Origin of the sequence: Klebsiella variicola (assembly GCF_000828055.2) — a bacterium.
Taxonomy (GTDB): Bacteria; Pseudomonadota; Gammaproteobacteria; order Enterobacterales; family Enterobacteriaceae; genus Klebsiella; species Klebsiella variicola.
Genome location: NZ_CP010523.2, coordinates 227,119 through 284,789 on the forward strand (window position 1 = coordinate 227,119; position 57,671 = coordinate 284,789).

General features: G+C 60.1%; 40 protein-coding genes and 2 pseudogenes (1 of these 42 running past the window's edge). 27 read left to right on the top strand and 15 right to left on the bottom strand.

Annotated features, from left to right (window positions below; all coding sequences use genetic code 11):
• The 11 genes and pseudogenes from dppC to SP68_RS01100 all read left to right on the top strand — a co-directional run.
• Window positions 1–428 carry the 3' portion of a dipeptide ABC transporter permease DppC gene (gene dppC / locus SP68_RS01055; protein WP_032733925.1) on the top strand. Its footprint begins 475 nt before the window's first position, so only the last 428 of its 903 coding nucleotides appear in the window; its start codon lies off the left edge, out of view; its stop codon occupies window positions 426–428.
• A gap of 10 nt (window positions 429–438) precedes the next feature.
• Window positions 439–1,422: a dipeptide ABC transporter ATP-binding protein gene (gene dppD / locus SP68_RS01060; RefSeq protein WP_008806902.1), complete on the top strand. Its 984-nt coding sequence runs from the start codon at window positions 439–441 to the stop codon at window positions 1,420–1,422.
• Window positions 1,419–2,432: a dipeptide ABC transporter ATP-binding subunit DppF gene (gene dppF, locus SP68_RS01065; protein WP_008806903.1), complete on the top strand. Its 1,014-nt coding sequence runs from the start codon at window positions 1,419–1,421 to the stop codon at window positions 2,430–2,432. The genes dppD and dppF overlap by 4 nt, the downstream gene beginning before the upstream one ends.
• Before the next feature lie 24 nt (window positions 2,433–2,456).
• Window positions 2,457–2,630 (top strand): annotated as a pseudogene (locus tag SP68_RS28055) (hypothetical protein); the annotation flags it as partial.
• Window positions 2,631–2,946: 316 nt separating this feature from the next.
• Window positions 2,947–3,483: a cellulose biosynthesis protein BcsO gene (gene bcsO / locus SP68_RS01070; RefSeq protein ID WP_040968938.1), complete on the top strand. Its 537-nt coding sequence runs from the start codon at window positions 2,947–2,949 to the stop codon at window positions 3,481–3,483.
• A 1-nt stretch (window position 3,484) separates the two neighbouring features.
• Window positions 3,485–4,277, top strand: a pseudogene (locus SP68_RS01075) (cellulose synthase operon protein YhjQ/BcsQ).
• 19 nt (window positions 4,278–4,296) lie between these two features.
• Window positions 4,297–6,408 (top strand): UDP-forming cellulose synthase catalytic subunit, encoded by a 2,112-nt coding sequence (gene bcsA, locus SP68_RS01080; protein ID WP_008806906.1) that lies wholly within the window; start codon window positions 4,297–4,299, stop codon window positions 6,406–6,408.
• Window positions 6,405–8,837 carry a cellulose biosynthesis cyclic di-GMP-binding regulatory protein BcsB gene (bcsB, locus tag SP68_RS01085; RefSeq protein WP_040968937.1) on the top strand — a complete coding sequence of 811 codons (2,433 nt, stop codon included), beginning with the start codon at window positions 6,405–6,407 and terminating at the stop codon, window positions 8,835–8,837. Before bcsA (SP68_RS01080) ends, bcsB (SP68_RS01085) begins: the two co-directional genes overlap by 4 nt.
• A complete protein-coding gene (locus SP68_RS01090) occupies window positions 8,837–12,889 on the top strand; it encodes a cellulose biosynthesis protein BcsC (RefSeq protein WP_040968936.1) in 4,053 nt (1,350 codons plus the stop codon). The genes bcsB (SP68_RS01085) and SP68_RS01090 overlap by 1 nt, the downstream gene beginning before the upstream one ends.
• Window positions 12,889–13,365 carry a cellulose biosynthesis protein BcsD gene (gene bcsD / locus SP68_RS01095; RefSeq protein ID WP_008806909.1) on the top strand — a complete coding sequence of 159 codons (477 nt, stop codon included), beginning with the start codon at window positions 12,889–12,891 and terminating at the stop codon, window positions 13,363–13,365. Before SP68_RS01090 ends, bcsD begins: the two co-directional genes overlap by 1 nt.
• Before the next feature lie 11 nt (window positions 13,366–13,376).
• Window positions 13,377–14,378: a family 8 glycosyl hydrolase gene (locus tag SP68_RS01100; protein ID WP_032733919.1), complete on the top strand. Its 1,002-nt coding sequence runs from the start codon at window positions 13,377–13,379 to the stop codon at window positions 14,376–14,378.
• Between the two features lie 107 nt (window positions 14,379–14,485).
• Here SP68_RS01100 and bcsG read toward each other — a convergent pair whose 3' ends face one another.
• The 3 genes from bcsG to bcsE are packed head-to-tail and all read right to left on the bottom strand — an operon-like array spanning window position 14,486 to window position 17,912.
• Complete coding sequence (bcsG, locus tag SP68_RS01105; RefSeq protein ID WP_023298321.1) at window positions 14,486–16,165, bottom strand: cellulose biosynthesis protein BcsG; 1,680 nt, start codon at window positions 16,163–16,165, stop codon at window positions 14,486–14,488.
• Window positions 16,162–16,359: a cellulose biosynthesis protein BcsF gene (gene bcsF / locus SP68_RS01110; protein ID WP_008806912.1), complete on the bottom strand. Its 198-nt coding sequence runs from the start codon at window positions 16,357–16,359 to the stop codon at window positions 16,162–16,164. The genes bcsG and bcsF overlap by 4 nt, the downstream gene beginning before the upstream one ends.
• A complete protein-coding gene (gene bcsE, locus SP68_RS01115; RefSeq protein WP_012540354.1) occupies window positions 16,359–17,912 on the bottom strand; it encodes a cellulose biosynthesis protein BcsE in 1,554 nt (517 codons plus the stop codon). Before bcsE ends, bcsF begins: the two co-directional genes overlap by 1 nt.
• Before the next feature lie 168 nt (window positions 17,913–18,080).
• On the opposite strand from bcsE, the gene bcsR reads away from it, so the two are divergent.
• From bcsR to SP68_RS01160, 9 genes are all read left to right on the top strand, one after another.
• Window positions 18,081–18,269 carry a cellulose biosynthesis protein BcsR gene (bcsR, locus tag SP68_RS01120; RefSeq protein ID WP_002921513.1) on the top strand — a complete coding sequence of 63 codons (189 nt, stop codon included), beginning with the start codon at window positions 18,081–18,083 and terminating at the stop codon, window positions 18,267–18,269.
• An 11-nt stretch (window positions 18,270–18,280) separates the two neighbouring features.
• Window positions 18,281–19,012: a cellulose biosynthesis protein BcsQ gene (gene bcsQ / locus SP68_RS01125; protein ID WP_022064695.1), complete on the top strand. Its 732-nt coding sequence runs from the start codon at window positions 18,281–18,283 to the stop codon at window positions 19,010–19,012.
• Entirely contained in the window at window positions 19,009–21,627 is a 2,619-nt protein-coding gene (bcsA, locus tag SP68_RS01130; RefSeq protein ID WP_012540356.1) for a UDP-forming cellulose synthase catalytic subunit, read from the top strand. The genes bcsQ and bcsA (SP68_RS01130) overlap by 4 nt, the downstream gene beginning before the upstream one ends.
• A 10-nt stretch (window positions 21,628–21,637) precedes the next feature.
• Entirely contained in the window at window positions 21,638–23,983 is a 2,346-nt protein-coding gene (bcsB, locus tag SP68_RS01135; RefSeq protein ID WP_008806916.1) for a cellulose biosynthesis cyclic di-GMP-binding regulatory protein BcsB, read from the top strand.
• Between the two features lie 3 nt (window positions 23,984–23,986).
• Window positions 23,987–25,096, top strand: a complete 1,110-nt coding sequence (gene bcsZ / locus SP68_RS01140; RefSeq protein ID WP_040968935.1) for a cellulose synthase complex periplasmic endoglucanase BcsZ — start codon at window positions 23,987–23,989, stop codon at window positions 25,094–25,096.
• The gene (gene bcsC / locus SP68_RS01145) at window positions 25,078–28,557 is read left to right on the top strand and encodes a cellulose synthase complex outer membrane protein BcsC (protein ID WP_040968934.1); all 3,480 of its coding nucleotides are present in this window, start codon (window positions 25,078–25,080) and stop codon (window positions 28,555–28,557) included. Before bcsZ ends, bcsC begins: the two co-directional genes overlap by 19 nt.
• 243 nt (window positions 28,558–28,800) lie before the next feature.
• On the top strand, window positions 28,801–30,807 hold the full coding sequence (gene hmsP / locus SP68_RS01150) for a biofilm formation regulator HmsP (protein WP_016161933.1): 2,007 nt from the start codon (window positions 28,801–28,803) through the stop codon (window positions 30,805–30,807).
• 156 nt (window positions 30,808–30,963) lie between these two features.
• Entirely contained in the window at window positions 30,964–32,250 is a 1,287-nt protein-coding gene (locus tag SP68_RS01155) for a dicarboxylate/amino acid:cation symporter (protein ID WP_008806920.1), read from the top strand.
• Between the two features lie 220 nt (window positions 32,251–32,470).
• Window positions 32,471–33,973 carry a M16 family metallopeptidase gene (locus SP68_RS01160; RefSeq protein ID WP_008806921.1) on the top strand — a complete coding sequence of 501 codons (1,503 nt, stop codon included), beginning with the start codon at window positions 32,471–32,473 and terminating at the stop codon, window positions 33,971–33,973.
• 53 nt (window positions 33,974–34,026) lie between these two features.
• Here SP68_RS01160 and kdgK read toward each other — a convergent pair whose 3' ends face one another.
• Window positions 34,027–34,956 (bottom strand): 2-dehydro-3-deoxygluconokinase, encoded by a 930-nt coding sequence (kdgK, locus tag SP68_RS01165; protein WP_012967094.1) that lies wholly within the window; start codon window positions 34,954–34,956, stop codon window positions 34,027–34,029.
• 194 nt (window positions 34,957–35,150) lie between these two features.
• Between kdgK and SP68_RS01170 the strand changes: the two genes are divergently transcribed.
• Window positions 35,151–37,202 (top strand): AsmA family protein, encoded by a 2,052-nt coding sequence (locus SP68_RS01170; RefSeq protein WP_012967095.1) that lies wholly within the window; start codon window positions 35,151–35,153, stop codon window positions 37,200–37,202.
• A 37-nt stretch (window positions 37,203–37,239) separates the two neighbouring features.
• On the opposite strand, the gene SP68_RS01175 is transcribed toward SP68_RS01170, so the two are convergent.
• The 3 genes from SP68_RS01175 to SP68_RS01185 form a co-directional block, all read right to left on the bottom strand.
• Window positions 37,240–38,562, bottom strand: coding sequence for an MFS transporter (locus SP68_RS01175; protein WP_012967096.1), 1,323 nt, complete (start codon window positions 38,560–38,562; stop codon window positions 37,240–37,242).
• Between the two features lie 271 nt (window positions 38,563–38,833).
• A complete protein-coding gene (yhjD, locus tag SP68_RS01180; RefSeq protein ID WP_012967097.1) occupies window positions 38,834–39,865 on the bottom strand; it encodes an inner membrane protein YhjD in 1,032 nt (343 codons plus the stop codon).
• Between the two features lie 106 nt (window positions 39,866–39,971).
• Window positions 39,972–40,871, bottom strand: coding sequence for a LysR family transcriptional regulator (locus tag SP68_RS01185; RefSeq protein WP_016161931.1), 900 nt, complete (start codon window positions 40,869–40,871; stop codon window positions 39,972–39,974).
• Between the two features lie 119 nt (window positions 40,872–40,990).
• On the opposite strand from SP68_RS01185, the gene SP68_RS01190 reads away from it, so the two are divergent.
• Window positions 40,991–41,749 carry an SDR family NAD(P)-dependent oxidoreductase gene (locus tag SP68_RS01190; protein ID WP_012967099.1) on the top strand — a complete coding sequence of 253 codons (759 nt, stop codon included), beginning with the start codon at window positions 40,991–40,993 and terminating at the stop codon, window positions 41,747–41,749.
• 24 nt (window positions 41,750–41,773) lie between these two features.
• Here the strand turns inward: SP68_RS01190 and SP68_RS01195 are convergent, their stop codons facing one another.
• From SP68_RS01195 to SP68_RS01205, 3 genes are all read right to left on the bottom strand, one after another.
• The gene (locus tag SP68_RS01195; RefSeq protein WP_008806928.1) at window positions 41,774–42,307 is read right to left on the bottom strand and encodes a GNAT family N-acetyltransferase; all 534 of its coding nucleotides are present in this window, start codon (window positions 42,305–42,307) and stop codon (window positions 41,774–41,776) included.
• A 66-nt stretch (window positions 42,308–42,373) separates the two neighbouring features.
• Window positions 42,374–44,026 carry an alpha,alpha-trehalase gene (locus tag SP68_RS01200; RefSeq protein WP_008806929.1) on the bottom strand — a complete coding sequence of 551 codons (1,653 nt, stop codon included), beginning with the start codon at window positions 44,024–44,026 and terminating at the stop codon, window positions 42,374–42,376.
• A 239-nt stretch (window positions 44,027–44,265) separates the two neighbouring features.
• Window positions 44,266–45,414, bottom strand: coding sequence for an iron-containing alcohol dehydrogenase (locus SP68_RS01205; protein WP_040968933.1), 1,149 nt, complete (start codon window positions 45,412–45,414; stop codon window positions 44,266–44,268).
• 135 nt (window positions 45,415–45,549) lie between these two features.
• Here SP68_RS01205 and SP68_RS01210 point away from each other — a divergent pair, with 135 nt between their 5' ends.
• Complete coding sequence (locus tag SP68_RS01210; RefSeq protein WP_012540364.1) at window positions 45,550–46,173, top strand: glutathione S-transferase family protein; 624 nt, start codon at window positions 45,550–45,552, stop codon at window positions 46,171–46,173.
• Between the two features lie 53 nt (window positions 46,174–46,226).
• Here the strand turns inward: SP68_RS01210 and gorA are convergent, their stop codons facing one another.
• Window positions 46,227–47,579: a glutathione-disulfide reductase gene (gene gorA / locus SP68_RS01215; protein WP_012967102.1), complete on the bottom strand. Its 1,353-nt coding sequence runs from the start codon at window positions 47,577–47,579 to the stop codon at window positions 46,227–46,229.
• A gap of 72 nt (window positions 47,580–47,651) precedes the next feature.
• On the bottom strand, window positions 47,652–48,494 hold the full coding sequence (locus SP68_RS01220; protein WP_008806933.1) for a 23S rRNA (adenine(2030)-N(6))-methyltransferase RlmJ: 843 nt from the start codon (window positions 48,492–48,494) through the stop codon (window positions 47,652–47,654).
• A 193-nt stretch (window positions 48,495–48,687) separates the two neighbouring features.
• Here SP68_RS01220 and SP68_RS01225 point away from each other — a divergent pair, with 193 nt between their 5' ends.
• From SP68_RS01225 to rsmJ, 3 genes are all read left to right on the top strand, one after another.
• Window positions 48,688–49,959 carry an acid phosphatase gene (locus SP68_RS01225; protein ID WP_022066427.1) on the top strand — a complete coding sequence of 424 codons (1,272 nt, stop codon included), beginning with the start codon at window positions 48,688–48,690 and terminating at the stop codon, window positions 49,957–49,959.
• Window positions 49,960–50,141: 182 nt separating this feature from the next.
• Complete coding sequence (gene prlC, locus SP68_RS01230; protein WP_008806935.1) at window positions 50,142–52,184, top strand: oligopeptidase A; 2,043 nt, start codon at window positions 50,142–50,144, stop codon at window positions 52,182–52,184.
• A gap of 7 nt (window positions 52,185–52,191) precedes the next feature.
• Window positions 52,192–52,944: a 16S rRNA (guanine(1516)-N(2))-methyltransferase RsmJ gene (rsmJ, locus tag SP68_RS01235; RefSeq protein ID WP_012540366.1), complete on the top strand. Its 753-nt coding sequence runs from the start codon at window positions 52,192–52,194 to the stop codon at window positions 52,942–52,944.
• Window positions 52,945–53,089: 145 nt separating this feature from the next.
• Here the strand turns inward: rsmJ and dtpB are convergent, their stop codons facing one another.
• Window positions 53,090–54,562 carry a dipeptide/tripeptide permease DtpB gene (gene dtpB, locus SP68_RS01240; RefSeq protein WP_008806937.1) on the bottom strand — a complete coding sequence of 491 codons (1,473 nt, stop codon included), beginning with the start codon at window positions 54,560–54,562 and terminating at the stop codon, window positions 53,090–53,092.
• Window positions 54,563–54,818: 256 nt separating this feature from the next.
• Window positions 54,819–55,256: a universal stress protein UspA gene (uspA, locus tag SP68_RS01245; RefSeq protein ID WP_004145166.1), complete on the bottom strand. Its 438-nt coding sequence runs from the start codon at window positions 55,254–55,256 to the stop codon at window positions 54,819–54,821.
• 382 nt (window positions 55,257–55,638) lie between these two features.
• Between uspA and uspB the strand changes: the two genes are divergently transcribed.
• Window positions 55,639–55,974, top strand: coding sequence for a universal stress protein UspB (gene uspB / locus SP68_RS01250; RefSeq protein ID WP_002921203.1), 336 nt, complete (start codon window positions 55,639–55,641; stop codon window positions 55,972–55,974).
• 59 nt (window positions 55,975–56,033) lie between these two features.
• On the opposite strand, the gene pitA is transcribed toward uspB, so the two are convergent.
• Window positions 56,034–57,530, bottom strand: a complete 1,497-nt coding sequence (pitA, locus tag SP68_RS01255) for an inorganic phosphate transporter PitA (RefSeq protein ID WP_008806938.1) — start codon at window positions 57,528–57,530, stop codon at window positions 56,034–56,036.
• Between the last annotated feature and the right edge of the window lie 141 nt (window positions 57,531–57,671).

A 57,671-nucleotide genomic window follows, 5' to 3' on the forward strand; every position in this document is an offset into this window, starting at 1 on the left:
CATCTATCGTCAACGCGTCGCTGGCGCTAACCTTCGTGGCGCTCCCGCACTATGTGCGTCTGACGCGCGCCGCGGTGCTGGTGGAGGTCAACCGCGACTACGTGACCGCTTCCCGCGTAGCGGGCGCCGGCGCGATGCGCCAGATGTTCGTCAATATTCTTCCCAACTGTCTCGCGCCGCTGATCGTTCAGGCGTCGCTGGGCTTTTCTAACGCCATTCTCGATATGGCAGCGCTGGGGTTCCTCGGCATGGGCGCGCAGCCGCCGACGCCTGAGTGGGGCACCATGCTCTCCGACGTATTGCAGTTCGCGCAAAGCGCCTGGTGGGTGGTGACCTTCCCGGGCGTGGCGATCCTGCTGACGGTGCTGGCATTTAACCTGATGGGTGACGGTCTGCGTGACGCGCTCGATCCCAAACTGAAGCAGTAAGAGGTTCGAGATGGCGTTATTAAATGTAGATAAATTATCGGTGCATTTCGGCGATGAGAACGCGCCGTTCCGCGCCGTAGACCGCATCAGCTATAGCGTGAAGCAGGGTGAAGTGGTTGGCATCGTCGGTGAATCCGGCTCCGGTAAATCCGTCAGTTCGCTGGCGATTATGGGCCTGATTGACTATCCCGGCCGGGTGATGGCGGACAAACTGGAGTTCAATGGCCGCGACCTGCAGCGCATCTCTGAAAAAGAGCGGCGTCAGCTGGTGGGGGCGGAAGTGGCGATGATCTTCCAGGATCCGATGACCAGCCTCAATCCGTGCTATACCGTCGGCTACCAGATTATGGAAGCGATCAAAGTTCATCAGGGCGGCAATAAGCAAACTCGCCGTCAGCGGGCCATCGACCTGCTGAACCTGGTGGGCATTCCCGATCCGGCGTCGCGGCTCGACGTTTACCCGCACCAGCTTTCCGGCGGGATGAGTCAGCGCGTGATGATCGCGATGGCGATTGCCTGTCGGCCAAAACTGCTGATTGCCGATGAACCGACCACCGCACTGGACGTGACTATTCAGGCGCAGATCATCGAGCTGCTGCTGGAGTTGCAGCAGCAAGAGAATATGGCGCTGGTGCTGATCACCCACGACCTGGCGCTGGTGGCCGAGGCGGCGCATAAAATTATCGTCATGTATGCGGGTCAGGTGGTGGAGACCGGTGATGCGAAGGATATCTTCCGCGCGCCGCGTCATCCGTACACCCAGGCGCTGCTGCGCGCGCTGCCGGAGTTCGCCCAGGATAAGGCGCGTCTGGCGTCGCTGCCGGGCGTGGTGCCGGGGAAATATGACCGTCCTGTCGGCTGTCTGCTGAACCCGCGCTGCCCCTATGCCACGGATAAATGCCGGAGCGAAGAGCCCGCGCTCGCGGATCTTACCGGCGGCCGTCAGTCTAAATGTCACTACCCACTCGATGATGCCGGGAGGCCTGGATTATGAGTACGCAAAAGGCCGCCACGCAACAACCGCTGTTGCAGGCCATTGATCTGAAAAAACACTACCCGGTGAAGAAGGGAATATTCGCCCCGGAACGACTGGTGAAAGCGCTGGACGGCGTCTCCTTTACCCTTGAGCGTGGTAAAACGCTGGCGGTGGTGGGAGAGTCGGGCTGCGGCAAATCGACCCTCGGTCGTCTGCTGACAATGATTGAGATCCCCACCGGCGGTGAGCTGTATTATCAGGGGCAGGATCTGCTTAAGCACGACCCGCAGGCGCAGAAGCTCCGGCGGCAGAAAATCCAGATTGTGTTCCAGAACCCGTATGGTTCGCTAAACCCGCGTAAAAAAGTGGGGCAGATTCTGGAAGAGCCGCTGTTGATTAACAGCAGCCTGAGTAAAGAGCAGCGCCGTGAAAAAGCGCTGGCGATGATGGCGAAGGTCGGCCTGAAAACCGAGCATTACGATCGCTACCCGCATATGTTCTCCGGCGGTCAGCGTCAGCGTATCGCTATTGCCCGCGGGCTGATGCTGGATCCGGACGTGGTGATTGCCGATGAGCCGGTTTCCGCGCTGGACGTTTCGGTACGTGCCCAGGTGCTGAACCTGATGATGGATCTGCAGCAGGATTTAGGGCTGTCCTACGTGTTTATCTCCCACGACCTGTCGGTCGTCGAGCACATCGCTGATGAAGTGATGGTGATGTATCTCGGCCGCTGCGTGGAGAAGGGCACCAAGGACCAGATCTTCAACAATCCGCGTCATCCGTACACCCAGGCGCTGTTGTCGGCGACGCCGCGTCTGAATCCGGACGATCGGCGCGAGCGGATCAAGCTGACCGGCGAACTGCCGAGCCCGCTGAACCCACCGCCGGGCTGCGCCTTTAACGCGCGCTGCCGTCGACGCTTTGGTCCCTGCACCCAGCTTCAGCCGCAGCTTAAGGATTACGGCGGCCAGCTGGTAGCCTGCTTTGCCGTCGATCAGGATGAGAATCCGCAAAAACCCCACGCCTGATGGCACACTCCCGGTCCCAGGACCGGGAGTTTCTCTTCCGCCGGAGAGGAAACCTGGCAACACCGTTTATTACCGCAGTTTCTGCCATACTCTCGGAGCATTCTTCGTCGATTATCCGAAAAAATAAGCCTTTCAGTCCATTTTTATAGAATTAAAGAGAAATTAAAATGGTTCAGGTTTATTCTTTCGTTCAACTGACGCTATGATTTCATCATGGCGTAATACTTTTATATAAAAACGACTGGGAAGCGCGATGGTTGCGGGGGTTAAGGATGTACGCATACCTAAAAAATGGGGCTATCCTTCTGAAAGGGAAGTGTTAGTGTAGCGATACTTCTGCCGTGGAATCATCCCAAAAATCAAATTCTAAACTATTATAACCCTGTCAATCGTGTGTATTGGTACGTCACCACCGGCGCTTTATCTGCCATACCAGAAGCGTCACGATATTTTTAATATACCCAGAAAATAACAACAAACTTAATATGAAATTTTTAAAATCATGAGGTTATCAATGAACCATTATGATGATCTGCAGCGCTTTCAAGAAAAAACGCGGACGCAAAACCTCAAATTTCAGGATCTTTCTTCGCAAGCCGCCACGCGGGAACATGGGGATTGGGCGATCCTCAATCAGCTGAATCCCGACGCCGGGAAACCCGCTTCTCTGGCGCTGGGAGGGTCGGTCTCCGCGCCGCTGCCGCAGCCCGTGCCTGCGGATCTCTTCCAGCGTGTCGACCCTGTGGTCGCCGCGCCAGCATCACCTCCGGTTGCGCCAGTCCCCCCAGTTATTGCCGCGATCCCACTGCCGGTCGCAGAACCTGCAATGCCGGAACCTGTCGCTCCGGCGCCGGCGATGACGGCAGAGCCCTTGGCAGCGACGCCAGTACCTGAACCGGTGATGTCCCCGCCGCCGAGGATGGCCCCGCGGCCTGCGCCGGGCGCCGACAACTATGCCCACCTGTTCGCGGCAAAAACCGCGGAGCCGGTGGCGAAAAATAAAGACCAGCCTTTGAAATCTCTTCTGGAAAGGATCGCTACATGCCGTTGATTTGCGTCTGTTCACCGAAAGGTGGCGTGGGGAAAACGACCCTTGCGGCCAATTTAGCTTATTCGCTGGCGCGGACCGGCAGCAAAGTCCTGGCGCTGGATTTTGACGTCCAGAATGCGCTGCGTTTGCATTTTGGCGTGCCGTTGAGCGATGAGCGGGGCTACGTGGCGAAGGCGCTGGAACTGCATGACTGGAGCCAGTGTGTGCTGAGCGCCGGCAGCAATATTTTCGTCCTGCCTTACGGCGAAGTGAGCGAAGCGCAGCGTCAGGCGTTTGATGAGCAACTGACCCACAATGACCATTTTCTCCAGCGCGGTCTGTCGGCGCTGCTCAATTATCCCGGGCTTATCACCATCGCCGATATGCCGCCAGGGCCTTCACCGGCGCTGAAGGCCCTGACGGGGCTGGCGGATCTGCATCTGATCCCGCTGCTGGCGGATACCGCCTCAATGTCGACCCTGGCGCACGTGGAAAAGCAGCGCCTGACCGGCGGGGCGCTGAATCACAAGCACGGGCACTATTTCGTCATAAACCAAAGCGATAGCCGTCGCCAGGTCAGCCGGGACGTCACCAGCCTGATGGAAGAGAAACTGGGCGAGCGGCTGCTTGGCGTGATCCATCGTGATGAAAGCGTGGTAGAGGCTAATGCCTCGCAGAAGTCGATCCTGGACTTCAACGCCTCCTCCGCAGCGGCCTTTGATATTGAAATCATGGCTAAAAAAATATCTTCGCTGTTGGGTATCCACATTGGCGATGGCACGGTGCACAGCCAGCCACGCATGTCAGGGCTTTAACTTATTGCAGGGCTGCTGAATGAAAAAATCTCTTTTTTGGTTGCTGGCGCTGGTGCTGTCTCCCGTCGCCGTGCTGGTGGTGATCACGCCGATGGACAGCCAAAAGCAGTATATTTTTGGTCTGCTAAGTATCGGTATTCTCTTTCTGATGGGCTTCAGCAAGCGCCGCAGCGTATCGGTCATTATGGTCGTCACGTCGCTGCTGATGTCCACGCGTTATATGTATTTTCGCCTCACGCAGACCCTGCACTTCAACTCCTCCATTGAAGCTATTCTCGGGATGGGGCTCTTTTTGGCGGAGGTCTATATCTGGGTGATGCTGCTGCTTAACTACCTGCAGACGGTCTGGCCACTGAAGCGCGGCATTGTTCCGCTGCCGGATGATATGAGCAAGTGGCCGACGGTCGATATCTATATTCCGAGCTATAACGAACCGCTGGAGGTGGTGCGCGATACCGTCCTCGCGGCACAATGCATTGATTATCCAAAAGATAAAATGAAGATCTATCTTCTGGATGATGGCAAACGCAGTGAGTTTGCCGTGTTCGCCGCCGACGTCGGCGTGGGCTATATCACCCGTAACGACAATAAGCACGCCAAAGCGGGGAACCTTAACCATGCGCTGACCCTGACCCACGGGGAGCTTATTTGCGTTTTCGACTGCGACCACGTCGCCACGCGCGTCTTCCTGCAGGCCACCGTCGGCGGTTTCCTGAAAGATCCGATGCTGGCTCTGGTGCAGACGCCGCACTACTTCTATTCCCCGGACCCGTTTGAACGTAACCTCTCCGTCGGGCGTAACATCCCGAACGAAGGGATGTTGTTCTATGGCCCGATTCAGCAGGGGAACGACAACTGGAACGCCACTTTTTTCTGCGGCTCCTGCGCAGTGATCCGCCGCGAGGCGCTGGCGCAGATCGGCGGTTTCGCCGTCGAAACGGTGACCGAAGATGCCCATACGGCGCTGAAGTTTCAGCGTCTGGGATGGAAGTCGGCCTTTCTCGATATTCCGCTGGCGGCTGGTCTCGCCACCGAACGTCTGGTGGTGCACGTCATCCAGCGAACCCGCTGGGCGCGCGGGATGACGCAGATCTTTCGCGTCGATAATCCCCTGTTTGGTCGCGGCCTGACCTTCCAGCAGCGCTTGTGCTACCTGAGCGCCATGCTCTACTACCAGTTCGCGCTCCCGAGGGTGGTGTTTGTCACCGCCCCGCTGGCTTATCTGCTGTTTAACCTCAATATTATTTACTCTTCAGCGAGCCTGATTGTCTCCTATGCCCTGCCGCATCTGTTCCTCGCTATTTACGTTGGTTCGCGAATGAACGGCCGCTATCGCTACAGCTTTTGGGGGGAGATCTACGATATTGTGCTGGCCTTCCACCTGGTGCTGCCGACTCTGGTGACGATGATTTTCCCCAAACGCGGCAAATTCAACGTTACCGATAAGGGCGGGCTGCTTGACGTCGGTTACTTCGATTTCACCGTGGTGCGCCCGCATCTGGTGGTGGCCTGCCTGCTGGCCCTGGGGGTGGTCGTCGGCATCGTCCGGGCGATAGGCCATGACTACTTTGGCTCGGATCCCAACGTTATCGCCCTCAACGTCGGGTGGGGGATCTACAGCCTGATCTTCCTGCTGGCGGCGATTGCCGTAGCGCGCGAAACGCGGCAGGTGCGAAAAACCATTCGTATCGATGTCGACATTCCGGTGGTGATCCATTACGCCAGCGGTATCGTTTCCCGCAGCCATACCGCGGACCTGTCGATGGGCGGCTGCCGCGTGGCCGCGCCGGATATGCGCCATCTGGAGGATGATATCGAAGAGATTGAGCTGATCCTGCAGTCCGGGGCTATCTCCATTCCGGCTCAGCTGGTCACCTCAGACGAGCGTTTCCTGCGCCTCAAGTTTGATGAAGATATTCCTCTCTCGCGCCGCCGTGAACTGGTGCGGGTGGTGCTGGCCCGCGCGGATGCCTGGATTAATCCGCCACGCCCGCAGGATAACCCGTTCCGCTCCTTCTTCACCATTTTGCGCTGCGTGTTCGAACTGTTCTGGTTGACGTGGAAAACCCGTCGCAGCCAGCGCAGCCGGACGGCTGTGGCGAAAACGGCGCAGGAGGATGGGACGTTATGAAGCGATTAACGACGCTGGCGCTGCTGGCAGGGATGTTCTCTGCGCCTGCGCTGCACAGTGAAGAGCCGGCTGCCGGCGCTTCAGCCCCGCTGAGTTTTCCGCAGCTCAACGGCGCGGCGGACAATGAGCCCGGTGACGAACCTCCGGCGGCCGCTCCGGAAGAGGCCACGCCAGCGGTAGCGCCCGCCCCCGCAGGCGATGCGGCGTTGACAACGCCTGTGCCTGAGATGCCCGCAGTAACCCCGCCGGTGAGCGACACGGTTGCGCCCGATGTCATCCCCGTTGCCCCGGTTTGGGGAGGCGATCTGAATCTGGCGCAAATGGGGATGCCGGACGGCATTATCCTCAGCGGCGGCCAGCGGCAGGGGGGCGTTAGCTTTACGCTGCCTTCCGACCAGGTGGTGATCCATTCCCAGCTCAGCCTTGCCGTCCGCGTATCGCCGGAAATGGCGAGCCGCAACGCCACCCTGCAGCTGATGCTCAACGGTCAGCCCCTCGGCACTCTGCCGCTGGGTGCCGATGGCGAGGATGTCTCCCATTATCAGTTGGATATTCCGCCTGCGCTGATGGTCTCCAGCAATAACCTGAGCGTGAAGATCAACGATGGCGATACCCTGCAGTGCCAGCGTGACATTCATGATTCATCGCGGGTGACGGTGCTGCCCACGTCGCATTTCAGCTGGGAAAGCCAGCAACTGAACATCAGCGACGACCTGAGCCACTTCCCGCGTCCCTTCTTTGACAGCATGCAGATGACCCCGGCGGACATCGCGGTCGCCTATGGGGCGAAGCCCTCAGCTGACGTCTTCAGCGCCGCGGCGCTGGTCTCTTCATGGCTGGGTATCCAGGCGGACTATCGTGGCATCGCCTTCAGCGCCCTGCGCGATCGCCTGCCGGAACGCCATGGTATTGTGATTGGCCATCCGGGCGAGCAGGTGGGCGGCATGACGCTGCCGGAAACCGATAAACCGCTGCTGCGCATCATCGCCAACCCCGCCAATCCGGCCTACAAACTGCTGCTGATTGTCGGTAAAAACGATATGGCGCTGCGCATGGCCGCCTGGCGGTTGACCCGCGGCAACTTCGCCCCGCAAACCGCGACGCTGGATGTCGAATCGCAGACCATCCCGGTTGGTAAAGCGTACGATGCGCCGCGCTGGATCCCCACCGATCGTCCGGTCAGGCTCAGCGAACTGTTGCGTAAGGATCAAAGCCCGACCGTCAGCGGCGTCTGGCATGAGCCTTTACGTATCGCCTTTCGCGCCGCGCCCGACCTCTATCTCTGGGATGGCGAGACGATCCCGCTACAGGTTGGCTACCGCTTCCCATCGGAAAGCTGGATTAATGAGGACAAGTCCCTGCTGAGCGTCACGCTCAACGGTACCTTCCTCAATAACCTGGCGATGAACAAGCAGGGGCCGCTGGAGAAAGTCTGGCGCCACCTCGGGGGCGATGCGCGCCAGGAGCGCTTTACCATCCCGCTGGCGCCCTATCTGATCTACGGCGATAACCAGCTGTCGATGTACTTCAATGTGGTGCCGAAGGATGATGTTCCGTGCTCGGTACTGCTGAATAACAATATCAAGAGCCGGATCACTGACGATTCCTGGATTGATTTGAGCAAAACGCGACACTTCTCGCTGCTGCCAAACCTCTCCTATTTCGTTGGCGCCTCATTCCCTTTCTCGCGACTGGCGGACTATTCGCAAACGACGCTTATGCTGCCGGCGGACCCGTCTGAGACCCAGGTGGCCACCCTGCTGAATCTGGCGGCGCGCTCCGGAAATGCGACCGGCACTGCGCTGGCGAATAACCGCGTCGTGCTCGGGATGCCGACCGGTGGCGCGGATCTGCAGTCGCTGCGCGAACGTGACGTGCTGGCAGTCACCGCTCTCGATCAGCAGGCCTTTAACCAGAGCCTGCTGGCTGATTCACCGTATCGTCCGGTGGATAACACACTGAGCGTCCGTGAGCCTGACCTGTGGCAAAAAGTGCAGCGTCGGCTCACCGGCGACTGGACCTCGGCCAGCCTCGATGCCGATCGCTACTTCTCGTCCAGCAGCGCCTGGCGCGGGTTCATCAGCTATCGTTCGCCGTGGAACGCGACTCGCCTGGTGGTGGTGGCGATGGCCAGCAATGATGACCAGCTGGCGCGATTGAAGACCGATCTGGACTCGCCGCGTATCAACGCCGGGATCCGTGGCGATACCGCGGTGATCACCAGTGATAACGGGGTGCGCAGCTTCCAGGTCAGCACGCCGTTCCCCAGTGGTCAGATGCCGTGGTACATGATGGCTGTCTGGTATGCCAGCCAGCATTCCGGTTTCCTGGCGGTGCTGGGGCTGATTGCCACCTCGATAATGGGACTGGCGCTGACCGCGATGTTTAAACGTCATGCCCGTAAGCGTCTGGGTTCGGGGGATAACTAATGAAAAGAAAGATAACAATAACGATGAAAACCTCCCGCCGGCTCACGACGTTCTGCCTCACCGGCGCGTTGACTCTCGGTGCTTCTGGCGGCGCGCTGGCGGCAGGTAACGACGCGGCGCTGCAGGCGCTGTTCGCCCAGGCCAACTACTGGCATGAGAAATCCCATGACGAACTGGCGATGGAGTCGCTGCAGAAGGTGCTTTCGGTCGATGCCAATAACACCCAGGCGCTGTATCTGATGGCGCTCTGGTCGCAGCAGGGTGGCGATATGCAGGCGGCGGCGCAGTGGCGCGCCCGGCTGGCGAAAGCGGCGCCGGACAGCCCGGGGCTGCAGGATTTAGACAACGCTAAAAAGATGTCGCAGGTGCCGCAGGGGCAGCTCAGCCTGGCCCGCCAGCAGGCGCGCGGCGGCAATATTCCCGGGGCGCTGGCGACCTGGCGCAGCATGTTTAATGGCAATACGCCGCCTGCCGGGCTGGCGGCGGAATATTACCTGACCATGGCCAGCGACAAATCGCTTTATCCGCAGGCCATCAGCGAACTGCGCCAGTACGTGGCCCAGCATCCGCAGGAGAACGCCCCGCGGGTGGCGCTGGGCAAAGCCTTAACCTGGCGGGAAGAGACCCGCCGGGAAGGGATCGCTCTGCTTGAGCCGATGGCCAGCGGCAATAAAGAGGCGGACAGCGGCTTGCGTCAGGCGCTGCTCTGGCTGGGCCCGCAGGCCGGGGATGAGCAGTATTACGATACCTGGATGCAGCGGCATCCGCAGGATAGTGAAGTCCAGAATTACTTTCGCGAACGGCGCAGCGGTCAGGCGCGCGGCCAGGGCTATGCCAATCTCAACAGCGGCAATACCGCCGCCGCGAAGCAGCAATTTGAAGAGGTGCTGCAGACCAACCCGCAGGATGCCGATGCGCTGGCGGGCATGGGTTATATCGCGCAGCGCAGCGGCGACTACCAGGCCGCGTCACAGTATTTGAGCCGGGCGGCGGATCTCGGCGGCGACGCCTCGGCGACCCGTCGTCAGCAGGCGGCCGATGCGCTGTTCTACGGCCAGCTGGCGCAGGCTCAGCAGGCTTATAAGCAGGGCAATATTAGCCAGGCGCTGGCGCTCTCCGCGCCGCTGGCGCAGCAGAGCGGGGCGCGGGGCGCCTCGGCGAAGCTGTTCCGCGCCGATGTGCTGCGGCATAACAAAGATTTGCCCCAGGCGGAGCAAACGCTACGCTCGCTGTTAAGCGACGATCCGCAGAACGCGGCGGGGCGGGAAAACCTCTATTACGTGCTGCGCGAGCAGAATAAATCCGCCGAGGCGCAGGCGATGCTGCAGACGCTCCCCCAGAGCCTGCAGCAAAAACTGCAGCCTCGGGTGGTGGCCGGTATGCCGGGCGATGCCGTGCGCCGTCAGGCCCAGGCGCAGGTCAGCAGCGGTAATCCAGGCGGCGCGATTGCCACTCTGCGCGAAGGCGTCGCCCGCTATCCGGACGATCCCTGGCTGCGCCTCGATCTGGCCCGGCTGTTGCAAAAATCGGGTAACGGTAGCGAGGCCTCTTCGCTGATGTCGGCGGCCTATCGCCCGGGCGCCAGCAACAATGCGCTGTATGCCGCCGCCCTGTTTGCCAGCGAAAACGGCGCCTGGCAGCAGGCGCAGACGCTGCTGGCGCGCATTCCCGGCGGCAGCCAGACCAGCGACATGCGCGATTTACGCCAGCGGGTGAACTACAACCTGCAGCTGGCGACCGCCGAAAACTATCTGGCGCAGGGCAACCGCACTGCCGCCAGCAATACCCTGCGGGCGATGGCCTCCACGCCGCCGAAAGCCCCGGCGGACGCCGGCAAGCTGGCGCGGCTGCTGGCCGAGAGCGGCGATCTGACTACCGCGGTCTCGCTGGTGCGCAACAATATCAGCAGCGGGGTGTCCGGCAACGCCGGTGATTACGCCGATCAGATTGCGGTGCTGAACCAGGCCGGGCTGACCGGCGAGGCGCAGAACCTGCTCAGCAATCCGCAGCTGCAGGCCAGCAGTACGCCGACGCAGCTGGCGAGCATTCGCAATGGCTATGTGATCAACGAAGCCGATCGCCTGCGTGAGCAGGGCAACTACGCCGCGGCGTATGACAAGCTGATCCGCGCCATGCAAAGCGACCCGCAGAATACCGATCTGATGTTCGCGATGGCGCGGTTGTACCAGAGCGGCAAAATGAATAAAGAGGCCGGGGTGGTTTATGACTACCTGATGACGCGCGATACGCCGAACCAGGATGCGCGCGCCGGGGCCATCGACGTGGCGCTGTCGGCGGGGAATAACGATCGCGCCGAACAGCTGGCCGGCGGCTTGCGCCAGGATAACTCCCCGGATCGCTTACTGCTGCTGGCGAGAGTCGCAGAGGCGCAGGGCCATCATCAGCAGGCGATGACCTACCTGCGTAGCGCCCGCGGCAAACTGCTGGGTATGCAAAGCACCAACAGCAGCGAAACGCCAACCGTCGGCGGGGTGCTGGCGGCGGATAACCCCTTCATCGGCGTGTCGCAAACGTCGGCGCCGACGCGAACGGCCTCCGCCTACGGGCAGTATATGCCGTGGCAGGTCGCCCAGTCGGCCGCCGCGCCCGGTTCCACGCTGCCGGGGATCCAGCGCCCCGATCTGCCAGTGGACACCGCCGAGACGCGGATGCTGCGCCAGGTGGACACCATGATGGAGTCGCTGCAGGAGAAAACCGGCAGCTGGCTGCAGGGCGGTATGGACGTGCGCGGGCGCGACGGCGAATCGGGTACCAGCAAGCTGACGGAGCTCCGGACGCCGCTGACCTGGTCTTCTTCGCCATTTGGCGATTCGCGCTTTGACTTTACCGTCACCCCGGTGTCGTTGAACGCCGGAACCGCCAGCGGCGACGCCTGGCGTCGCTACGGCGCCAACCCGCTGGCTAACGCGGTCTCCAATATGGTGAGTACCGCCACCAGCGAGCAGGCGGCGATCGCCTCGATGACCGAGGCGGAGCGGACGGCCTATTTTGCCAGCAATCCGGGGGCCGAAGCCTTAAGCGGCCTGGGCACCCTGAATGCGGCAGATTTCAATCCGACCACCAGCAGCGGGATGGAAAATCTGGCGAAGCTCGGGAGCTATGATTCGGGACAGGTCGCCAGCTATCTGGCCTCTTCCAGCCGTAAGCCGAACGTTGACCAGACCAGCGGCTCAACCGATTCGCAGAAGGCTAACGGCGTCGAGCTGGCGCTGGCGTTAAGCGGTGACGATTATCGCGTCGATATTGGCAGCACGCCGCTGGGCCAGGATCTCAATACCGTTGTCGGCGGGGTGAAATGGTCGCCTAAGCTGAGCAACTACCTGTCGCTGATCCTGACCGGCGAACGCCGCTCACTGACCGACAGCCTGCTTTCTTACGTTGGTCTGAAAGACGCCTATTCCGGTAAAACCTGGGGGCAGGTGACGAAAAACGGCGGCACCCTGCAGCTGAGCTATGACGACGGCGACGCGGGCTTCTATGTCGGCGGTGGCGGATACAGCTATCTGGGGCAGAACGTCGCCAGCAACACCAGCATTAACGCCAATGCCGGGGTCTATCTGCGGCCCTATCATGACGAATACCGCCAGTTACAGACCGGGTTGAGCATGAGCTATATGGATTATTCCAAGAACCTCAGCTACTTCACCTATGGCCAGGGGGGCTACTTTAGCCCGCAAAACTATGTCAGCGTGTCGCTGCCGGTCAGTCTGACGGAGAAATATGATAACTGGACCATGAAGCTTGGCGGCTCGGTGGGCTACCAGTCTTACAGTCAGGATAAGAGCGCCTATTTCCCGACCAATTCGGAGTGGCAGCAGACCCTGGAGACGGCGGTGAGCAATGGGTTTGCCAAGGAAGCCTACTATTCCGCGACCTCGAAGAGCGGCATCGGCTATACCCTGCGCGCCGGGGCGGACTACAAGGTTAACAAACAGATGACGCTGGGGGGCCAGATTGGCTATGACACCTTCGGGGATTATAACGAAAGCACCGCCGGGCTCTATATCCGCTATATGTTGGGAGATCATTGATGATGACGGAGAACAATAACCCGGTGGTCACGACCTGGTTCCAGCAGCAGCAGACGCCTGCCGGATGGTTCGATCTGTTGGTTATTATGGTCGAAGGTATGTTAAATAATGCCGGCGAGCTGGAAAGCCAGCCCTTCCTGCGTCAGATGGGCGCCTCGCTGGCGGAGACCCATCCGCTGCCGGCGTCGGAGACGGTGGGAGAGCTGGAGGCGAATATCAACCGGCTGCTGACCCATTTCCACTGGGGCGTGGTGACGATTGATGTCGGTGAGGATGGCCTGCGCCTGCGCCATCAGGCGTTGCCGGTCAGCCGGGACGACGCGGGACGCGTGCGCTGGTGCAACGCGTTCTGTGCCATACTGGAGGGGTTATATTCTCGCTGGCTGCAGAGTCAGGGAGGCAGTGCTCATGTCGTTTTACAACGTGAGCGGGTGTTCTCTGTCTCTGACGTTCAGTTTCTTTACTACCATCCATAATGAGTGAATGTATGCCCCTGCGTGCTTTAGTGGCGGTGATAGTGACAACGGCAGTGATGCTGGTGCCCCGGGCGTGGGCGGATACGGCCTGGGAGCGCTATAAGGCCCGTTTTATGATGCCGGACGGCCGTATCATTGATACCGCCAATGGCAATGTGTCGCATACGGAAGGTCAGGGCTTTGCCATGCTCCTGGCGGTGGCGAATAACGATCGCCCGGCGTTCGACAAGCTGTGGCAGTGGACGGACAGCACCCTGCGCGATAAGTCTAACGGGCTGTTTTACTGGCGTTATAACCCGGTGGCACCGGACCCTATCGCCGATAAAAACAACGCCTCTGATGGCGATACGCTGATCGCCTGGGCGCTGTTGCGTGCGCAAAAGCAGTGGCAGGACAAGCGCTACGCGATTGCCTCGGATGCCATCACCGCCTCCCTGCTGAAATATACGGTGGTGACCTTCGCCGGTCGTCAGGTGATGCTCCCGGGCGTGAAAGGGTTCAATCTCAACGACCATCTGAACCTTAATCCCTCCTATTTCATCTTTCCGGCCTGGCGCGCCTTCGCGGAGCGGACGCATCTGACCGCCTGGCGGACATTGCAGACCGACGGACAGGCGCTGCTGGGGCAGATGGGGTGGGGGAAATTACACCTGCCCAGCGACTGGGTGGCGCTGCGGGCGGATGGCAAGATGCTGCCAGCCAAAGAGTGGCCGCCGCGGATGAGTTTCGATGCGATTCGTATCCCGCTGTATCTCTCGTGGGCCGATCCGCAAAGCGCTTTGCTCGCGCCGTGGAAGGCCTGGATGCAGAGTTACCCGCGTCTGCAAACCCCGGCGTGGATCAACGTCAGCACCAACGAGGTGGCCCCCTGGTATATGGCCGGCGGTCTGCTGGCGGTGCGCGATCTGACGCTGGGTGAACCGCAGGAGGCGCCGCAGATTGACGACAAGGATGATTATTACTCTGCCAGCCTCAAGCAGTTGGTCTGGCTGGCGAAACAGGATCAGCGTTAGAGACGGTGATTGATTTGCCGCCTTCCCCGCCCGTAGGCATGCGGGTGGGGAAGGGAGAATGGGAACGTCTCACGATGTAAGGCCGCCAGTTTGGGCGGCCTTGTCGCTTATTGCGGATAAGGCACCCAGCTACCGCCATTCAGCTGGACATAAGGCTTGCCCTGATACTGGATGACGATGGCGTTGGCGTTTTCGGACACCGCTGCGCTCTGCGGCAGGTTTGCGACATACTGCTGCCAGTTGACGCTGTCCTCGCTGAACATTTTGCCGTCGAGGGCACGCACCACCAGCTCCGACACCGCCAGGTAACTGCTGGGCTGATCGATGATAATCGGCGCCCCTTCATGCGGCGCTTTCATGCCGAAGAATTTTACCGCCGTCGGGACGTTAGTGATCGACGGGCTCGGGATATCCCGCAGGCCAGAGACCTGCATCTTATCGCCCTTCAGCGCGCCGCCGTGTTCCGGCACCACCACCACCATCACTTTCCGCCCCGATTTCTCCAGCTCGGTGAAGAAGTTATCCAGGTCATCAAACAGCTTCTGCGCCCGCACTTTGTAGTCTGCGGTTTTGCTTTGCCCCGGGAAGTGATTGCCGTCATGCAGCGGCAAGGTGTTATAGAAGGTGGCACTCCGCGGATTGCTGCTGGCCTCTTCGGTCTTCAGCCAGCGGTTGAGGACCGCCAGATCCTCATACACCGGGGAGCCGTCAAACGCCTGCAGGCTGACCGGCAACCCGGTCTGGTCCATCAGCGGGCTCTGCATGCCGCCCAGCGAACGCAGTTCTTTCAGGAAGTCGCCGAACAGACCGTTATGGCCGAGCATCAGCTGCTGGTTGAAGCCGAGTTTCGCCAGGTTTTCAAACAGGTAGCAATCGGCGCCGGACGGCTGATACAGGTTGGTATGCGACAGCTGGCCGCAGCTGGCGCGCAGCAGGCGCACCGCCGCCGGGCCGCTGTAGGAGGTCGCGGAGTTAAAGTTTTTGAAGACAATATCGAAATGCTTCCACAGCGGATGGTCCATCAGACCGGCGGCTTCAATATCCGACCAGGAGAGCGAGCAGATATTGATCACCAGCAGGTCAAACGGCTGGGCATCCGCCGGCAGCTGGTCCGGGAACGGCGTTTTGCGCTTCTGCTCGGCGGCATAGAAACCGTTCAGCCAGTTGGTGAGATTGGCTGACGTCGGCGGCTCGGTCTGCGGTGGAATATCGCTGCTGGCGGGGCTGGTCGCGGTGCCAGCGGCGGCGTTGGCCCCGGTATTGGCCGGCGCGGTCGTGGCGGCGGCCGTGGTGGGCTGACCGGCGGGCCACAGGGTAAAGGCCGGCAGCAGTGGGCTGACCGCCAGCCAGACGACCATCGCGGAGACAAACACGGTGACGCGCAGCCACTGACTGATAAACAGCCACAGGACCAGTAAAACAAAGAAGGCGCCGACCATGCTCCAGTTAATAAACCGGACGATCAGATCCCAGATATAGCTGGCGCTGAAGCCGGCGATTTGCGAACCCTGGCTAAGAAGCGTCTCCGGACCGGGCAGCCAGGTATCGTGCCAGAACAGCGCGAAGCCGAGCGGAATAGCGATCCAGTGGCGGATACGGTGTAGCTTTTCGCGCGGGATCGGCACCAGCAGAAAGGCGAGAAACACCAGGTTCAGCATCGGGTGGAAATTGAGATACCCGGCCCACAGCAGGGCAAATTTGACCAGAAAGTAGAAGTTCCAGCCGCCAAGGCCGCGCCAGTACTGCCAGAGCGGAAGCGGTGTCGCGGTCGGTTTAGTGTTTGTCATTTGTTCGCTTTGCCTTGCTTAACCGTGGCTCCCCGGCGTAATACGCCTGCCGGTTTCACGTAACGGGGTTTAAAGAACATCAATCTTAACGTCGTGCGAATACGGCGCTGGTAATGGCGCGTCAGGTAGCCCAGCGGAAAAAACAGCAGGGCGCAGAGCACCACCAGTTGCAGAATATCGGCGATAGACATCATCAGGCTTGCTCCTCGCGGGTGGTTAACCGGTGTGGCTCGGGGTAGCGTCGCCAGTGGCGTCCATCGTGGGTGGCGTTGATGGTCTCGTTTTTACCCACCGACAGCGGCAGCGGCGTGTTCCAGCGCGCCGGCTCGACGCCGCGCATGATCACGATTTCCGAGAGGATCTGCTTGTCTTCAAACCACACCATGCGGTTAGAAAAAATATCGCCGGTCGGCAGCGGGAAAATGTGGTTTAGCGCGGTATCGAGGTCATTGATCCGGCAAAACGACAAAAACAGCACCAGCCGGTTATTGCCGATGGTCATGATATCGCCCATCCGGTTGGGTTTGCATAACGTCAGCGCCTGCTCAACGCGCAGCCCTGGCGCCGGGCGCAGGGCCACCATTACGCCTTTGCTGTCGGCGGGCAGCAGGGTATTGGCCATCACGTTCTGTACCGCCTCGCAGAAAGCATCCCACTTCTGATAGCCGCGCAGCTTTAACGGCTGGCTCCAGGTCAACAGCGTGGCGAAATCCTCCGGAATATGGCGGGAGAATTTTTGGTTCTGCACGCTTTCGATCAACGTCAGACAGCGGGAGAGCGACGCGCTGCTGGGGATCACCAGACTGGCGCCGCTGCTAAGCAGTAGCCGCTCATCTGTCGCGCGCAGGCTGGGCGTTTGCTCACGGACAATAATTTTCAGCGCCGTACCGCGCTGGCGACGCAGGGTATGAATATAGCGGCCCAGCTGTTCAATTTGCGTATTCTGGGTGATGGAGAAAAGTACCGTGGCCGCTTGTGCGGTGCGCCCGGCGTTGAAGACCTCGTCGTTGGTATCGAACAGGGTCCAGTATTCCGACAGCGGCGGGGCGCCTTCCAGCACGCGCATATTGCTGAGGATCACCTTCTCATCACTACGTGGCTGAACGCTGGTTTCCGTCTCCTGCGCCAGCCGCCAGCCGGCATCATCGCGTTGCACCATCAGCTGCTGCTGGGCGCTGATGCCTTTGTCGCTTCCCCACCAGGCAATATCAAAGAGATGTCGGTCACCCTGGTAACGAATACTTGCCAGGCCGGAAAGGGAACGGTACTCGCGTAATAATGGGGTGAGCTGTCGATCGATATCCTGGGCGGAATTGATCGCCAGGAACGCGCAACGGTGATATTGCGCCCAGCGGCTGGTCTTTTCCACCCAGGCGCATAGCTTATCCTTATTTATATTTTGCCAGGTATTTTCAGCGCATAGCAGAATAAACAAGTAATTGCCAGGTTCGAGGGAGCAGACTAAATCACGATGTATTTCTTCCAGTGCTTCCGGACGATTCGGCAGGGTGAACAGCGCGATATTATCCGGGCCACCTTCATTATCTAATGAAATGATATTATTAGGTTTGTCTCCCATTACCAGCGCGGCGATCTTGCTGTTTTTCGCCTGCGCGGCCAGCGTCTGATTAAACAGACTGACGGCATCGGTATAACGGTCAACGTTGAGCCACCATACCCCACCGACCGGCATATGGCACACTTCATCCCATAATGATGAAATACCCAAAGTAAATACACTATCCACGGCATCCCTCGTGCGCCCTGATTGACACTGGATAAGTTTACTAGCGAAACCGGCAGAGTAAACCTAACATTGAAATTAAAGGTCATCAGTTTTAGCATGTACACCTGCTTTTAAGGATGCGCTGTATTCGTCCTCTGGTTTAATAATAAATTTCAAACGGACAGAGATATGCCAGCAAAAGATCCTGCAGTACCCACGGACGCCACGCTGGGGTACACCTTTCAAAATGATTTTCTGGCGCTAAGCCGGGCATTTTCCCTGCCGGATATTGATTATCATGATATTTCCCGGCGCGAGCAGCTGAATGCGGCGCTGAAGCGCTGGCCGTTACTGGCAGAGTTTGCAGAGAAAAAATAAGGAAGCCGGAGATGGCTATTCTGGGATTACAGGGCGTGCGCGGGGGGACTGGCGTCACGTCCATTACGGCTGCACTCGCCTGGGCGCTGCAATTGCTCGGTGAAACGGTGCTGGCGATCGACGCCAGCCCGGATAATATGCTGCGCTTTTTTTTCAATACCGATGTCCATCATCAGGACGGCTGGGCGCGGGCGCTGCTCGACGGCCGGGACTGGCGCGACGCGGGTCTGCGCTATACGCAACATATCGATCTGCTGCCGTTTGGCCAGCTCAGCGCCGGCGAAAGAGAAAATGCTGACCAGCTGCAGCCCGCGCTGGGGGCGATGGCGGAGGCTGTGCAGCAGCTGCAGAGTCAGTACCGCTGGCTGCTGCTGGATCTGCCGAACGGTTATTCGCCATTAACCCGCGAGCTGCTGACGCTGTGCGATCGCACGCTGGTGGTGGTTCATCCCGACGCCAATAGCCATATCCGTCTACACCAGCAGCCCCTCCCGGCCAACAGCGACATTCTGATTAACGACCTGCGGGTCGGCAGCCAGCTGCAGGAAGATCTCTACCAGCTGTGGCTGGAGAGCCAGCCGCGCATCCTGCCGGTGACGATTCACCGCGACGAGGCGATGGCCGAGTGCCTGGCGGCGAAACAGCCTCTTGGGGAGTATCGTCAGGACTCCCTGGCGGCGGAAGAGGTGCTGACCCTGGCGAACTGGTGCCTGATCCACTATTCCGGCGGGAGGCCGGCATGATCCGCCTCAGCACGCTGCTGCTGGCTCCGCCGGTGGGGGAACGGCTGCGCGCGCGCTATGACGACTATCGGCAGCACGGGGCCTCCTGGCTTTCGGCGTCGCTTGGCTGTCTGTGGGCGTCGCTGGTCTGGGCGCTGATGCCGCTGGAGACGCCGCGCTGGCAGGCGATTCTGGCCCACCATGAAACCTATTTTCCCCATATTAATCCGCATCGCCCGCGTCCGCTGGATCCGCTGCGCTACCTGCTGCAATCCCTGTGGTTGCTGGCGACGCGCGTGCCGGAGCCGGAAAAAAAGGTCAACTGGCGCTCGCTGGCGGCCCTGGAAGGGGTGCACGGTCGCTATACGCAATGGCTGGAGAAACTGCCTGAACAGGTGAACGCCCGCACCGGCCATCTGGATAAACAGAAAGAGCTGGCGCACCTTAATCCGAAGCTGCGCCGGGCAATCCTTGGGGGGGTGACCTTCTGCTCGCTGGTGCTGGCGCTAATGTGTATTACGCAGCCCTTTAACCCGCTGTCGCAGTTTATCTTCCTGATGCTGCTGTGGGGCGTGGCGCTGCTGGTGCGGCGCATCCCGGGGCGTTTCTCGGCGCTGATGCTTATCGTGCTGTCGCTGACGGTGTCGTGCCGTTATATCTGGTGGCGCTACACCTCGACGCTGAACTGGAACGACCCGGTAAGCCTGGTGTGCGGGATCATTCTGCTGTTCGCAGAGACCTACGCCTGGGTGGTGCTGGTGCTGGGCTACTTCCAGGTGGTCTGGCCGCTGAACCGCCAGCCGGTGCCGCTGCCGGAGGACATGGATCTGTGGCCAACCGTGGACATCTTCGTCCCCACCTATAACGAAGATCTCAACGTGGTGAAAAACACCATTTACGCCTCGCAGGGCATCGACTGGCCGAAGGACAAGCTGAACATCTGGATCCTCGACGACGGCGGACGGGAAGCGTTTCGCCAGTTTGCCAAAGATGTCGGGGTGCACTATATCGCCCGTACCAGCCACGAGCACGCCAAGGCCGGTAACATCAACAATGCGCTGAAATACGCCAAAGGGGAGTTCGTCTCGATCTTTGACTGCGACCATGTGCCGACGCGCTCGTTTCTGCAGATGACCATGGGCTGGTTCCTGAAAGAGAAAGAGCTGGCGATGATGCAGACCCCGCACCACTTCTTCTCGCCCGATCCCTTTGAGCGCAACCTTGGCCGCTTTCGCAAAACGCCGAACGAAGGGACGTTGTTCTACGGCCTGGTGCAGGACGGGAACGACATGTGGGACGCCACCTTCTTCTGCGGCTCCTGTGCCGTTATCCGTCGCGGCCCGCTGGATGAGATTGGCGGGATAGCCGTCGAAACGGTAACCGAAGATGCCCATACCTCTCTGCGTCTGCACCGGCGGGGACACACCTCAGCCTATATGCGGATCCCGCAGGCGGCGGGGCTGGCGACGGAGAGTTTGTCCGCGCATATCGGCCAGCGCATCCGCTGGGCGCGCGGGATGGTGCAGATTTTCCGGCTCGATAACCCGCTGTTTGGCAAAGGCCTGAAGCTGGCGCAGCGCGTCTGCTACGCTAACGCCATGCTCCACTTCCTCTCCGGTATTCCGCGCCTCATCTTCCTCACGGCGCCGCTGGCCTTTTTGCTGCTCCATGCCTATATCATTTATGCGCCCGCGCTGATGATCGCGCTGTTCGTGCTGCCGCACATGATCCACGCCAGCCTGACCAACTCGAAGATTCAGGGCAAATACCGCCATTCGTTCTGGAGTGAAATCTACGAGACGGTGCTGGCCTGGTATATCGCGCCGCCCACCTTTGTGGCGCTGATTAACCCGCATAAAGGTAAGTTCAACGTCACCGCGAAGGGCGGGCTGGTGGAAGAAGAGTATGTCGACTGGGTGATCTCCCGGCCCTATATCTACCTTGTACTGCTCAATCTGGTCGGCGTCGCGGTGGGGATCTGGCGATTTATGTATGGCCCGGAAAACGAAATTCTCACCGTCTGGGTGAGTATTGTCTGGGTGTTCTACAACCTGATTATTCTTGGCGGCGCGGTGGCGGTCTCGGTCGAAAGCAAGCAGGTTCGCCGTTCGCATCGTGTCGAAATGAGCATGCCGGCGGCGATTGCCCGCGAAGATGGCCATCTGTTCTCCTGCACGGTTCACGACTATTCCGACGGCGGGCTGGGGATCAAAATTCACGGCGACGCGCAGGTGCTGGAAGGCCAGAACGCCCGGCTGTTGCTCAAACGAGGACAGCAGGAATATGCCTTCCCGGTAAGGGTCGCGCGGGTCAACGGCAGCGAGGTGGGGCTCCAGCTACTGCCGTTGACCAACCAACAGCATATCGATTTTGTGCAGTGTACGTTTGCCCGCGCTGATACGTGGGCGCTTTGGCAGGATAGCTTCCCGGAAGACAAGCCGATGGAAAGCCTGCTGGATATCCTCAAGCTGGGCTTCCGTGGCTATCGTCACCTGGCGGAGTTTTCGCCGCCGTCGGTGAAGGTGGTTTTCCGCGCGCTCACTTCGCTGGTGGCCTGGATAGTGTCGTTTGTACCCCGACGCCCTGAACGCGCCGCGCCGACGCTCTCCGCAGACCCGGCAATGGCTCAACAATGATGATAATGCGATGAAAAGAAAACTTTCCTGGATGTGTGCAGTAGCGGTGGGCATGTGCAGCTGGTATCCGCTGGCCTCTTATGCGGCGCCAGCCGTCGTGGCGAACGCCGCCCCTGGCGTTCAGCCGCAGGTAGCGACCCCGGGCGCGCCGATCGTGGTGGGCGAGCCAACGGCGGCCCTTGCCGAACCGACCGCCCCGGCGGCGGTGGCCGAGAACGTCCCGCAGCGGGAGGTGAAGCTGACTTTTGCCACCATCGCGCCGCCGCCCGGCAGCATCGTGCTGCGCGGCTCACGGCCTGACGCGTCGGTCGAATTCGGCATGCGCAGCGATGAGCTGGTCGCCAACGCGCTGCTCAACCTGGAATACACCCCATCGCCTTCGCTGCTGCCCGTGCAGTCGCAGCTGAAAGTCTATCTCAACGATGAGCTGATGGGCGTCCTGCCCGTGACCAAAGAGCAGCTGGGGAAAAAGATCCGCGCGCAGTTGCCGATTGACCCGCTGTACATCACCGACTTCAACCGCGTACGGCTGGAGTTTGTCGGTCACTACCGCGATGTCTGCGAAAACCCCGCCAGCAGCACGCTGTGGCTGGACGTCGGGCGCGAAAGCTATCTGGATCTCACCTACCAGTCGCTGAAGGTGCATAACGATCTGTCACACTTCCCGGTGCCGTTCTACGATCCGCGCGATAACCGCCCGCTGACGCTACCGATGATTTTCCCGGGCTCGCCAGCGGTGGCCCAGCAGCAGGCGGCGGCGATTGTCGCCTCCTGGTTCGGCAGCAAGGCCGGCTGGCGCGGCCAGCAGTTCCCGGTCTATTTCAACGAACTGCCGGATCGTAACGCCATTGTCTTCGCCACCAACGACAAGCGCCCGGACTTCCTGCGCGATCATCCGCCGGTCAAGGCGCCGACCATCGAAATGATCGACAACCCGAACGATCCTTACGTCAAGCTGTTGGTGATTTTCGGCCGCGATGATAACGATCTGCTGCTGGCAGCGAAGGGGATTGCCCAGGGCAATATTCTGTTCCGCGGCAGCAGCGTCACCGTGGACGGCATCAAAACCCTGCAGCCGCGTCAGCCTTACGACGCACCGAACTGGGTGCGCACCGACCGCTCGGTCACCTTCGCTGAGCTGAAAACCTATGAGCAACAGCTGCAGTCCAGCGGGCTGGTGCCGGATGCCATCACCGTGGCGCTTAATCTGCCGCCGGATCTCTATCTGCTGCGGGCCAACGGCATCGATATGGATCTGAAATATCGCTACACCATGCCGCCGGTGAAGGACAGTTCGCGGATGGATATCAGCCTCAACGACCAGTTCCTGCAGTCGTTCAGCCTGAACAGCGCTCAGGACGTGAACAAACTGATCCTGCGCCTGCCGGTGCTGCAGGGGCTGCTGGACGGCAAATCAGAGGTCACCATCCCCGCGCTGCGTCTCGGGGCGGTCAACCAGCTGCGCTTTGACTTCCAGTACATGAACCCGATGCCGGGCGGCTCCATCGACAACTGTATTACCTTCCAGCCGGTGCAGAACCATGTGGTGATTGGCGACGATTCGACCATCGACTTCTCGAAGTATTATCACTTTATCGCCCTGCCGGACCTGCGCGTCTTCGCCAATGCGGGCTTCCCTTACAGCCGTATGGCCGACCTCTCCGACACGCTGGTGGTGGTGCCGAAAGCGCCGACCCAGGGCCAGGTGGCGACGCTGCTGCAGGCGCTGGGCGGTATCGGTTCGCAGACCGGTCTGGCGGCGATTAATCTGCAGATGACCGACGATGGCAACCAGATCAAGAACAAAGATGCGGATCTGCTGCTGATCGGCGCGATCCCGTCGTCCCTCAAGGACGACACCAAAATCAACCTGCTGGTCGAGGCGACCAAAAGCTGGGTGAAAATGCCGATGCGCCACTATGACCTGGCGAGCATTTATCCCGATGACGATGCCCGCACGCCCAATACCCGCACCGACATTACCTCTTCCGGGCCGATGGCGGCGGTGATTGGCTTCCAGTCGCCGTATAACGATCAGCGCAGCGTGGTGGCCCTGCTGGCCGACAGCCCGCGCGGTAATGAACTGCTGACCAACGCCCTCAACGACAGCGGTAAGCGGGCAGCAATGTTTGGCTCGGTAGCGGTGATCCGCGAGTCCGGCGTCAACAGTCTGCGGGTAGGGGATATCTACTACGTGGGTCATCTGCCCTGGTTCGAGCGCATCTGGTTCGCGCTCTCTAACCACCCGATACTGCTGGCGATCTTCGCCGCTATCAGTATTGTGCTGCTGGCGTGGGTGCTGTGGCGCATGCTGCGCATCATCAGTCGCCGCCGTCTTAGCCTGGATGATGAATAAACCATGATGAAAGTACTTTGTGGCGCGGTGCTCTCCTCGCTGCTGCTGGCGGCGGGCCCGGTGAGCGCCGCCTGCCAGTGGCCCGCCTGGGAGCAGTTTAAAAAAGCGTACGTCAGCCCTGAGGGACGGGTGATTGACCCCAGCGATGCGCGCAAAATCTCCACCTCGGAAGGACAGAGCTATGGCCTGTTTTTCGCCCTGGCCGCCAACGATCGCGCAGGGTTCGACAAACTACTGACCTGGACGCAGAACAACCTGGCGGAAGGCGACCTGCGGCAACATCTGCCGGGCTGGCTGTGGGGCAAAAAGGACGATGAGCAGTGGACGTTGCTGGACAGCAACTCGGCCTCCGACTCGGATCTGTGGATAGCCTGGGCGCTGCTGGAGGCGGGCCGCCTGTGGCAGCAGCCGCAGTACACCGAGACCGGCAAAGCACTGCTGGCGCGGATTGTCGAGGAAGAGACGGTGGCGGTGCCCGGTCTTGGCACGATGCTGCTGCCGGGAAAAGTCGGTTTTGCCGATGACAGCGGCTGGCGGTTTAACCCCAGCTATCTTCCGCCGCAGCTGGCCACCTACTTTGTGCGTTTTGGCGCGCCGTGGCCTGCCCTGCGCGACAGTAACCTGCGCCTGCTGCTGGAAACCGCGCCGAAAGGCTTTACGCCGGACTGGGTGCGTTATGAGAAAGGGAAAGGCTGGCAGCTGAAAACCGAGAAACCGCTGATCGGTAGCTATGACGCGATTCGCGTCTACCTGTGGGTGGGCATGCTCCATGATGGCGATAAGCAGAAAGCGCGACTGCTGCAACGCTTCGCGCCGATGGCGGCGCAGACCACGGAGCAGGGGGTACCGCCGGAGAAAGTGAATATCGCCACCGGCAAAACCAGCGGCCAGGGGCCCGTGGGCTTCTCCGCGGTGATGCTACCGTTTTTACAGGACGACGAGGCCCGGTCGGTGCAACGCCAGCGCGTCGCCGATAACTATCCCGGCGCGGATGCCTACTACAGCGCAGTTCTGACGCTGTTCGGCCAGGGTTGGGATCAACACCGTTTTCGTTTCACTGCGGGTGGCGAATTACAACCTGACTGGAACCAGGAATGCGCAAGCTCTCACTAAGTTTACTCACGCTGTCCCTCGGCGTGGCGCTGCTGCCGTTAGCGCAGGCGGCGACGACGCCTGCCCAGGAGCATCTGCTGGAGCAGGTCCGCCTTGGCGAGGCCAGTAATCGTGAAGACCTGGTGCGCCAGTCGCTGTACCGCCTGGAGCTGATTGATCCCAACAACCCGGATCTGATTGCCGCGCGGATGCGCTACCTGCTGCGTCAGGGGGATGCCGCCGGGGCGCAAAAAGAGCTGGAACGACTGACGAAGCTGGCGCCGGACTCCCCGGAGCTGAAGGCGTCGCGCAATGAGATGAAAAGCAACACCGGCGAGGGCCGGCAGGCGCTGCAGCAGGCGCGACTGCTGGGCGTGGCCGGGAAGGTCGATGAAGCCATCGCCGCCTATGAACAACTGTACGGCGGGGTGCCGGATGACGTTGACGTCGCCATTGAATACTGGACGCTGGTGGCGCGCCTGCCCGCTCGCCATAGCGAAGGCGTCAGCCAGTTGAAAAAACTGAACGCCAGCGCGCCGGGCAACGTCAGCCTGCTGACTTCGCTGGCGAAGCAGATGTTTGCCGATAACAAACTGCAGGAAGGGTTTGCCTATCTGGCGGAGATGGCCCGCTCGGCCTCAGGACGCGGCATCGCCGCCGACATGTGGTTCAGTGAAGTGAAAAGCATGCCGGTGAGCAAGGCCAGCGTGCAGGCGTTGCAGCAATTTCTCCTGCAGTTTCCCACCGGCTCGGTGGCGGCGAACGCCCGCGTTCTGCTCGACCAGCAGCAGGCGCAGCTGCAGGATCCGACCTTCCGCGCCCGCTCGGAAGGGCTGGCGGCGGTCAAGTCCGGGAATGCCTCGCAGGCGGTCGCGGATCTTCAGAAAGCCGTTCAGGCCGACAGCCGCGACAGCGATGCGGTGGGCGCCCTCGGCCAGGCCTATTCCCAGCGCGGCGATCGCGCGCGGGCAGTGGCGCAGCTCAATAAAGCGATTGCCATGGACCCCGACAGCCCGAACCGCGGCAAATGGGACAGCCTGCTGCAAACCAACCGTTACTGGCTGCTGATCAAGCAGGGGGATAACGCCCTGAAAGCCGGCCAGCTTTCGCAGGCGCAGAACTATTATGCCCAGGCGCAGCGGGTCGATCGCACCGACAGTTATGCCGTGCTGGGATTGGGGGACGTCGCGGCGGCGCGCAAAGAGTCGGCAGCGGCGGAGCGCTATTACCAGCAGGCGTTGCGCCTGGATCGCGGTAATAATCTGGCGGTGCGCGGTCTGGCCAACCTCTATCGCGCCGAATCGCCGGAGAAAGCCAGCGCCTGGATCGCCGGCCTCCCTCCCGCTCAGCGGCGGAGCATCGATGATATTGAGCGCAGTCTGACCAACGACCGGCTGGAGAAACAGGCGCAGGCCCTGGAAAGTCAGGGCAACTGGGCGCAGGCGGCGGAAGTCCAGCGTCGGCGCCTGGCGCTGGATCCGGACAGCGTGTGGATAACCTACCGTCTGGCGCGCGATCTGGTTAGCGCCGGTGAACGCCAGGAGGCCGACGCGCTGATGCGGGCGATGGTCAACCGCCAGCCGCAGGATGCTGAACGGGTCTACGCCTCGGGGCTCTACCTGTCGGGAAACGACCAGGACGATCTGGCCCTGGCGCAAATCGCCGCTCTGCCGCGCAGCGCGTGGACGGATAATATTCGTGAGCTCGAAGCGCGTTTGCAAAGCGACCGGGTGCTGCGCCAGGCCAACCAGCTGCGCGACAGCGGTAACGAAGCGCAGGCGATCGCCCTTATCCAACAGCAGCCCGCCTCGGTGCGCTATGACCTGACGCTGGCCGACTGGGCGCAGCAGCGCGGCGACAGCCAGACGGCGATTGCCGACTATCAGCGGGTGCTGCGCCAGGAGGCCGACAATGGCGATGCGCGCCTCGGCCTTGCGGAAGTCTACCTGGCCGAGGGCGATAAACAGGCCGCCCGGGCGCAGGTCATGCAGTTGAAAGGCGCAGAGACCGAATCCATGAATATGCAGCGTCGGGTCGCGCTGGCGCGAGCCGGCCTTGGCGATACCGCTGATGCCCAACAGATTTTTAACCAGATTGTGCCGCAGGCGAAGGCGCAGCCGCCCTCGATGGAGAGCGCGTTGGTGCTGCGCGATGCCGCGCGCTTTGCCACCCAGACCGGGGCGCCGCAGCAGGCGCTGACGCACTACCGGGAGGCGATGGTGGCCTCCGGCATCGCCCCCGTGCAGCCGCAGAATAACGATACCTTTACGCGGCTGACGCGCAACGACAGCCAGGATGACTGGCTGAAGCGCGGGATCCGTAGCGATGCCGCCGATCTTTATCGCCAGCAGGATCTGAACGTCACCCTGGAACACGACTTCTGGGGTTCCAGCGGCACCGGCGGCTATTCCGACCTGAAGGCGCATACCACCATGCTGCAGGTGGATGCTCCGCTGGCGGATGGCCGGATGTTCTTTCGCACCGATCTGGTCAATATGGATGCCGGCAGCTTTTCCACCCACAGCGACGGGAGCTACTCGCCCAACTGGGGCACCTGCGGGGAGATCGCCTGTACCAGCGGCAGTAAAAACCAGACCGACAGCGGGGCCAGCGTGGCGGTCGGCTGGAAGAATGACACCTGGAGCGGCGATATCGGCACCACCCCGATGGGCTTCAATGTCGTCGATGTGGTGGGGGGGCTGAGCTACAGCAGCGATGTCGGGCCGGTGGGGTACACGGTCAACGTCCACCGGCGCCCCATCTCCAGCTCGCTGCTCTCCTTTGGCGGGCAGAAAGACAGCAGCAGCCATACCGGCACCACCTGGGGCGGCGTCCGCGCCGACGGCGGCGGCCTGAGCCTCAGTTATGACCGGGGCGAAGCGCACGGCATCTGGTCCTCGCTGGGGGCCGATTCGCTGACCGGTAAAAACGTGGCGGATAACTGGCGCGTGCGCTGGATGACCGGGTACTACTACAAGGTCATCAACGAGAATAATCGTCGCGTCACCGTCGGCCTCAACAATATGATCTGGCACTACGACAAAGATCTCAGCGGTTACACCCTCGGCCAGGGCGGCTATTACAGCCCGCAGGAGTATCTCTCATTCGCCGTGCCGGTGACCTGGCGTCAGCGTACCGAGAACTGGTCCTGGGAGCTCGGCGGGTCGGTGTCATGGTCCCATTCGCGCACCCAGACGCAAGCCCGTTATCCGCTGCTGAACCTGATCCCGTCCGACTACCGCCAGCGCGCCAGCGAGCTGACGGAGGAGGGGAGCAGCAGTCAGGGATTCGGTTACACCGCCAGAGCGCTGGTGGAGCGGCGGGTGACCAGCAACTGGTTCGTCGGCGCCGCGGTCGATATTCAGCAGGCGAAGGATTACACCCCGAGCCATGCGCTGCTTTACGTCCGCTACTCGGCGGCCGGCTGGCAGGGGGATCTGGATATGCCGCCCCAGCCGCTGGTGCCCTACGCCGACTGGTAGCAGAATAGGCTGAATTACGTCACAGAGCGCCACTCCACGACGCGCTTCGCGTATACTCGTGAGGCATTGCCCACCGTCGGCCGCCGGGGCGATTTCCCCGGCGTCTGCGCCACCGCGCGGAAATATCCCGTCACTTCATCCCTCGCGGGCGTGGGCGAAGGATTTGAGTATATAATCAGCCTGAAACGACCGGCATTGAAGGATTGATACCGGGTATGCATTCAGTATCAGTGGAGAACACCGTTGCGCGTCAGCCGTTCACTTACAATCAAACAGATGGCGATGGTCGCGAGCGTGTCCATGGCCTTTGTATTGGTTTTTTGCACTATTTTGCTGTTTCACTTTGTGCAACAGAGTCGCTTTACCACGGCCACGCAGTTAGAAAGTATCGCGCGATCCGTTCGCGAACCGCTGTCTGCGGCTATTCTGAAAGCCGATATTCCGGAAGCGGAAGCCATTTTAAGCCGTATCCAGCCTGCTGGCATCGTCAGCCGGGCGGATGTGGTGTTGCCGAACCAGTTCCAGGCGCTGCGGATGCGATTTATCCCCGAGCGGCCGGTGCCGGTGACCGTCACCCGGCTGTTTGAGCTGCCGGTGCAGATTTCGCTGCCTATTTATTCACTGGAACGGCCGGCTAACCCCCAGCCGCTGGCCTATCTCGTGCTGCAGGCGGATTCATACCGCATGTATAAATTCGTCATGAGCGCCCTTGCTACGTTAGTGACGGCTTACTTACTTTTGGTGCTGATGCTGACGGTGGCGCTTACCTGGTGCATCAACCGGCTGATGGTGCGCCCCCTGCGGCGTATCGCCCGCGAGCTGAACGATCTCTCCCAGCAGGATCGTCTCGGCCATCAGCTAACGCTCCCGCGCCTGCACCATGACGACGAGATCGGTATGCTGGTGCGCAGCTATAACCGCAACCAGCAGAGCCTGGTGCGCCAGCATGATGAACTGTCCATCCAGTCGACCCGCTTCCCGGTCTCAGAGTTGCCGAATAAAGCCTTTTTGCTGGCGATGCTGGAGCAGACGGTGGCCCGCCCCCAGAGCGCCGCGCTAATCGTCGTCGCCTGCGAAACCCTGCAGGATGCCGCCGGGGTCCTCAAGGAGAGCCAGCGCGAAATGCTGCTCCTGACGCTGGTGGAGAAGCTGCGAGCCGCCATTCCGCCGCAAATGGTGCTGGCTCAGGTGAGCGGGTATGACTTCGCGATTCTCGCCGATGGCCTTGCCGAACCGTGGCAGGCGGTGACGTTAAGTAAGCAAGTGCTCACTATTATTAATGAGCGTTTGCCGCTGCATGGGCTGCAGCTGCGCCCCTACGCCAGCGTCGGGATCGCCATGTTCCACGCCGGGCTCAGCGCCGAGCAGTTTTACCGGCGCGCGGTGTCGGCTGCCGTCACCGCACGACGTAAAGGCAAAAACCAGATTGAGTTCTTCGATCCCGAGCAGATGGAAAAGGCTCAGCGCCGTCTGATGGAAGAGCACGACATTATGACCGCCCTCGACAACCAGCAGTTCGCTATCTGGCTGCAGCCGCAGGTGGCCTGCGCCAGCGGCGAGATCTGCGGCGCCGAAGTGCTGCTGCGCCAGCGGCAGGCGGATGGCAGCTGGTCGCTACCACCGTCGCTGATTGAGCGCATTGAGTCCTGCGGGCTGATTATCCCGGTCGGCTACTGGGTGATGGAAGAGGCCTGCCGCCAGCTGGCGGCCTGGCAAAGCCAGGGGATTATGCTGCCGCTGTCGGTCAATGTTTCCCTGCTCCAGCTGCTGGAACACGACCGTGGCGAGGAGATGCTAAAGCTGATCGCCCGCTACCGTATCGCCCCTGGCACCCTCATCCTCGAGGTGACGGAGAGCTGCCGGATGGACGATCCGCAGGATGTGATGGCGCGGTTGCGACCGCTGCGCGAGGCCGGGGTACAGATTGCGCTGGATGATTTTGGCATGGGTTATGCCGGGTTGCACCAGCTGCAGCAGATGAAAGCTCTGCCGGTGGATATTCTGAAAATCGATAAAGTATTCATCGATATGCTGCCGGAGGATGTCAGCATGGTGCCGGCGATGATCCAGCTCGCGCGCGGCCTGTCGCTGCGTATCGTGGCGGAAGGGGTGGAGAACGACGCCCAGTACCGCTGGTTGCAAGCCGCGGGCGTCGAGGTGCTCCAGGGCCATCTGTTCGGTTGCGCTTTGCCGCTGGAGGCATTCAGCGCGCGCTATCTCTCCCCGGTTCGTGAGGATGAAAATTTGTAAATGTTTTGTTGACTTGTGCGAGTCAGCTCAAAGATTTTAACAATTGCGTTGCACTTTCGGCGTTAGTTATTTCTGAAATGTTTCCAGGGTGTTATTTTTAAGCCACAGACGTCAAATATCCCTTCTTGCTCTGTGGTTATTCCCAAAGGACACCCTATGAAAACCTCTATCTTTAAAAGCCTCTATGTCCAGGTTCTGACGGCCATAGCGATCGGTATTCTGCTGGGCCATTTTTACCCGGAACTGGGCGCGCAAATGAAACCCTTCGGCGACGCCTTCGTTAAGCTGATTAAAATGGTGATTGCTCCGGTTATCTTCTGTACCGTCGTGACGGGGATCGCCGGGATGGAAAGCATGAAAGCCGTCGGCCGTACCGGGGCGGTGGCGCTGCTCTATTTCGAAGTGGTCAGCACCATCGCGCTGATTATCGGTCTGATTATCGTCAACGTGGTGCAGCCTGGCGCCGGGATGAACGTCGACCCGTCAACGCTCGATGCGAAAGCGGTGGCGGTGTACGCTGAGCAGGCGAAAGACCAGGGGGTGGTGGCCTTTTTACTGGATGTGATCCCGGGCAGCGTCATTGGCGCCTTCGCCAGCGGCAACATTCTGCAGGTGCTGCTGTTCGCCGTCCTGTTTGGTTTTGCCCTGCACCGTCTGGGCAGCAAGGGCCAGCTGATTTTCAACGTCATTGAAAGCTTCTCCCAGGTTATCTTCGGCATCATCAATATGATCATGCGCCTGGCGCCGATTGGCGCCTTCGGGGCCATGGCCTTTACCATCGGTAAATATGGCGTCGGCACCCTGGTGCAGTTGGGGCAGTTGATCATCTGCTTCTACATCACCTGTATTCTGTTCGTGGTGGTGGTGCTGGGGAGTATCGCCCGGGCTACCGGCTTCAGCATCTTCAAATTTATCCGCTATATCCGTGAGGAGCTGCTGATTGTGCTGGGAACCTCCTCGTCAGAATCAGCGCTGCCGAGAATGCTCGACAAGATGGAGAAGCTGGGCTGCCGCAAATCGGTGGTGGGCCTCGTGATCCCGACCGGCTATTCGTTCAACCTCGATGGCACCTCCATCTACCTGACGATGGCCGCGGTCTTTATCGCCCAGGCGACCAACAGCCATATGGATATTTTCCATCAGATCACCCTGCTGGTGGTGCTGCTGCTCTCCTCGAAAGGGGCGGCGGGGGTGACCGGCAGCGGCTTCATCGTGCTGGCGGCGACCATCTCCGCCGTCGGGCATTTGCCGGTGGCGGGCCTGGCGCTGATCCTCGGTATCGACCGCTTTATGTCCGAAGCCCGTGCGCTGACCAACCTGGTGGGTAACGGCGTCGCTACGGTGGTGGTGGCCAAATGGGTCAAAGAACTCGATGCCAAACAGATGGATGATGTTCTGAATAACCGTGTTCCAGCGAACAAATCGCACGAATTATCCTCTTAAATCCTCCTCTTAGGCCCGTACTCCCTTGCTGGAGTACGGGCTCCTGCGCATAATTAGAGGTCATTTCCGCTTGGCGGAAATGACACGAAATGATTATTTTGCGTTGTCATGCGACATTTTCGTCTCCGTGTGGTCTAACCGACGTATTTCACTCTCACTTTTTTTCGGCAGCCCGTCAGTGGGGTGCTGTTGTAACCAGGAATGTTCATCAGGGGTTCACATGCAGGGCACAACAATTAAACTCTTAACGGGCGGTTTGCTGATGGTAGCGGCGGCCGGTTATGTGCAGGCAGAAGCGCTCCAGCCTGATCCGGCCTGGCAACAAGGGACCTTAGCGAATGGTTTGACGTGGCAGGTGCTGGCCACGCCGCAGCGTCCCAGCGACCGTATTGAAGTCCGTCTGTCCGTGAATATTGGCTCGCTGAGCGAAAGCACTCAGCAGAGTGGTTTCAGCCGCTTTGTTCCTCGCCTGGCGTTGACGCAAAGCGGCAGCCTGCCGACGATGCAGGCGCGCTCTTTATGGCAGCAGAGTATTGACCCGAAGCGTCCTCTGCCGCCGGCCATCGTCTCCTACGATTACACAATGTTTAATCTCAGTCTGCCCAATAACCGCAACGATCTGCTGAAAGAGGCGCTGAGCTGGCTGGCGGACGCCAGCGGTAAGCTGACCATTACGCCTGAATCGATCAATCATGCGCTGCAGGGCAGCGACATGGTGGCGACGTGGCCGCTGGATACCAAAGAGGGCTGGTGGCGCTACCGCCTGAAAGGGTCCACCATGCTGGGCCATGATCCTGCCGCGCCGCTGAAGCAGCCGATAGACGTGGCGCAGCTGAAAGACTTTTATCATAAATGGTACACCCCCGACGCCATGACGCTGATTGTGGTCGGTAACGTCGACAGCCGCAGCGTCGCTGAGCAAATCAGCAAAACCTTCGGCGATCTGAAGGGCAAGCGGGAAACGCCCGCGGCGGTGCCGACCTTATCGCCACTGCCTACCGTGCCGGTCAGCATCATGACCAGCGCGGTGCGTCAGGACAAACTGTCCATCATGTGGGATGCGCCCTGGCAGCCAATCCGCGACTCCGCGGCGCTGCAGCGCTACTGGCGCGACGACCTCGCCCGCGAAGCGCTGTTCTGGCACGTGCAGCAGAGCCTGAGCAAAAATAACGTGAAGGATATTGGTCTTGGCTTTGACTGCCGGGTGCTCTATCAGCGCGCGCAGTGCGCGATCAACATCGAATCGCCGGGCGAGCGTCTGAACAACAACCTGAGCGTGGTCTCGCGCGAGCTGGCGAAAGTGCGGGACAACGGCCTGCCGCAGGAGGAGTTTGACGCGCTTATCGCCCAGAAAAGCCTCGAGCTGCAGAGGCTGTTTGCCACCTATGCGCGCACTGACACCGATATTCTGATGAGCCAGCGCATGCGCTCCCTGCAGAATCAGGTGGTGGATATCGCGCCGGAGCAGTATCAGAAGCTGCGCCAGGAGTTCCTCAACTCCCTGACGGTAGACATGCTGAATCAGTACCTGCGTCAGCAGCTGTCCCAGGATATGGCGCTGGTGCTACAGCAGCCGAAAGGCGAACCGGAATACAACATGAAGGAGCTGCAGGCCACGTGGGAAAAACTGATGGCGCCGAATCCGGCGGCCGCGGCGGTCAGCGGCAGCGCTGATACAGTTGACGCCCACAGCGAGGCCAGCGACATCCCGCCAGGGCAGTAACTAACGCCTCTCCGGCGCGCCAGCGGCGGCCGGAGAGCGCTTCCTGCGGAGAATTACTGCGGCATCGCTTCCCGCGGGATGATCGCCCCGCGATACTGGATCACCGTGCTGGCGGTCAGGTGTCCGCGTTTGGCGGCGGATTCAGCATCGCCGCCGGTCAGGCGAACGGCCAGGTAGCCGGCGCTGAAGGAGTCTCCGGCGGCGGTGGTATCCACCACCTTCTCTTTGGCCAGCCTGACAGCCGGCACTTCCTGTAGCGGTTGCCCGCTAACCGAGACCAGGCAGGCATCCGCCCCGCGCTTCACCACCACCTCTTCCACGCCGGCGGCATGCGTGCGGGCGATCACCTCAGCAACCGGTTTTTCCCCCCACAGCGCGTCTTCATCATCGAGCGTCAGAAACGCGATATCGGTGCAGGCAAGCATCTCCTGATAGACCTGCTGCGTCTCCGCCTGGCTGGCCCACAGGCGTGGACGATAGTTGTTGTCGAAGATCACCTTGCCGCCGTTGGCGCGGCACTCACGCAGCAGCGTGAACAGCTTGTCGCGGCTGGCCGGGCTGAGAATGGCGAGACTGATGCCGCTCAGATAGAGATAGTCGAAAGTGGCCAGCTCTTCGCAAATCGCCGCCGCGCGATCGCTCTCCAGCCAGAACTTTGCCGCCGCCTCGTTGCGCCAGTAGTAGAAGGTGCGCTCGCCGGTGTCATCGGTTTCAATGTAATACAGCCCCGGCAGGCGGTCGGCCATCCGCTGGATAAGATCGGTGTTGACGTTTTCCTGCTGCCAGCTGTCGAGCATCTGCTGGCTGAACGCATCGGTTCCCAGCGCGGTGACATAGTGGACGCTCAGTGCGCTGGCATCGGTCTGCCGCGCGATATAGACCGAGGTGTTTAAGGTATCGCCGCCAAAGCCGCGGTTAACGGCCCCGTTCTTCTCTGACAGCTCAATCATGCATTCGCCAATAACGGCAATTTTTTTAGACATAGCCAGAACCTGCAATGGAATCGATATAAGCGCTAGTGTGCGCTGCGCTGTTTTGCTGGTCAATCATATTAAAACATCGTTCCATTATTTTTTTGACCTGACGCGCGTAATGTGACGAAAAGCGCATTTCCAGGATAAACGCCGCGTTTTGACTATATTCAGGACTGACGTGATGCAAAAGGAGCGGAGTAGGGATGAGCAGAACCCGTAAAACGTTGGTTATCATCACAGGAACGATACTGTTGCTGATCGTTCTCTTCTTTATCGTGCTGGCCACCTTTGACTGGAACCGGCTGAAGCCGACGATCAATCAGAAAGTGTCCGCCGAACTTAACCGACCGTTCGCCATCCGCGGCGATCTCGGCGTGGTCTGGGAGCGGCAGCCGGACGAGCGCGGCTGGCGCAGCTGGATCCCGTGGCCCCATGTGCACGCGGAAGATATCGTGCTGGGCAACCCGCCGGCCATCCCCCAGGTGACTATGATCCACCTGCCGCGGGTGGAGGCGACCCTCGCCCCGCTGGCGCTGCTGAGCAAAACGGTGTACCTGCCGTGGATCAAGCTGGAACAGCCCGACGTGCGGCTGATCCGCCTGGCGGAAGACAATAATAACTGGACCTTTCAGCTGGCTGGCGATCAGCGTACGTCGGGCGACAGCGCGCCCTCCAGCTGGTCCTTTCGCCTCGATAATATTCTCTTTGACCGCGGGACTATCGCCATCGATGACAAGATCACCCGCAGCGATATCACCATCCTTGTCGATCCCCTCGGCAAACCGCTGCCGTTCAGCGAAGTGACCGGCACGAAGGATCAGCATAGCGCGGCGAAAGTGGGTGACTATGTCTTTGGCCTGTCGCTGAAGGGCCGCTACAAGGACCAGCCGGTCACCGGCAACGGTAAAATCGGCGGCATGCTGGCCCTGCGCAGCGCAAGCACCCCTTTCCCGCTGCAGGGCGACTTCCACTCCGGCAACACCCGGGTGGCATTCAGCGGCACGGTCAGCGACCCGCTCAACGTCGGCGGTATTGACCTGCGGCTGAAATTCGCCGGCGACTCGCTGCGCGATCTCTACGACCTGACCGGTGTGCTGCTGCCGGAGACGCCATCGTTCTCTACCGATGGCCGCCTGCGCGCCGACTTTAAGCAGAAAAACCGCATGCGTTTTGACTACCAGGATTTTAATGGTCGGATCGGCGATAGCGACATTCATGGCTCCCTCACCTATACCACCGGCAAACCGCGGCCGAAACTCAGCGGCGATATGGAGTCGAAGCAGCTGCGGCTGGCGGATCTCGGGCCGTTAATCGGCGTCGATTCCGGCAAAGGGACGAAGAAAGGCGCTGCGCGCCAGGCGGGCGACCGACCGCAGCCGGCGGGTAAAGTGCTGCCGGCAGACCGTTTTGAAACCGATAAATGGCAGGTGATGGATGCCGATGTACGCTTTAAGGGCCGGAGAATTGAGCACGGCGGCACCCTGCCGATCAGCGATCTGTCGACCCATGTGATCCTGGAAGATGGCGACCTGCGCCTGCAGCCGGTGCGCTTTGGCCTGGCCAACGGGTCGATTGCCGGCAGCGTACACTTGCAGGGCGATAAAAAGCCGCTGCAGGGTGAGGCCAATCTGCAGGCGCGACGCCTGAAGCTGAAGGCGCTGATGCCGAACGTCGAGATGATGCAGAAAACCCTTGGCGAGATGAATGGCGATGTTCAGCTGCGCGGCAGCGGCAACTCGGTGGCGGCCCTGCTCGGCAACAGTAATGGCAACCTGAAACTGCTGATGAACGACGGCCTGATCAGTCGTAACCTGATGGAAATTCTCGGTCTTAACGTCGGCAACTACCTGATCGGCCAGATTTTTGGTGATGAGGAAGTTCGGGTGAACTGTGCGGCGGCCAATATCGACGTGACCAACGGCGTCGCCCGGCCGCAGATTTTTGCCTTCGATACGGAAAACGCGCTGATCAATGTGACCGGAACCGCCAGCTTCGCCTCCGAGCAGCTGGACCTGACCATCGATCCGGAAAGCAAAGGCTTCCGGGTGATCACCCTGCGTTCACCGCTGTATGTTCGGGGCACCTTTAAATCGCCGCAGGCGGGGGTGAAGGCCGGGCCGCTGATTGTCCGCGGTGCGGTAGCGGCGGCGCTGGCGACCCTGGTGACGCCGGCTGCCGCGCTGCTGGCGCTGGTCTCCCCGGCGGAGGGCGATAGCAACCAGTGTCGGACCATTTTGTCACAGATGAAAAAGTAGGGGAGAGCCCTGACGCCAGCGGCGTCAGGACGAAGGATCACAACGACTGGTGGCGGGTCTCGTGGGTCAGCAGCAGGGCGATCAGCGTCAGCGCCGCCATCGCCGCCAGATAGGTGCCGACCGCCGCCAGGCCATAGTTGCCCTGCAGCCAGGCGGCAATATACGGCGCGACCGAGGCGCCGAGGATCGACGACACGTTATAGGAGAACGACGCGCCGGTGTAGCGCACCTCCGTCGGGAACAGCTCCGGGAGCAGCGCGCCCATCGGGCCAAAAGTCAGTCCCATCAGGCTTAAACCCAGCAGCAGGAAGGCGAAGACCAGCAGCGGGTTACCGGAGCCCAGCAGCGGTTTAAAAGCGAACAGGGCGAACAAAATAATCATCGTGGTGATGACAATCATGCTCTTGCGACGGCCAAAGGCGTCCGCCAGCAGGCCGGCGACAGGCACCATCACGCCGAAGCCAATCACCGCCATCATCAGCATCCACAGCACTTCGTTACGCGGCAGGCCCAGGCCATTCGGCGCGGCGCCGGTGCTGAAGGTCATCGAGTAGACGGTCATGATGTAGAACAGGGTATAGGTTGCCAGCATGATGAAGGTGCCCAGCACCGTCACGCGGACGTGTTTGGTCAACAGGGTACCCAGCGGGATTTTGACCTGTTTTTTCGCCGCTGCCACTTTGGCGAAGACCGGCGTTTCGTGCAGCGAGACGCGCACGTACAGACCGATGATCACCAGCACCGCGGAGAAGATAAACGGCACGCGCCAGCCCCACTCCATAAACTGCTGATCGGTTAACAGCCAGGAGAGCAGCAGGAAGGTGCCGTTGGCGAAGAAGAAGCCGATCGGCGCGCCCAGCTGCGGGAAGGAGCCGTACAGGGCGCGCTTGCGCGCCGGGGCGTTTTCCGTTGCCAGCAGCGCTGCGCCGCCCCATTCCCCTCCGAGGCCAAGCCCCTGACCGAAGCGCGCCAGCGCCAGCAGCATCGGCGCGACAATGCCAATGCTTTCATAGCCGGGCAGCAGGCCGATCACCACGGTGGAGATCCCCATGGTTAACAGCGAGGCCACGAGAGTGACCTTGCGGCCGACGCGATCGCCAAAGTGACCAAACAGCGCGGAGCCGATCGGCCGGGCGACGAAGGCGATGGCGAAGGTGGCCAGCGACTGCAGGGTGGCCGCGGCGGCATCGCCCTGCGGGAAAAAGATATGCGGGAAGACGATGACCGCGGCAGTGGCATAGATGTAGAAGTCGAAAAACTCAATGGCGGTGCCAATGAGCGAGGCGACAACGACTTTGTTGCGTGAATTGACCGGGGCGGTTTCCTGCGAGTTTTCGAGTGTGGTGGCTGTGGCTTGCATAGATCTTTCTTATTTTTGCGCGAACGAAAAGCCATATAGCCACAGCCACAGGGACATTTCAATCTGTAACAAACGTGGAAAGTGGGCAAAAAACAGGCAAAAAGCGGATAATTTTTACACCAGTAAAAATGGTTCTATGAAATGCTTCACACAATTAAAAAGATAGAGGATAAAACCAGTTTTTGGTTAAATAAAAGTTAATGGGTGGATTTATCTACTGAAATAAAGCGCGAGGATGAATTTTGCCTCTTCAATTCATCCTCGCAATGCGTTAACGGTGGGTTTTGCCAGGCATCCGCCGGTCGTCTTTATACTCCGCGGTGGCGATCCATGCGGCGCAGAATAGCGTCAGGCGGGCAAAGAAATAGAAAAAGGCCATCAGCCCCAGCACCGATCCGAACGCCGCCCCGGAGGGGGATTTCACCAGCGCCGGCAGCGTCCAGGTCATGACGATTTTGATGATTTCAAAGCCAATCGCCGCGATAAGCGTGCCGCGAAACAGGGCTTTGCGCCGCGGACGATGGCGCGGCAGCCGCCAGAAGATCCAGAAAAAGAGCAGATAGTTGGCAAAAATCGAGATGGCGAGGCCGATCAGCCGCCAGGCGGGCTTCAGCCATTCAATGTTGTCGAGATACAGCGCGGAGATAATCAACTGCTGGGCGGAACCCGCGACAGAAGTGATGGACAGCGTAATAATCAGCGCCACCAGCAGACCGATCAGCGAGATAAGATCGCGGAAGTATTTTATCCAGATTTTCTCTTCGTCCTGCGGCCGGCGCTCCCAGACGTCGCGCGACTGGGCGCGGATCGCTTCACGCAGATTGCCCATCCAGTTAATACCGGAATAGAGGGCGACCAGCAGGCCGACCAGACCGACGGCGGTACGCTGCTGCACCGCGGTGTTGATGGTGTTTTTCAAGGTCGCCGCCAGCGTTGGGTCGCTGACGTTTTGCAGAATTTTGTCGAAAATGTCCTGCAGCAGGGTCGGGTGCCAGGCCAGCACGAAGCCGGCGGCGGCAAAGGAGACCATCAGGATCGGGATCATCGACAGGAACGAGAAGTAGGTGATGGCCGCGCCGAACTGATTGCCCAGTCGGTCATTGAAACGTTCTGCGGCGCGTATCAGATGGGCGATCACCGGGTTGCGCTGCACTTTGGCCGCCGTTCCGGTGACGGTCTTCAGCGCCTGGCTGGCTTTTTGCCCGACGGCCGTGTCATTGAGAGCGTCGAGGGGGCTTTTGTTTTTCTCCGGCTGCGTGTCCGGTTCCTGTGGTGGGCGTCGATCGTCGTTTTCCGGCGTCATACGTGATTTCTTCCTTTTTTACCGCGAGATTCAGCAAAAAGTATACCTTAAATGGCGTATCCTGCAGGAACGCCTCTGCCTGCCCCCCGTTCTCCACTCGTGTGGATCAATCGACATACGCTTTCATCAGCCCGCCCAGCCATTCCATAAACAGATGTACGCGACGGGAGAGATTGCGCCGATGGGGGTAGATAAGCGAGACCGGCAGCGGCTCGGCGCGGTACTGGGGCAGGATCTCCGTCAGGTCGCCGGCGCGTAACGCCTCGCGCACGCCGGTGCGTGGCACCTGAATGATCCCCAGCCCGGCGATACAGGCTGCCTGATAGGTTTCCGTGCTGTTGACTGTCAATATGCCGCCGGTTTTTATCCAGCGCACCGCGCCATCGATCACCACCTCAAAGCCGGGGGGACGGACCCCGAGGGTGCTGGCGTAGTGGATCAGGGCATGATCCGCCAGATCCTCAAGGGATTGCGGATAGCCAAATCGCGCAAGGTAGTCCGGGCTGGCGCAGTTAATTTGCGTCAGCTTGCCCAGTGGGCGGGCGATAAGCCCTGAGTCTTTGAGCGCGCCGACGCGTACCACGCAGTCAAACCCCTCGCGGATCACGTCCACCAGCCGATCGCTGCTGCTCAGCTCCAGTTCGATGCCCGGATACTGCTGTAAAAAAGTCGGCAGATGAGGGATCACCAGTTTTTTAGCAAAACCGACCGGCATATCCACCCGCAGCCGGCCGCTGATGCTCGCCGGATCGTGCTGGAACATGCCGTCCAGTTCATCGAGGTTGCTCAGCAGATCCTTTGCCCGTTCATAGTAGACCATCCCATCCTGGGTGAGCTGAACCCGGCGGGTAGTGCGGTGCAGGAGCCGCACGCCAAGATGGCTTTCCAGGGCCTGAATCTGCCGCGAGACGCTGCCTTTCGGCAGCGCCAGGGTCTCGGCGGCGCGGGAAAAACTCTCCAGATCCGCTACGCGAATGAATAACTGCATTGCATGAATTTTATCCATGCCGATCGCCTATTGTTGTTATGAATGAAACAGTAAAACGTAATGTAGCGTATTTATTGTTTCACTGGCAGTTAATAAGCTAGAACACAATCACAACGCAACCTGAAAGGGGTCTTCTGATGACACAACGTATCGCTTTAGTGACCGGCGGCAGCCGCGGTCTGGGTAAAAACGCCGCGTTGAAGCTGGCGGCGAAGGGAACCGATATTCTTCTGACTTACCACAGCAACCGCCAGGCGGCCCTCGACGTGGTAGCAGAAATCGAGCAAAAAGGGGTCAAAGCGGCAGCATTAGCGCTGAACGTCGGGGATATCTCAAGTTTTGACGCTTTCGCCAGCGAGGTGGCACAGGTGCTGGCGCAGAAGTGGGGGCGAACCACCTTTGATTATTTACTGAACAACGCCGGGATCGGCCTTAACGTCCCCTTCGCCGAGACCAGCGAAGCGCAGTTTGACGAGCTGATGAACATCCAGTTCAAAGGGCCATTTTTCCTGACCCAGCGGCTGCTGCCCCTCCTGCAGGACGGGGGACGGATCCTCAACGTTTCCAGCGGCCTGGCGCGCTTTGCCCTGCCGGGCTATGCGGCCTACGCCGCGATGAAGGGGGCGATGGAGGTCCTGACCCGCTATCAGGCGAAAGAGCTGGGCGGGCGCGGTATTTCGGTGAATATCATTGCGCCGGGAGCCATCGAGACCGACTTTGGCGGCGGCGTGGTGCGCGATAACGCCGAGGTGAATCGGCATATCGCCGCCCAGACCGCGCTGGGGCGCGTCGGGCTGCCGGATGATATCGGCGACGCCATCGCCGCCCTGCTCAGCGATGAGCTGGCGTGGATGAACGCGCAGCGCGTGGAAGTCTCGGGCGGGATGTTCCTCTGAGCCAGACTGACGCCGGGCGGTGCGCTACGGCGCATCGCCCTCCCCACGCAGCCGACCGAACAGCCAGTCATTGTGCCAGCGGCCGTTCAGCCAGTAGTTCTCCCGCAACTCCCCCTCCAGCCGGAAGCCGGCTTTGAGCAACAACTGCTTAGACGCCTCGTTGCCGGCGGTGACGCTGGCGGTCAGGCGGCGGACGCCGCCGGTGGTAAAGGCGTAGTCGCACAGCGCGCGCAGCGATTCGTAGCCGTAGCCCCGGCCCTGCGCCGCCGGAGCGAAGAGAAAGCCGACCTCGGCAATGTCGCGCTGATGATGCTGGTAACCGGTCAGGCCGAGCGGGGTATGGGTGAGCCTGTCGCGCACCACCAGGCACAGCCAGTGTTCATCCCCCGGCGCCCACGGCGGCAGCCGCGAATCGAACGCCTCGCGGATGGCCGCCTGCGGCCGGGGGTCGGCGACGTAGAGCATGACCTGCGGATCCTGCTGCAGGGAAAGAAAAAACGACCAGTCGTCCAGCTGCAGCGGTGAGCAGCGCAGGCGCGGCGTCAGGAGTTCAGGCATAAGCGTCATTCCAGGCAGGGCGAATCCTCTGAACATAGCAGGAGAAAGCCGCCGGGAACAGCCCGACTAGGTTGGCTCACCGTACAGGCCAATCAGTCGGCGCACCACGCCGTTGGTCCAGCCAAAGCCATCCTGCAGGGGATACTCCCCGCCGCCACCCTCATGCGGGACGCCGGTGGCAATATGGTATTTCTCAATCAGCTTGTGATGCTGCTTGTAAAAGTGATTGACCGTCTGCAGCCAGCTCCAGGCAATCTCATCCCCCAGCGGATCCTGGCCGTAACGTTTAAATCCCTGGATCGCCATCCACTGCAGCGGCGCCCAGCCGTTAGGTTTATCCCACTGCTCACCGCTTTCATATTCGGTGGCCATGATCCCCCCGGGGGTGAGCAGGCGGGCCCGCACCGCATCGGCAAGGCGTTCTGCCTGCTCGTGAGTCGCCAGGCCGACGTAAAGGGTGACGATGCTGGCCGCGGAAAACAGCGCCAGCTGTTCACGGCGCCAGTCATAATCGCGGAAACAGCCGTTCTCATCATCCCACAGATAGCGGTTGACCGCCGCCCGCCGATCCTGAGCCTTCTGGCGGAAGGCCGCCTCTGTCTCGCGATCGCCCTTCAGGCCGGAGAGATTGGCGATGGTCGTCTCCAGCTTGAACAGGAAGGCGTTCAGGTCGATAGGGATAAACTGCGTCGTGCGGATGCTGGCCAGCCGCGTGATATCCCGCAGCCAGCGGCTGGAGTAGTCCCAGCCGGACGCGGCGCCCGCCCGCAGGTCGCGGTACACTTCATTGGCGGGCCGCCCGGAGTGTCGGGCGGTCTCCACGTCCTCGCGCCAGGACTCATCCCGCGGCGTGTCCCGGTCGTCCCAGTAGCGATTGAGCAGGGAGCCATCCGGCATACGCACCACGTGGCGATACGCCTGGTGCGGGATCAACGACTCGGCGCCGTCCATCCAGAAGGCGTGCTCCATCTTCAGATGGTCCAGATAGCGCTTCGCGCCGCGCACGCCATCCTCTTCAAAGAGTTCGACCATCAGGGCAAACACCGGCGGCTGCGATCGGCTGAGGTAGTAGGTGCGGTTGCCGTTCGGAATGTGACCGTAGGTTTCAATCAGCCAGGCAAAGTTATCGGCCATGCATTTCAGCAGATCTTCCCGGCCGCTCTCCGCCAGCCCCAGCATGGTGAAATAAGAGTCCCAGTAATAGGTTTCGCTAAAGCGACCGCCAGGCACAATATAGGCCTGCGGCAGCGCCAGTAGCGACGACCAGGGGATATGATCCTGAGGCTCGCGGGTCAGCACCGGCCACAGCTTATCGATGTGCTCTTTCAGCGTCAGGCTGGGGTCCGAGGTGTAGACGTCGGTCTGGTTCTCCGGCAGCCAGAAGTTGTCTTCAACGAACTGTCGCAGGTCGAAGTCGGGCTGACGTTTGACCTTGCGGTAGTTGCGCAGGATGTCCAGCGGATCGTGTTTCGGCGCGCAGTCGGGGAAGGTTTTGCTGTCGGCAAAGATGCGTGATTTCTGCACGTTGGTAAACAGCTCAAGATAGCGATCCGCCGGGGTAAGGGCATCGGACGCCGGAAGCCCCTCGATCACCTCAGGCTCCGGTTCAGCGTCTATCATCTCATCCAGCTTTAATTCGTACGGATCGGCTTCGTAGCAGGGATCGATGTCGATCCTTAACTCGTCGTCTTCAACGTGGCGTAATTTCTGGCTGAACATAGCGATACGGACCTCCGGATAGCGTGAGTTCGGGGCCGGGCATACCCGGCCTTGTCTATTAAGCGTAGACAGTCGCTTCGGTGAGTGTGAAGCAAACTGTGCGTGAGATCACGCTTTTCCGCCGAGAAGAAAAGCTGTCATTTTAAAGTATACTGTTGATAAGTAATTAAAAATTGTACATCCTGGCACAGATGAAATTCGGAGCATTCATTATGCAACAAAATTTTATCCCGGCGCGCTCACTCCCACGCCGCCTCCAGCATCTCCAGCAGCTGTTCGCCGCTCAGGCTGACCGGATTGGCCTTCATTGATGAGGAGGTGCTGGCGGCCAGCGCCGCCGGTTCCAGCGCATCGCGCGCTACGCCGAGGTCGCGCAGGGTGCCAAGGCCAGCGCGATGGCTCCATTCCCGCAGACTGTCCCAGACCCGATCCACAGGGACGTCCAGCCCGTCGGCCAGCCAGCGGCGAACGTCGTTGAAGCGCTGGCGCAGGGCAGGGTCGCTTATCTGCGACTCATTGAGCGCCAGGCCAAACGGCAGCAGGCTGCCGCATAAAGCACCGTGCGAGGCGCGGCTCAGGCCGCCCAGCGGGCCGGCGAGGCCGTGGATCACTCCCAGCCCGGCGTTCGCCAGCGCCAGTCCGCCGCACAGGCTGACCCAGGCCATCTCGTCGCGGCTGGCCGGACACTCTTTTTCCATCAGGATCTTTAGCGCGCGGATGCCCCGCGAGATCGCCTGCTGGCAGAGGGCATCGGTGAAAGGAGTGGCCCGGCTGCAGAGCCAGGGCTCGATCACCTGGGTCAGGGCATCGAGGCCGGAGCTCAGGGTGATGCTCCGCGGCGCGTTGTCGGTCAGCGCCGGGTCGACAATCGCCAGGTCAGGCAGCATTCGGTCGTCGCGCAGGCTCACTTTCCGCTGTTGTTCCGGGACGTTGATCACCGCATTTTTGGTGACTTCCGCGCCCGTCCCGGCGGTGGTCGGGATCGCCACGAACGGCAGCGGACTGGCTTCCAACTGACGACCCGTTCCCACCACCTCCAGATAGTCGACCAGCGGGCCGGCGGCGGGGACCAGCGCCGCAATCGCCTTACCAGCGTCAATCACCGCGCCGCCGCCGAGGCTGACCACTGCCCGGACGCCTTTCTCGCGCGCCAGCTGGACGCCCTGCTCGATGTCGCTGAGCCAGGGTTCGCGGCTTATCGCCAGCGTCGTGACCTCCAGCTGCAGCGCCTCCAGCTGATGGCGCAGAAACGCCGCCCGCTGCGGGCTGGCGCCATGCACCAGCAGAATGGGGCCGCCCTGCTGCGCCAGCCAGGGGGCAGCGCTCAGGGCCTGACCACGGCCAAAACGAATATTTGCGGGCATCAAAACGGTAAAAGGGGTCAACATGTCGGGTTCCTTTTCGGCAAACAGGCTGGAATCAACTATACACATTATCCACTACTCTGCCTTGTTGCTGGCTGGCAAGGCTGACAATAGAGTAGAGTGAAAGATCTCTCTTTTATGGCTGAGGAATCGCTGACAATGCTAACAATTCTGGGCAAACGCTCTTCAATCAATGTACGGAAAGTGTTGTGGACCTGCGAGGAAGCCGGGCTGGCGTACCAGCAGGAGGATTACGGCAGCGGATTTAAGCCTCTGGATACGCCTGAGTTTCAGCGCCTGAATCCTAACAGCCTGGTGCCGGTGCTGCTGGACGGTGACTTCGTGCTCTGGGAGTCGAACAGTATCTGCCGCTATCTGGCGCGGAAAGCGGAGCGCTGGGATCTGCTGCCCGCCGAGCCACAGCCCGCCGCCGAGGTGGAGCACTGGATGGACTGGCAGGCGACCGAGTTTAACACTGCCTGGCGCCATGCCTTTATGGGGCTGGTGCGTAAAGATCCGCGCTTTCAGGATCCGGCGGCGATTAAAGAGAGTATTGCCACCTGGACCCACTGCGTGCGCATTGTCGAAGCGCAACTGCAGCGAACCGGGGCGTGGATAGCCGGCGAGCGCTTCACCCTCGCCGATATCGTGCTGGGGCTGTCGGTGCATCGCTGGAAGATGACCCCTTTTGCCCATCCGGAGATGCCGGCCGTGGAACGCTGGTATATGGCGCTCAACCAGCGCCCGGCGTTTATGCGCCACGGCAATAACGGCGTGGCCTGAACATAAAAAAAGAAGCCCCTGGGGGCTTCTTTTTATCATCCGGCGATCGCGTCTTAGCGCATGGTGACGAACTCTTCTGCCGCCGTCGGGTGAATGGCAACCGTGTTGTCGAAGTCTTTTTTGGTGGCGCCCATCTTCAGCGCCACCGCAAAGCCCTGCAGCATCTCATCCATCCCAAAGCCGATGCCGTGGATCCCGACAATCTTCTCTTCCGGGCCGACGCACACCAGCTTCATGCGGCACGGCTGGCGGTGCGAGGTGACGGCGGTGTACATCGCGGTGAAAGAGGATTTGTAGACCTTCACGGCGTCGTCGCCGTACTGCTCGCGCGCCTGCGGCTCGGTTAAGCCGACGGTACCGATAGGCGGGTGGCTGAAGACCACGGTCGGGATGTTGCTGTAGTCCAGATGCTCTTCCGGCTTGTTGTTAAACAGGCGTTCGGAGAGGCGACGGCCTGCGGCCACGGCCACCGGGGTCAGCTCGACGGCGCCAGTGTTATCGCCCACCGCGTAGATGCCCGGCACGTTGGTGTTCTGGAACTTATCAACGACGATGTAGCCTTTTTCGTTGGTTTTGACGCCAGTAGCCGCCAGGTTGAAGTTATCGGTCGCCGGTTCGCGGCCAATCGCCCAAATCAGGCAATCTACGGTCTGGCTGCGGCCATCTTCCAGCTCCAGCGTCAGGCTGCCGTCGGCATTCTTGACTACCGCTTTCGGGATCGCGTTGGTGTGGAGCTGCGGGCCTTCGGCGTTCATCACTTCCACCAGGGTCTCCACGATCAGCGGATCGAAGCTGCGCAGCGGCGCGTGTTTACGCACGAACAGGTGCGTTTCGGCGCCGAGGCCGTTAATCACCCCCGCCAGCTCAACGGCGATATAGCCCGCGCCGACCACCGCCACGCGCTTCGGCAGCGCCGGCAGTTCAAAGAAACCGTCGGAATCAATACCGTATTCCACACCCGGAATATTCGGGTGGCTCGGCCGGCCGCCGGTGGCGATCAGGATATGGTCAGCGGTGATCGTCTCGCCGTTCACTTCCACGGTATGGGCATCGACAAAGCGCGCGAAGCCTTTGATCACGTCGACGTTGTTCTTACCCAGTACGTTGTCGTAGGAGGTATGGATGCGGTCGATGTAGGCGCTACGGCTGGCGACCAGCTTCTCCCAGTCGAAATGGTTGATGGTGGTATCGAAACCGTAGTCCGGGCCGTAAAGATGAATCGCTTCGCGGATCTGCGCCGCATGCCACATTACTTTTTTCGGCACGCAGCCGACGTTGACGCAGGTGCCGCCCAGTTCTTTGGCTTCAATCAGCGCGCACTTCTGGCCGTACATGGCCGCGCGGTTAATCGAGGCGATACCGCCGCTACCGCCGCCGATGGCGAGGTAATCATAATGTTTGCTCATGCCCATATGTCCTTAATCGTTGATTGCCGCGATTGTAGCGCGAGGCTTAAAAGGTTCCACCGATGGTTGCGATTACTCCGGTACGATCCAACTGACGGTGGCGTGGCCGGTGCCGGCCGGAACCAGCTTGCTGTGCAGCCACGGCAGCACATTGTTCATCTGCTGCTCCAGCTTCCACGGCGGGTTGATGACGATCATCCCGGAGGCGGTCATGCCGCGCTGGTCGCTGTCCGGACGCACCGCCAGCTCGATTTGCAGAATTTTGCGAATGCCGGTGGCTTCTAACTCTTTGATCATGCGTTTGATCTGTGCGCGCAGCACGACCGGATACCACAGGGCGTAGGTGCCGGTGGCGAAGCGTTTGTAGCCTTCGTGGATCCCGGTTACCACCGCCTGATAGTCGGTTTTGATTTCATACGGCGGGTCGATCAGAATCAGACCACGGCGTGATACCGGCGGCAGTTTGGCTTTCAGCTGCTGGTAGCCATCGGCTTTATCGACGCGCGCGCGGCTGTCTTTCTGGAACTCGGCGCGCAGCAGCGGGAAGTCGCTCGGGTGCAGCTCGGTCATCTGCAGGCTGTCCTGCTCGCGCAGCAGCTGGCGGGCGATCAGCGGAGAGCCCGGGTAGTAGCGCAGCTGGCCATTACGGTTGAAGTGTTCGACCACGGAAATATACGGCTCCAGCTCTGCCGGCAGGTCGTCCTGCTGCCAGATGCGGGCGATGCCTTCGAGATACTCGCCGGTACGCTCGGCGTGCTCGCCGCTCAGCTGATAGCGGCCCGCGCCAGCGTGGGTGTCCAGGTAGAGAAACGGTTTTTCTTTCTCTTTCAGCGCTTCGATGATCAGGCTCTGAACGGTGTGTTTGAGGACGTCGGCGTGGTTGCCTGCGTGAAAGCTGTGGCGATAACTGAGCATGGATACAGAGATTCCGGGAAGTAAACAAGTTAACCGATAGTTTACCGCAGATCGGCCGAGATTACCGCTGCGCCGCCGCGCTGTTTCATTTCTGCCAAAAGCGTTGCAAAACATAACGCTGTCATAAAAACGTCAAACGGCCGCGCTAGCGTCGGGTGCAGGCAAGGTAATTATCTGAATAAAAGGAAAAATAATGAAAAGGCAACTCTCACTGCTGGCCGTCGCGCTGCTGCTGGCGCAACCGGTTCTGGCCAAAGACATCCCGCTGGACAGGGCGGCGGCCCTCGCCAATAGCGTGACGCCGGCTGCCTCCAGCCAGGCGTATGACGATCTTGAGCAACAGGGGCTGACGCAGCTACGTCACGCTCTGCAGGGGGATGCCGCCACGCTGACCCGCGATCGGCTGGCGCACACGAAACAAAACAAAACTCAGGCCGATACCGCCTGGCTGAAGGCCAGCGGCTATGACTTCCAGACCCGGGCCAACCAGCAGGCGGGTATTGCGCTGTTGTCGGCGTTCAGCACCCTGCCGGAGACCGTCGTGAAGCAGAATCTGGCGACGGTGACTAGCATCAATCGCGATGCCGTGCAGACGACACGCCGTCAGGCGCTGGCCGATGCGGAAGGGATTAGCTACCTCTACTTCCTCAGCGATGCGCTGGGGCCGCGGCTGGGCAAAGCGTTTCTGACCGCCTATGACCAGGGCGCGCTGGGGAAAGCGGCAGCATTGATCAAAGCCTCGGAAGTCAGCACCGGCGAGGCGAAAAAGCACTTCAACAATCCGCGGCCGTTTCTGGTTCAGGGCAACACCATTCACCTGGTGCCGGACGACGTGGTGGTGAAGGATAACCAGCCCTATACCGCCGACGGCGGCTCGTTCCCCAGCGGCCACACCAACACCGGCTATACTGATGCGCTGCTGCTGGCGGCGATGATCCCGGAGCGCTACGACGCGCTGGTAACCCGCGGCGCCCGCTATGGCTACTCGCGCATCGTGCTGGGCGTCCACTATCCGCTGGACGTGATCGGCTCGCGGATGGTGGCCGAGCGCAACGTGGCCCACTATCTTAACGATCCGCACTACCGGGTATTATTTAACGAAGCCCGCGATCAGCTGCGCGCCGCGCTGGCGAAAGCCTGCGGCACATCGCTTGCTGAGTGCGCGAAGAGCAGCGTGAAAGACGATCCCTGGCGCGATCCGGCGATGCGTGATTTCTCTCGTTTCACCATGACCTACGACCTGCCGCAGCAGAAGGGGCCGCAGCCGCGTCTGCAGGTGCCTGAGGGGGCGGAAGTGCTGCTGGAGGCTGCCCTGCCGCAACTGTCAGCGGCCCAGCGTCGGGCGTTGATGGTCAACACCGCGCTGCCGGCGGGTTACCCCCTTTCCGGCACCACCCCCGAACAACAGTTCTGGCAGCGGTTGAATCTGTCGGCGGCCTGGGAGATGGCGCAAAAAAGGCATTAATGCGGTTTCCGGCACGCTGCACCGCGTGTTGGCCTTTTCCCGCAACGGGCGGACTTATCGCAGCAATACCCAGGATGACGCACCGCCCGTCATTGAAATTCCCCCAACTATCCCCCATTCTAGATCTCATGCATAAGCGCCGGACGCGCGCTTCATTCACCCTTTTCAACAGGACAGCGCATATGACCAATCCATTACTGACGCCTTTTTCCCTGCCGCCTTTTTCTGCGATCAAACCGGAACACGTGGTCCCTGCGGTCACCAAAGCGCTGGATGATTGCCGGGCCGCGGTGGAAAGCGCGGTGGCGCACGGCGCGCCGTATAGCTGGGAAAATCTTTGCCAGCCGCTGGCGGAAGTGGACGATGTGCTGGGACGCATCTTCTCGCCAGTCAGCCATCTGAATTCGGTAAAAAACAGCCCGGAACTGCGCGAAGCTTACGAACAGACCCTGCCGCTGCTCTCCGAGTACAGCACCTGGGTCGGCCAGCATGAAGGCCTGTATAAAGCCTACCGTGACCTGCGCGATGGCGATAACTACGCCACGCTGAATACCGCGCAGAAAAAAGCGGTCGACAACGCGCTGCGCGATTTTGAATTATCCGGTATTGGCCTGCCGCCGGAGGCGCAGAAACGCTACGGTGAAATCGCCGCGCGCCTCTCTGAGCTGGGTAACCAGTACAGCAACAACGTCCTCGACGCCACCATGGGCTGGAACAAGCTGGTGACCGACGTCGCCGATCTGGCCGGTATGCCGGAAAGCGCGCTGGCCGCCGCTCAGGCTCAGGCCCAGGCGAAAGAGCAGGAAGGGTATCTGCTGACCCTGGATATCCCGAGCTACCTGCCGGTGATGACCTACTGCGACAACCAGGCGCTGCGCGAAGAGATGTACCGCGCCTACTCCACGCGTGCCTCCGATCAGGGGCCGAACGCCGGTAAATGGGATAACAGCCCGGTGATGGCGGAGATCCTCGCTCTGCGCCATGAGCTGGCGCAGCTGCTGGGCTTTGACAGCTATGCCTTTAAATCCCTCGCCACCAAAATGGCGGAGGATCCACAGCAGGTGCTCGACTTCCTCACCGACCTGGCAAAACGCGCCCGTCCGCAGGGCGAAAAAGAGCTGGCCCAGCTGCGCGCCTTCGCCAAAGCCGAGTTTGGCGTTGATGAACTGCAGCCGTGGGACATTGCCTACTACAGCGAAAAACAGAAGCAGCACCTCTACAGCATCAGCGATGAGCAGCTCCGCCCCTATTTCCCGGAAAACAAAGCCGTTAACGGCCTGTTCGAAGTGGTTAAGCGCATTTACGGCATTACCGCTAAAGAGCGTACCGATGTCGATGTGTGGCATCCGGAAGTGCGCTTCTTCGAGCTGTATGACGAACACAACGAGCTGCGCGGCAGCTTCTATCTTGACCTGTATGCCCGCGAACATAAACGCGGCGGGGCGTGGATGGACGACTGTGTCGGCCAGATGCGTAAACTGGATGGTTCCCTGCAGAAGCCGGTCGCCTACCTGACCTGTAACTTCAACCGCCCGGTCAACGGCAAACCGGCGCTGTTCACCCACGACGAAGTGATTACCCTGTTCCACGAGTTCGGCCACGGTCTGCACCACATGCTGACCCGCATTGATACCGCCGGCGTTTCCGGCATCAGCGGGGTGCCGTGGGATGCAGTCGAACTGCCGAGCCAGTTTATGGAAAACTGGTGCTGGGAGCCGGAAGCGCTGGCCTTTATCTCCGGGCATTACGAAACCGGTGAACCGCTGCCGCAGGAACTGCTGGAGAAAATGCTGGCGGCGAAAAACTACCAGGCGGCGATGTTTATTCTGCGCCAGCTGGAGTTCGGCCTGTTCGATTTCCGCCTGCATGCGGAATACAAGCCGGAGCAGGGGGCGAAAATTCTTGAGACCCTGGCCGAGATTAAAAAGCAGGTCGCTGTGGTGCCGGGCCCGACCTGGGGCCGTTTCCCGCATGCGTTCAGCCACATCTTCGCCGGCGGCTACGCGGCGGGCTACTACAGCTACCTGTGGGCCGACGTGCTGGCGGCGGACGCCTTCTCACGCTTCGAAGAAGAGGGGATTTTCAACCGCGAAACCGGTCAGTCGTTCCTCGACAATATCCTGAGCCGCGGCGGTTCCGAAGAGCCGATGGTGCTGTTCAAACGCTTCCGCGGCCGTGAGCCGCAGCTGGACGCGATGCTGGAGCACTACGGGATCAAGGGTTAAGTCTGCGGTGAAGATCTGCTTAATTGATGAAACAGGCGCCGGAGACGGCGCCTTATCTGTTTTAGCCGCCCGCTGGGGGCTGGAGCAGGATGAAGATAACCTGATGGCGCTGGTGCTGACGACGGAGCATCTGGAGCTGCGTAAGCGCGATGAGCCCAAACTTGGCGGCATCTTCGTCGACTTTGTCGGCGGGGCGATGGCCCACCGGCGCAAGTTTGGCGGCGGCCGCGGTGAAGCGGTCGCCAAAGCGGTGGGTATTAAAGGTGATTACCTGCCGGATGTCGTCGACGCCACCGCCGGGCTGGGACGCGATGCCTTCGTGCTGGCGTCGGTCGGTTGCCGCGTGCGAATGCTGGAGCGTAATCCGGTGGTCGCCGCGCTGCTCGACGATGGCCTGGCGCGCGGCTATGCCGATGCGGAAATTGGCGGCTGGCTGCAGGAGCGGCTGCAGCTGATCCACGCCTCCAGCCTGACGGCGCTGACCGATATCACCCCGCGTCCGCAGGTGGTGTACCTCGATCCAATGTTCCCGCATAAGCAGAAAAGCGCGCTGGTGAAGAAAGAGATGCGCGTCTTTCAGTCGCTGGTGGGGCCCGATTTAGACGCCGATGGCCTGCTGGCCCCGGCGCGCCAGCTGGCGACCAAACGGGTGGTGGTGAAGCGCCCGGATTATGCGCCGCCGCTGGCGGAGGTCGCCACGCCGAACGCGGTGGTGACCAAAGGGCATCGGTTTGATATTTACGCCGGTACGCCGGAGTAATATTACGCCGTGGTGGTATCTCCCGGATAGCGGCGCAACGCGCCTTATCCGGGCTACCGAATTGTCGCCCGGCTGAGTGTAGCGTAAGCCGGGAACCGCAATATCTGAACAAACGGCGCCAGCGCGGATCGGCCGTCTTAAACGGTTACTCGGCGCTGGCCGGGGTATTAATCATCCGGTTCAGCCACGGCACCATCAGCGCCATCACCACCGTGACGCCCAGCGTCACCAGGCCAATTTTACTGAACACATTGGTATAGACCGGCAAGGTCTGCAGCGGATCGGTGATGTTTTCCGGCACTGCGGTGAAGGTCGCTACGTAGCCGCCCAGAAGGAACGCGGCGGCCTGGGTCAGAAACCACATCCCCAGAATAAAGCCCATCAGATGCTGCGGCACCAGTGCGGCAACCATCGCCAGCCCCAGGGCGCTGATCAGCAGTTCGCCCAGGCTCTGGAACAGATAGACCAGCACAATAAACCACGGCGAGGTTAATCCCTGGGCGTCGGCAAACCACATCCCGGCGGCTGCGGCGGTCAGGAAGCCCAGCGCGCAGAGCAACATCCCGAGGGTAAACTTCACCGGCATGGTCAGGTCTTTCCCTTTGTGACCGAGATGGGTGTAGATCGCCGCCAGCACCGGGCTGGCGACAACCACCCAGAAGGGATTGAGCGCCTGGAAGCTGACCGGGTTGATGGTAAAGCCCAGGATCTCATGATGGACGTTGTTGATGGCGAAGAAGTTTAGCGAGGTCGGCATCTGGGCATACAGAATGTAGAACAACACCGCCTCGATCATCAGGATAAAGGCGACGAACATTTTGTTGCGTCCGGTTTTATCGAGGCGAAACGCTTCGCGGAAAAAGAACGCAATGACCACGATCGACAGGACAATCAGCACCAGGTTGGCGACCATCACGTTATGCATCAGCCAGGCGCAGAGAAAAATCATTACCACCGTCCCGGCCAGCACCAGCGCCAGATTGCGCAGGCTGAGGGGGCGATGATCCGGCTCGGAGCCAATATCTTTCACCATCCCACGGCAGGCGAAGTAGACCAGCAGCGCGATAATCAGCCCCGCGCCGCACAGGTTATAGGTCACGGCATAGCCAAACTTTTCGGCGATCACCGGCGCCAGCGAGAGCGACAGCAGTGAACCGATGTTTATCGACATATAAAACAGGGTAAACGCCCCGTCGAGACGGGCGTCTTTAGGCGGATAGCATTTTGACAACAGGCTCGCCGGGTTGGCTTTAAACAAACCGTTGCCGACGGCGATGGTGCCGAGAGCGATAAAGATCAGCTGCGGTTTCAGCAGCGACATCCCGGTCATAAAGTAGCCGATAGCCAGCACAATGGCGCCGAGCACCAGCGTGCGTTTGGTCCCCAGCAGATGGTCGCCCACGTAGCCGCCGATAGAGATCAGCCCGTAAACCAGCGCCGCGAAGGCGCCGAAGGTGATAAAGGCCTGTTCCTGAGAGAAGCCCAGCTGTTTGACAAAGAAGACCGCCAGGATCCCCTGAACGCCGTAATAGCCAAAACGTTCCCAGAGCTCCACAAAGAAGATCATGAAGAACGGACGAGGTTGCTGCAGCAAGCCCGTAGGTGCAGTTGTATTCATATTCCTTCGCCTTGTTTTACTTTCCCAAAAAGTATGAACGCGTATGCCAGAACGCGCCGAAAATGTCTGATAACTCGCCATGCTGCGGTTATTGGCTTAGTGAATAGATTATTATATAGATGTTTTGGCGAATAACTGGTCGATCACACTAATTGAATGGCGATTTTATGGCTTTAATCTCTGCCATGCGGTGAGGGGAAAGCGAAAATAAAGACGCCCGCATCGGCGGGCGTCTTACGCGGATAAAACGGGAAGGTTATTCGTCTTCTTCGTCGCGCAGCGGGACGATCAGCATGTCGACATGGACGGTGTTGATCAGCTGGCGGGCAGAAGACATCAGCTTGCTCCAGAAGTCCTGATGGTGGCCGCAGACCACCAGATCCATATCATATTTTTTAATCGCATCGACCAGCACCTGGCCGAGGTCGCCGCTGCCGCTCAGGGTCTCGGTGATCGGGTAGCCCGCGTTGGTGGAGAGCTCGGTCAGCGCGTGATGGGTCTCTTCGGAGATGCGTTTTTGCATGTCGCCGAGGTTAACGTCAATCAGCCCGGTGTAGAGGTCGGAGTAATTCACATCCACGTGGATCAGGGACACTTTTGCGTTATACGGGCGGGCCATAGAAACGGCTTTTTCAACCAGTACTTTACTCTCCGGGGACAGGTCTACTGCAATAAGAATATGTTTGTAAGCCATAGTGTTACTCCTTCCATAAGTTTGTCGATGACCATTGGACCTGACAGCTGGCGCTGCCGTTTCGCCCGCGTCCTGCGTGCTACATTCGCGGGAGGGTAGCCTTTAAGGACTTCATTGTAGAAGATATTTCCTACCTTATAGCGCCCCCCGCACTCCGTCAATGCACTGGGTTCACCTAAAAGTTAAACAAATTTATCCGTCTTACGTATTGATAACGAATAACCTTGTGGTAAAAAAATTAATGGATCTCCTACACTATTTAATGAGCCGGTCGGAAAAATAAATGTGATCGGAATCGCACTCTTTACGGTATCGTCGTGGGTTATTTGGGGAGCGGTAGCCGCGGAGGATTTCTCCGTGGGCGGGTCGCCGGGGAGGAGGTATGATCAGCACTATTGCGCTGTTTTGGGCCCTGTGTGTCGTTTGTGTGGTGAATATGGCACGCTACTTCTCATCGTTGCGTGCATTATTGGTGGTGCTACGTGGTTGCGATCCCTTGCTCTATCAGTATGTTGATGGCGGCGGCTTTTTTACCTCGCATGGGCAGCCCAGCAAACAGATGCGGCTGGTCTGGTATATCTACGCCCAGCGTTACCGTGACCATCACGATGATGAATTTATTCGTCGCTGCGAACGTGTCCGTCGTCAGTTTATCCTGACCAGCGCGCTGTGCGGTCTGGTGGTGGTGAGCCTGATTGCGCTGATGATCTGGCACTAACGACATCTTCGGGATAAAAAAACGGGCCAGCAAGCTGACCCGTTTTGATCGAATGACGTTTAAATCAGTTTCAGGGAGAGCCAGTAAAGGACGCCTGAAAGGATAATCGCTGCCGGAAGGGTCAACACCCAGGCCATCAGGATGCTGGTCACGGTCTTTTTCTGCAGACCACCGCCATCCACCAGCATTGTCCCCGCCACCGAGGAGGAGAGCACGTGGGTGGTGGAAACCGGCATTCCGGTGTAGCTCGCCAGACCGATAGAAACCGCTGCGGTCATCTGTGCCGACATCCCCTGAGCGTAGGTCATGCCCTTCTTACCAATCTTCTCGCCGATGGTGGTCGCCACGCGGCGCCAGCCGATCATGGTGCCGATACCTAACGCCAGCGCGACCGCCATAATAATCCAGATTGGCGCGTACTCGATGGTGCTCAGCATATCGGTTTTCAGTTTCTTCAGCAGACGCTGGTCGTCAGCGCTGACGTCCGGCAGCTTCGCCACTTTATCAGTGGTGTCGGAGATGCAGAGCATAATGCGACGCAGCTGACCGCGCTGATCCGGTGACAGTGAATCGTAGGTTTCAACGCCGGTCAGCATAGTCTTCACGCGGTCAAGCGCGTTGATAGTATTTGCTGGATGGCAATGAAACTCACCGTTGGCCGCGGTATTGGTATCCGGAGACGGAACCAACTGGTCAACACCGGTGGCTTTCTTCAGCAGGTCAGGGCGCTGCTGAAAGAAGGTTTCCACGTTGTTGACCGCGTCGCGGGTACGAGTGATTTCGTAACCGGAGGCGTTCATATTCACCACGAAGCCCGCCGGGGCGACGCCAATCAGCACCAGCATCACCAGACCAATGCCTTTCTGCCCATCGTTGGCGCCGTGGGAGAACGACACGCCGATAGCGGACAGGATCAGGGCGATACGGGTCCAGAACGGCGGTTTTTTCTTACCGTCTTTCTTTTCACGCTCTGCGGGGGTCAGGTGGATACGCGCGCGTTTTTTGGTACCGCTCCAGTAGCGACGGAGAATGAAAATCAGGCCGCCCGCAATCACCAGACCGACGATCGGCGAGATGATAAGCGAAGCAAAAATGCCGATGACTTTCGGGATATTCAGCGCATCAACCACTGAAGTACCGGTCATCAGCGCATTGGTTAAACCAATACCGATGATGGCGCCAATCAGGGTGTGAGAACTGGAGGCCGGGAGGCCGAAATACCAGGTGCCGAGGTTCCAGATGATCGCCGCCAGCAGCATAGAGAACACCATGGCGAGGCCATGTGCGGAACCCATGTTAAGCAGCAGATCGGTGGGCAGCATATGCACAATGGCATAGGCTACGCTGAGACCGCCCAGCAGAACGCCGAAGAAGTTGAAGAGCGCCGCCATCGCCACAGCAAGCTGCGACCGCATTGCGCGAGTGTAGATAACCGTAGCCACCGCGTTTGCGGTATCATGGAAACCGTTAATCGCTTCGTAAAACAGTACAAAAGCTAAAGCAAGCAATAATAATAGTCCGGTATGTAAATCCAGACCGGCAAATAAATGTAGCATAGGACGTTACGCCATTTTGAGGACATGAACGCGGCGCATTATCAGTGACTTTAGCGGCGCGGGCAAAGTGAAATATAGACTTTTTTTGATTTTCTTCCTGTTTAGGTTTTACCCTGTTGGGAGTAATCCTATATCTTTCAA

Bases quoted from the DNA above. Each gene is read 5' to 3' on its own strand.
- bcsB (WP_008806916.1), top strand. From the start codon at position 21,638: ATGAAAAGAAAACTTTCCTGGATGTGTGCAGTAGCGGTGGGCATGTGC.
- bcsR (WP_002921513.1), top strand. From the start codon at position 18,081: ATGCCAGCAAAAGATCCTGCAGTACCCACGGACGCCACGCTGGGGTAC.
- SP68_RS01155 (WP_008806920.1), top strand. From the start codon at position 30,964: ATGAAAACCTCTATCTTTAAAAGCCTCTATGTCCAGGTTCTGACGGCC.
- kdgK (WP_012967094.1), bottom strand. From the start codon at position 34,956: ATGTCTAAAAAAATTGCCGTTATTGGCGAATGCATGATTGAGCTGTCA.
- bcsA (WP_012540356.1), top strand. From the start codon at position 19,009: ATGATCCGCCTCAGCACGCTGCTGCTGGCTCCGCCGGTGGGGGAACGG.
- SP68_RS01100 (WP_032733919.1), top strand. From the start codon at position 13,377: ATGCCCCTGCGTGCTTTAGTGGCGGTGATAGTGACAACGGCAGTGATG.
- bcsQ (WP_022064695.1), top strand. From the start codon at position 18,281: ATGGCTATTCTGGGATTACAGGGCGTGCGCGGGGGGACTGGCGTCACG.
- bcsC (WP_040968934.1), top strand. From the start codon at position 25,078: ATGCGCAAGCTCTCACTAAGTTTACTCACGCTGTCCCTCGGCGTGGCG.
- yhjD (WP_012967097.1), bottom strand. From the start codon at position 39,865: ATGACGCCGGAAAACGACGATCGACGCCCACCACAGGAACCGGACACG.
- SP68_RS01090 (WP_040968936.1), top strand. From the start codon at position 8,837: ATGAAAAGAAAGATAACAATAACGATGAAAACCTCCCGCCGGCTCACG.
- SP68_RS01190 (WP_012967099.1), top strand. From the start codon at position 40,991: ATGACACAACGTATCGCTTTAGTGACCGGCGGCAGCCGCGGTCTGGGT.
- SP68_RS01225 (WP_022066427.1), top strand. From the start codon at position 48,688: ATGAAAAGGCAACTCTCACTGCTGGCCGTCGCGCTGCTGCTGGCGCAA.
- pitA (WP_008806938.1), bottom strand. From the start codon at position 57,530: ATGCTACATTTATTTGCCGGTCTGGATTTACATACCGGACTATTATTA.
- gorA (WP_012967102.1), bottom strand. From the start codon at position 47,579: ATGAGCAAACATTATGATTACCTCGCCATCGGCGGCGGTAGCGGCGGT.
- SP68_RS01210 (WP_012540364.1), top strand. From the start codon at position 45,550: ATGCTAACAATTCTGGGCAAACGCTCTTCAATCAATGTACGGAAAGTG.
- SP68_RS01160 (WP_008806921.1), top strand. From the start codon at position 32,471: ATGCAGGGCACAACAATTAAACTCTTAACGGGCGGTTTGCTGATGGTA.
- bcsA (WP_008806906.1), top strand. From the start codon at position 4,297: ATGAAAAAATCTCTTTTTTGGTTGCTGGCGCTGGTGCTGTCTCCCGTC.
- SP68_RS01205 (WP_040968933.1), bottom strand. From the start codon at position 45,414: ATGTTGACCCCTTTTACCGTTTTGATGCCCGCAAATATTCGTTTTGGC.
- dtpB (WP_008806937.1), bottom strand. From the start codon at position 54,562: ATGAATACAACTGCACCTACGGGCTTGCTGCAGCAACCTCGTCCGTTC.
- bcsD (WP_008806909.1), top strand. From the start codon at position 12,889: ATGATGACGGAGAACAATAACCCGGTGGTCACGACCTGGTTCCAGCAG.
- bcsZ (WP_040968935.1), top strand. From the start codon at position 23,987: ATGATGAAAGTACTTTGTGGCGCGGTGCTCTCCTCGCTGCTGCTGGCG.
- SP68_RS01185 (WP_016161931.1), bottom strand. From the start codon at position 40,871: ATGGATAAAATTCATGCAATGCAGTTATTCATTCGCGTAGCGGATCTG.
- uspB (WP_002921203.1), top strand. From the start codon at position 55,639: ATGATCAGCACTATTGCGCTGTTTTGGGCCCTGTGTGTCGTTTGTGTG.
- SP68_RS01175 (WP_012967096.1), bottom strand. From the start codon at position 38,562: ATGCAAGCCACAGCCACCACACTCGAAAACTCGCAGGAAACCGCCCCG.
- SP68_RS01195 (WP_008806928.1), bottom strand. From the start codon at position 42,307: ATGCCTGAACTCCTGACGCCGCGCCTGCGCTGCTCACCGCTGCAGCTG.
- bcsB (WP_040968937.1), top strand. From the start codon at position 6,405: ATGAAGCGATTAACGACGCTGGCGCTGCTGGCAGGGATGTTCTCTGCG.
- uspA (WP_004145166.1), bottom strand. From the start codon at position 55,256: ATGGCTTACAAACATATTCTTATTGCAGTAGACCTGTCCCCGGAGAGT.
- bcsF (WP_008806912.1), bottom strand. From the start codon at position 16,359: ATGATGTCTATCGCCGATATTCTGCAACTGGTGGTGCTCTGCGCCCTG.
- dppD (WP_008806902.1), top strand. From the start codon at position 439: ATGGCGTTATTAAATGTAGATAAATTATCGGTGCATTTCGGCGATGAG.
- prlC (WP_008806935.1), top strand. From the start codon at position 50,142: ATGACCAATCCATTACTGACGCCTTTTTCCCTGCCGCCTTTTTCTGCG.
- SP68_RS01220 (WP_008806933.1), bottom strand. From the start codon at position 48,494: ATGCTCAGTTATCGCCACAGCTTTCACGCAGGCAACCACGCCGACGTC.
- SP68_RS01170 (WP_012967095.1), top strand. From the start codon at position 35,151: ATGAGCAGAACCCGTAAAACGTTGGTTATCATCACAGGAACGATACTG.
- bcsG (WP_023298321.1), bottom strand. From the start codon at position 16,165: ATGACAAACACTAAACCGACCGCGACACCGCTTCCGCTCTGGCAGTAC.
- SP68_RS01200 (WP_008806929.1), bottom strand. From the start codon at position 44,026: ATGTTCAGCCAGAAATTACGCCACGTTGAAGACGACGAGTTAAGGATC.
- bcsO (WP_040968938.1), top strand. From the start codon at position 2,947: ATGAACCATTATGATGATCTGCAGCGCTTTCAAGAAAAAACGCGGACG.
- dppF (WP_008806903.1), top strand. From the start codon at position 1,419: ATGAGTACGCAAAAGGCCGCCACGCAACAACCGCTGTTGCAGGCCATT.